Here is a 57671-nt window from a genome sequence, read left to right on the forward strand (position 1 = left end):
GTGTCAGGTTAAGAAATGTCGACTGACACACCGCTATCGCGAGCAGGCTCACTCCTACAGGGAGCTGCGTTAAGACAAATACAAAGATCGACAGGGAGTCATCGATGTCATTCACCGAACCCGCAGGACGACCGGGCACCAACGATTACCGCTGGCCACATGACCACAGCGAACCGTGGCTCGCACACGCCGCGACCATCGACAGCGAAGTCGCGCAATACTTCCTCGTCAGCGCCCGCTGCGGTTGCTTCATGCAAGCCGCGCGCAGCCTCAACGTGCGCGCGACCTTGTTGCGCAAACAACTGGCCCAGCTTGAGCAAGAACTGCAACACACCCTGTTCAGCTTTCAGGGCAGCGCCTTGAGCCTCACCCGCGAAGGCCAACAGCTACAGGCCAAACTCATAGCGCTGGCCAACGAACGCAAACTGCCGGTGATCGAGCAACCATTGATCCGCCTCGCCGTCGCCGAATCGATCCTCCACGACATCCTCGGCCGCGATCTCATCGCACTGCTGCGGCGCAACGCCAGCGTGCGCCTGGAAATCATCGCGCTGGACAGCGAACTGTCCCTGCGCGCGGTCAGCGCCGACATCGTTCTCTGGCTCGCCCATGGCGAAACCCCACACCCCGGCCCGACCTTCGCCACCAGCGAACCGCAACCGCTGGCACGCCTCGACTACCTGCCACACATCGCCAAACGCTACTCCCGCGTCACCGCCCGCCCGGACACGCCTGATGACCTCGCCGACTTCATGCTGGTGCAATGGCAGCATGACCGGCAGATCGACAGCTTCCGGCCGTGGAATGAGTTGGTTGCACAGCGGTTGGCCGGGGTGGTGCAGATGCAGTCTTATGAGTTGATGCTGGAGATGATTCGTTGCAGCGCGTGCATTGGTTTGTTGCCGGCGTATATGAGCCGGTTTGATCGAGGCCTGATCGCACTGCCGGGGCTGTTCGAGGAACCGATGCAATTGGAGGCATGGCTGGCCGTTAACGCTGAGTCGCAGAATGTGGCCGAAGTGCAGACCCTCACTGACCTCATCCACCACACCTTCAATGAACGTCAGGAATGGTTTCAGCCCTGATGCATTCCCCTGTAGGAGTGAGCCTGCTCGCGAAAGCGGTGTGTCAGATTGATCAATGTTGACTGACACACCGCTTTCGCGAGCAGGCTCACTCCTACAAGTGTTTACCTATGGCAGATGAGGTGTTCAGCGGTTTAGAGTGGTCAGCCACACATCGATCCAGGAAGGATCCGCCATGCCAGACCACAATCCCGCCATCCACCTCGAGCGTTTCAACGAATCGCACATTGAGGGCATCACTGCGCTGTACAACGATCCAGCTGTGGCGCGTCAGGTGCTGCAGATGCCGTTTCAGTCCGTTGAGGTCTGGCGCCAGCGCCTGCTGGCGGACAACGAACGGGCGGTGAAGCTGGTTGCGCTGCATCAGGGCGTGGTGATCGGCAACCTCGGGCTGGAGGCGTATTCGCGGATGCGTCGGGCGCACGCTGGCAGTTTCGGTATGGGCGTTGCGGTGGCGTGGCAGGGCAAAGGCGTGGGCTCGACGCTGTTGGCGGCGGCGCTGGAGGTTGCCGACAACTGGATGAATCTGCACCGCGTCGAACTCACCGTGTATGCCGATAACGAAGCGGCCATCGGCCTCTACCGCAAGTTCGGTTTCGAGGACGAAGGCCTGTTTCGCGATTACGCGGTGCGCGACGGGCAATGGGTCGACACCCTGAGCATGGCCCGCCTGCGCAATCGTCCGAAAGCCTGACTCACTCGCCCAGGGCGAACGCCACCGCCGACTGTGCATGCAGTTCGGTGGTGTCGAGCAGGGGCAGGGCGCTGTGTTCGGGTTTGATCAACATGCCAATTTCCGTGCAGCCGAGGATGATCGCCTGCGCGCCACGCGCGGTGAGGGATTCGATCACCCGCTGATAGATTTGTCGCGACTGTTCATTGATCACGCCGACGCAAAGTTCGTCGTAGATGATCCGGTGCACATCCTTACGCTCTGTTTCGTCCGGCACCAATACGGTCAAACCTCGGGCAATCAAACGTTGTTTGAGAAAGTCCTGCTCCATAGTGAACGCGGTGCCGAGCAATCCGACGGTGCGCGCATCTATGTTCAGGGCCGCCTGTGCGGCCGGTTCGGCAATGTGCAGAAACGGAATGTTGATCGCCGCCTGAATCTGCTCGGCGACCTTGTGCATGGTGTTGGTACACAGCACCACACAATCAGCGCCGCCGGCTTCGAGCCTGCGCGCGGCGTTCACCAGAATCGCCGCCGCATCCTCCCAGCGCCCGGCGTGCTGGGCCTGTTCGACAGGGCCGAAGTCGACGCTGTACATCAGCATTTGCGCCGAGCGCAACGGGCCGAGACGATCGCGGACTTGCTGATTGATCAGTCGATAGTATTCGGCGCTGGATTCCCAGCTCATGCCGCCGATCAGGCCGATGGTGCGCATTGAAGTTCCTCGGGCAATGGCCTGACGCGAGTGAAGACAGGCCTGCACCGAGTTTCCTTGGGTTAAAGGATGGATGCCAGCAGCAAAATAACTGTAACGATGAAGTTTTACGCAAGTGTCATGGTGCAGGCTCAGGTAACGGGATGACGTGATTGCAACCGGCGGCGAGTGTCTTGGCATATCCGACATCCGGACGCCACGGCTCGAGATTCCATTCGGGTTTATCGCGCGCGATCGCCAAGTGGCAAATCAGTTGGTGGCGCATGCCGTGGGTATTTTGCCAATAGCGGCTGTTGGAATAATCACGTGTCAACTCATCCCAAATAAAAGGCGTGGCTTCCGGGAGAGTTTTCCTGGCACAAGGTGTGGGTGTGATGGAAAAAGTCCATTCATATTCCCGATACACCCAATGCGCGCTCTGAATGTATTTTACGCAGCGCTCGACCGTCAGAATGAAGCTATCCGGGTCGTCCGATTTTGGCTGCGCATGAGCCGGCCAGCTCAACAGTGCCGTCAGGCCGATGGCAGCCATTGCGAACGTTGCAGAGATTGTGCGAACAGTGCTCATTATCTGATTTCCTGGTCTGCTGCGGAGTAGGTGAACGTCGCTGTACCGGTCGCGCTGGCGGCCAACTCCACGCGAATGATGGGAACGATCACCTTCGCACTGGTTGAGTTATAAAAATCCCGTTGGTTGTATTTCGCATCGGCGAGCTGCTTGGGATCGGTACTCGAGCCGAGGTAGAAGAACGCCAGGATGGGGAAGGTGTTTTGCTTGCCGGCAGGCCAGGTTTTGATAAGTATGTCGTTCCATTGGGCGAAGCCTGTTTGCCCTAACAAGCTCTTGGCGCGCAGCGATTGATAAAACGCCGGGCCGGCGAGCATGTTGCGTTCGTCTCTGACATCAAAGTCGCATTGCCGCCGGTTTTGATCGCCAGGAGCGCCATCCCAAGCCGCTTTGAATTGCTCGCCGGTGGTTATGTTTGCATCCTGGCAGTGGCCACTCTTCGGGTAAGAAGGGTGAGCAACGCAAACGGCGGTTGCACTGCGATACCATCCATAAGAGTCCATGGGATACGCACATAGCACTGCTAACTGGTCAGTGCCGGCAAGCCTTTCCAATATCGGATACAGCATGTAGCCATTGGCGTTGCCCCAGGCCATTTTGCTGAAGTTGCTATCCGCACGCAGGTAGGAGAAGTTGACTCCGCCATTTTTTACCGAGGTCGGACTCGGATCCCAGACTTTATATGTATTGTTCGGGTCTTTTTCCGTAACCCTGATCATCACTCCTGAACATAGAAAGGCAGGTTGCGAATCCACTTTGTTGCAATTGGGGAACTTGCGGGCGTAGAGCGTCGTGAGATAAGTGGCGGTAGCCGGGCCATCCATTCTCTGGCTTTGCACTGCGCTCGCGTCGATTACATCAGGCGATTGCGATGCAGGCTGTGAGCATGCCGTCAACAAACCGATCAGCAAGAATGCGACTATTTTGTACATGATGATTTCCTTTTCCTTCAACTAAAGTTGGAATGGACTTACTGGAGGATCACCTGATCGGCCTGTATGTAAGTAAAAATCGTGCCACTACTGGCAAGCGTCAGACGAATGATCGGTACGATGACTTTCGGATTGGTCGAGTTATAGAAATCACGCTGGTTGTACTGGGCGTCCGCCAGGCCCGCGCTGCCGTTTAAGTAGAAGAACGCCATGATCGGAAACCTGTTGGCAGGGAAGGACTGTTTACATGAAGTGGCAGGGTTGGCGCTGGTGGGGTCGCACCAGGTCTTGATCTGGATTTCGTTGTGATTCTCGTTGCGCGGATTGGGCAGCCCTCTGGCGCGTATGGATTGATAGAACGCCGGGCCGGCCAATGCATTGCGTTCATCCCTGACGTCAAAGCCGCATTGCCGTTGATTGGGGCTGCCGCCGGGCACTTTCCAGACTTCGTACCATTGTTCTGCGGTGGTCACGCCCGCGTTTTGGCATAGCTGGCTTTGCGCTGGATAGCTCGCGTGCGCTGCACAAGGGGTATTGCCACGAGTGTGACTCCAAGCGTCGTACGGGTAAGAGCACAGTATTTGATGATCAAGCTTGTCTGTGGGCGCTTCGAATATCGGAAAGACTATGTAGCCGTTGTTATAGCTATAAGCGAAGCGTGTGATGTTGGAGTCTGCTCGCAGATAGGAAAATGTCACCATGCCCTGTTTTACTGAAGTCGGGCTCGGTTCCCAGACTTTATATTTGTTGTCAGGATCCTTGACGGTGACTCTGATTATGACGCCTGAACAGAGAAACGCAGGTTGAGAGTTTGAGTTGTTGCAGTTCGCGTACTTGCGGTCGTACAGGGTTGAAAGGCGTGCGGCAATGGCAGGCCCATCAATGTTCTGGACTATATTGGTAATGGTGGGCGCCGGCTGTTGCCGGGTGTCTTGGGAACAACCGAACAACACAGCGATTAATATGAAACCGATTATTTGGCGCATGATGATTTGCTCTTCACCGTTCAGGGTAATGAGAAATGTCGGTTTGATTGCGGTTGCCCTGCCTCGTAACTCGCTAGAGCCTCACCCTGAGGCACCATGAAAAGATCAGTGGCTCACTGGTCCCGGTACGTTTGAGCGTGTAGTTGAACATCACGTCTTTTCCGCGGTTCTCTGTGATCCACGCCGCTGGAATCGGGATGTTGGTGTAAGACTCGTTGACGATGTCCACCTCGTCGCTATAGCGGGTGGTCACACCATGCAACGCCATACGCACTCTGTAGGGAGCTTCAAGTGTCGGGTAGTGAACCCTTAAATTGGTTCTGTCTGTATTGATCGTGGGTTGCCCTAGAAGGTGCTTCTGCTCGGTGAATGCCAGATTCAGATCGCGAGAGGGCTTGTCATCGGTAGTGCCGGGCAATCTGACCGTGTAGGTTACTTCTGCCCGACCACCGCCCCCCATAGTGTCGATGACCTCCAGGCGCGGAATCTGGAAATGCAACGTTTCCCCAGGTGTTTTTACAGTCTGCACCTCAGTGGTGTAGGTGAAGCTGCGTCCGAGCCATTGGACTCTTACCGTTTGCCCTGTGTCGGAGCCTGTGTAGTTGACTTCTACCGTGGCGAACTTGGCTTCATAAAAATCCTTGATGAAGTTCAGTAGCGTGCCGCCGGACTCTTTCGCTTCCAGTACCTTGGGCCTGATCAGATCGAGTTCCGGTTGTCGGCGTAAGTGCACATCGATCAACGTGGTTTTTGACCAGATGGCTTGGGGGCCGGAAGAGTTGCCGAGTTGATCGGTGACTCTGAAACGCATGGCGAATTTGGGGTTGTCCTGCCAGAAGTCGATGGCGACCAGTTTCAATACCACGCTGCCTGCCGCTGCTTGCGCCGCGCTGACGACATGCTCTTTTTCCAGGCTATCGCAATAAAGCGTAATGATGTCCCGCTCGCGCATATGGATGTAACGCAGAGTCACATCCACGCCCTTTTCTGCGCGGCCGGCATCGATGCCGTCGGTGATGACATCGGCCGGAAGGCTCATGATCAGATTGGGATTGTCTCCACCCCCCGAAATCTGGTCACCGGGGCGCGGGGTGTAATAGAGCACTTTCAGCGCCTCCGAAGTTTCGGGATCCTGACCGACTCGGGTCACTTGCAGGCGTAACGGGTTGATGCCGTTTTTCAATAGTGCGGCAGGTAGATCCATGTTGAACCGCTGATTCTCCTCGCCCGGCTGGGTAACCTTGTTGATCACCGCGACATCCGAGGTTCCGAGCAATATGCCTGCGTCGTCATAGGCGCTATGGTTGAGCCATGGATCGATTAGCAGTTGGAGAAAGCCATTGTTGTGCAACGACAGGGGAACTCCGCCATGTGGCTTTTCCGGATGTTGTATGGCTGTAACCCAGCCTGGAATTTTCACAGGGGCGATGTCTTGGGGTTGTGTTTTACCGTTATCGACGGTCATGCGGCTTCTCCGGAACTCAAGCAACTCGAGGGTTTATCTAAAACCCTCTGTCGCTGGCTGCCTACTGTCAGATCTGACAGGTGGAGGGGGCAAATCCTACCGTTCGTCTGGATTAAGCGTATGCGGAGCTTGAATCGGTGGTTAACCGTACGCCAGCACGTTGATCTGCCACTATCGGAGTTCGCAGGCTTTGAGCCGAGGAGTGCAACAATGGACGACGTACAACAACTGGGCGATATGCTTCGCCGCTATGCCGAGAGCGAAGCGCACAAGGCCCAACTGTTCGAGACCCAGTCGGCGGCGTGGGCCGCCCGGATCATCGAGTTGTTCGGCAACATTGAGCAATGGCTTGCGCCGGTACAAATGCCCAATCTGCTGGAAGTCAGCCGTGAGACGTATGTCGCGTTCGGGCCGAGCACGCCGGTGGAAACCTCGACCTTCAAGACGGAAAAGCTGAGCATCGTGATTGCCGGCAAACCGGTAGAGTTCGTGCCAGATGTGATGGGCAGCGCGGGGCAGATTTCTCTGGCGGTGATGGGCCTTACGGCGGCACGTTACGGCAGTATTTCCCTGGTGGGATTGGCAGACGGTGAGTGGCAGTGGCGCAAGACCAATGGGCTGAAGGATCCCGACACGTTTGTATTTGATGCAAATTTTCTGGCGCTGCAATTGCAGAGTCTGATACCGCGTGAACGCGGCTAGCACCATCGGCCTCGCTTGGTCCAGTCCTGCACACGTGACGAGGCCAATCCGGCGGTGACGCTACTGGCTGCGTTTGCAGTGCAGGCACGGTGAGCAGCACGGGCTGAATCAGGGTTTGATCAACTGATCCGTGTCAACGTACTGGAATGTTGCATCGTGGGCTGATGTGGATGGGGGATACAGACGGATCACCGGCACCCAGATTCTGGAAGTCGTGGAATCATAGAAATCCTTCTGATTGTCTCGGGCTTGAGATAACCCGGCATTGTCCCCCCCGGCGATATAAAAGAAGGCCATCAGAGGCAAGGTGTTTTGCAGGTTCTGTGGCCAGGTCTTGATCACGATTTCATTCTGTTCGGAGAAATGTGCAGACACTTGGCTCAACATTGTGCGGGCTCGTACCGATTGGTAAAAAGCCGCTGCAGCCGGCCTTCCGGTTGCCTCGGAAACGTCGAAGCCACATTGTCGAATGTGATGACTGTTGGGCGAGTTATCCCAAACGCTTTTCCATTGCTCGGCGGTGGTCACACCCGCACTTCGGCAACGCTGGCTTGTCGCGGGAAAAGAGGCGTGTGGACCACAGGGGGTTGTGCGGTTCCAGGTCCAGCCATCGATGGGAAAGGAGCACAAAACGTCCAGATCGACCTTGTCTTGCGGCGCACCGAAGATGGGGTACAACATTAATCCATTGCCTTTGCCCCAGGCCAGACGGCCGAATTTCGAGTCTGCCCTGAGGAAGGAAAACGATACTCCGCCGTTCTTGACTGAGGTTGGGCTTGGGTTCCATACGTGATGCGTTTCGCCAGGCTGCTTGTCCGTGACTCGAAGAATGATCCCGGAACAGAGAAAAGCCGGTTGATTGGCTGACTCATGGCAGTTCACGAATTTGGAGTTGTAGAGCTGGTTCAATAGCTCGACCACTTGCGGGCCCGTCATTGCTACGTTTGGACTATTGCTGACACCTTGCTCGACCGGTGACTGGGTGGCGATGGGTGAGCAGCCTAATAGTGTTGCAAGGAGCAATGTAAGGAGGGCGCTTCTCATCTTGGTGCTCCCTGGTTCTGACTGGTCAATACCGATGGTCATGTGGCAGTGTTTGGCAGCACGTTGGAAAACGATGCGCTATGAGTGCCGTCTCGTTAGCAACATAAAGACAAACCTGCCACCTGCCTACTGTCAGATCTGACAGGGGAAATACGAAAAATCTACCGTTTGTCGGTGGCGGACTGTCAGAGCAAAATGTGCAGGCAGCGGAGGGGAGGCCCCTCCGCTACTGATTCCTCTCACATTTCAAGATTGATCCAGCATGGTTTGGCGTCTTCCGGCGCCACCGCTTTCACGGTTTTCCCGGTAGCCAGTTCAACCCGCCGCGCCACCTCGGGGTCATCGGCAAACGGCACCATGCTCGCTTCCTCCAGACTGTCCGCCGTCTCCCGCCGCAAGCAGTACTCCACCGCCAGCCATAGAAACATCACGCCCAACACATCAAAGAAAATCTCCATCACGCGCGGCTCCCTGCCTCAGGCGATCTGCGCTTCACTGCGTGCCAGTGAAATGTCGGCCACCCGCACCGTGCGCCACACGTTGTAAGCCATCAACAACATCCCGGTGAGGAAGAACACCCCGCCGGCAAAGCGCACGATAAACCCCGGATGACTGGCCTGTAGCGCTTCGACGAATGAATAGGTCAGCGTGCCGTCCTCGTTGATCGCCCGCCACATCAGGCCCTGGGTGATGCCGTTGACCCACATCGAAGCGATGTAGAGCACCGTGCCGATGGTCGCCAGCCAGAAGTGCAGATTGATCAGCGGCGTGCTGTACATCTGCTCGCGGCCAAACACTTTCGGCACCATGTGATAGGTCGCGCCGAAGGTGATCATCGCCACCCAGCCCAACGCGCCGGCGTGGACGTGGCCGATGGTCCAGTCGGTGTAGTGGGAGAGGGCGTTGACGGTTTTGATCGCCATCATCGGCCCTTCGAAGGTCGACATGCCGTAGAACGCCAGCGACAGCACGAGGAATCGCAGGATCGGGTCGGTGCGCAACTTATGCCAGGCACCGGACAAGGTCATCATGCCGTTGATCATCCCGCCCCAGCTCGGCGCGAGCAGGATCAGCGACATGGCCATGCCCAGTGACTGCGCCCAGTCCGGCAGCGCGGTGTAGTGCAAATGGTGCGGGCCGGCCCAGATGTACAAGGTAATCAGCGCCCAGAAATGCACAATCGACAAGCGATACGAATACACCGGCCGATTGACCTGTTTCGGCACGAAGTAATACATCATGCCGAGGAACCCGGTGGTCAGGAAGAAACCCACCGCGTTGTGCCCGTACCACCACTGCACCATCGCATCGGTGGCGCCGGAATACACCGGATACGACTTGAACCAGTCCACCGGAATCGACAGGTGATTGACCACGTGCAACATGGCGATCACCAGGATGAACGCGCCGAAAAACCAGTTACCGACGTAGATGTGCTTGGTCTTGCGCTGCACCACGGTGGTGAAAAACACGATGGCGTAGGCGACCCAGACCACGGCCATCCACACTGCGCCGGAGAATTCGATTTCGGCGTATTCCTTGGTAGTGGTGTAGCCCAGCGGCAGAGTGACCAGCATGATCACGATCACTGATTGCCAGCCCCAGAAGGTGAACGCGGCGAGTTTGTCTGAATACAGCCGTACCTGGCAGGTGCGCTGCACCGCGTAGTAACTGGCGGCAAATTGCGCGCTGCCGGCGAAACCAAAAATCACCAGGCTGGTGTGCAGCGGTCGCAAGCGGCCGAAGGTGGTCCACGGCAGGTCCAGGTTCATCTCTGGCCACACCAGTTGCGAGGCGATAAAAACCCCCATCGCCATGCCCACCACACCCCAGAAAACCGTCGCGATAACGAATTGGCGGACGACCTTGTAGTTGTAAGCCTGTCCGATTGTTGCTGTGCTCATGGTCAGTTCATCCACGGTTGCAAAGTCTTGCCAGGCCACCCGGTCTGGCATGAGCTGCACTGTAGAAACCCCACCAGAAACAAAACAGGCTCAGGAATCTTTGATTTGTGCGGATCAGATTGAAGGGCTGACTGCGGCGTTCTGCCGCGCCCTGATATGGTTTTTATGAGTTCAGGTGAATCTGTAACGTGCTGCGCCGTTCGGCCATAGTCTGGAAAAATCCTGTGGGAGCGAGCTTGCTCGCTCCCACAGTTTTGATCCGTGATCAATTCTGATGAGGTGTGCATGTATCAATACGATGATTACGACCGGGCGCTGGTGTTCGAGCGTGTTGCGCAATTCCGCGATCAGGTCGAGCGCTTCATGGCCGGGGAGTTGAGCGAAGAGGAGTTTTTGCCGCTGCGCCTGCAAAACGGCCTGTACCTGCAGAAGCACGCCTACATGCTGCGCGTGGCGATTCCCTACGGCACGCTGAGCGCCGAGCAGATGCGCACGCTGGCGAGCATTGCGAGCGACTACGATCGCGGTTATGGCCACTTCACCACGCGGCAGAACATGCAGTTCAACTGGATCGAACTCGCCGAGGTGCCGGATATCCTCGAGCGTCTGGCGCAGGTCAACATGCATGCGATCCAGACCTCCGGCAACTGCGTGCGCAACATCACCACCGAGGCGTTCGCCGGGGTCGCGGCGGACGAACTGATCGACCCGCGCCCGTTGGCCGAGATCCTGCGGCAGTGGTCGACGATCAACCCGGAATTCCTGTTTCTGCCGCGCAAATTCAAGATCGCCATTTGCTCGGCCAAGCAGGATCGCGCGGCAATCATGATGCACGACATCGGCCTGTATCTTTACCCCGGCCGCGATGGGCAGATGCTTCTGCGAGTGATCGTCGGCGGTGGTCTGGGGCGCACGCCGATCCTCGGTTTGCAGATTCGCGAAGGCTTGCCGTGGCAGCATTTGCTGTCCTACGTCGAAGCGGTTTTGCGCGTGTACAACCGCCACGGCCGGCGCGATAACAAGTACAAGGCGCGCATCAAGATTCTGGTCAAGGCGCTGGGTATCGAGGCGTTCGCCAAGGAAGTCGAAGAGGAATGGCAACACCTCAAGGACGGCCCGGCGCAGTTGACCGAGGCCGAATATCAGCGGGTCGCCAGCGCCTTCGTGCCGCCGGTTTATCAGACCCTGGCCGACACCGATCTGGACTTCGGCACGCGCCTGGCCGAAAGCCCGGCGTTTGCCCGTTGGGTCGCGCGCAATGTGCAACCGCACAAGGTGCCGGGTTACACCAGCGTGGTGCTGTCGACCAAACCGGGCATGGCGGCGCCGCCGGGGGATGTCACCGGCGCGCAGATGCTCGCAGTCGCCGACTGGTCGCAGCGTTTCGGGTTTGGCGAGATCCGTATTGCCCATGAGCAGAACATCGTCCTCCCCGACGTGGCGAAAAGCGACCTCTATGCGCTGTGGCAACTGGCCTGCAAACACGATCTGGGCAGCGCCAACGTCGGCCTGCTGACCGACATCATTGCCTGCCCCGGTGGCGATTTCTGTGCACTGGCCAACGCCAAATCGATCCCGATTGCCCAGGCGATTCAGGCGCGTTTCGATAATCTTGATTACCTGCACGATCTGGGTGATATCAGCCTGAATATCTCCGGCTGCATGAACGCTTGCGGCCATCACCACATCGGCAATATCGGCATCCTCGGCGTCGATAAGAACGGCAGCGAGTGGTATCAGATCACTCTCGGCGGTGCGCAGGGCAAAAACAGCGCATTGGGCAAAGTCATCGGCCCGTCGTTCAGCGCTGCGGAAGTGCCGCAGGTGATCGAGCGGATCATCGGCACGTTTGTGCGCTATCGCGAGCACGAGGAATTGTTCGTCGACACCGTCGCGCGGATTGGCATGGAGCCGTTCAAGGAACGGGTCTATCCGAAGACGCTGGAGGCGGCGGTATGAACAATCTGTTGCGGCTGGAGCAGGGCGTAGCGCGGATAGTGACAGACGATCCGTGGACGTTGATGCGCGAACCATCGACGCTAAGGCCGGAGGGTTTGCTGATATTGCCGCTGATGCATTGGCTGGAATCACCGTCGACTCATGCGGTGTGGCTCGGTCCGGATGATGAGGTTGAAAGTCTGGTGCCGTGGCTGGACTCGTTACCGCTGATAGCGCTGGATTTTCCGAGTTTTCGCGACGGGCGTGCTTACAGCCAGGCTTATCTGCTGCGCAGCCGGTTCGGCTGGGCAGGGGAGTTGCGCGCGATTGGCGATGTGCTGCGTGATCAGCTCAGCCATATGCGCCAGTGCGGGTTCGACAGTTTCGCGGTGCGTGAGGACAAATCGGCTGAGGATGCGCTGAAAGGATTGGCCGGGATGAGCGTGTTGTATGGGCGTTCGGTCATCGAGCCACGCCCGCTGTTCCGGCGGCGCTGACGCTTGAAAAGATCGCAGCCTGTGGCAGCTCCTACATGAGTTCAACTGTAGGAGCTGCCACAGGCTGCGATCTTTTGATCTGGCTTTTACCACCGGGGAAACCCCTAGAAACCTCCTGAATCGGGCATTTTTCCTTGGGTGAGTGGTGGCCTTTTGGTAGAGTCGCCGTCGCCAGCGGGTTTTCGGCTGGACGATGGAACCGAAGAAGGGAGTCTGATCAGTGAGTCCGGGCAAAAAAATCCTCGGCCTCACAGCGTTGCTGTTAATGGTGACGCTGTGGGCCAGTTATTTTTACGTATTCAAGGAAAACCGCGACGGCCAGCTTGGCGGTGTGGGCGAAAGCACCGCGTGGTGCGGCACGCCACCGACCACAGAAGCGGTGTTGCTGGGCAAGGACCAACTGACCTTGCGCGTCACTAATAACCTGCGCGGCGAGTTCATGCTCAGTGGTTCCCTGGTGGTTTCCGAACGCACCTTCAACCGCTACGACCTCGCTCGCAATGAACTGCGCCTGCGTCTGGAACCGTTGCAATGGTCCTACGGCGTCACGCCGATCTTCCTTGAGCAGGTCAAGGTGCAGCCGCTGAGCCGCAACCTTTCCGCCACCAATAAAAGTGCCTACGCCGAACTTGAACCACGGCCGATCGGTGTCCAGGGTCAGGTTACCGAATTCCCTTTCGACAGCTATCGCTACGGCTATAAGCCGGTGCTCTATTACCTCAAGGGCAGCGAGCGCATCGACCTGCGCTTCAAGAACATCACCACGTTGATGGAGATGTCCAACACCTTCACGCCGATCCAGAAGTACAACCGCGTCGACTACATCAACGAGAAAACCTCGATGATTCGTGACGAGGATTACAAGGCGTACGGGCCGCACGAATGCGCGTTCAGCGTTGAGCGCAAAGGCTCGTTCAAGGTTGTGGTGTTGTTGCTGCTGTTGGTGTTGTGCCTGCCGTTACTGCTGGTGTTTTACCGCAATGAGCCGGGGATCGACTTCCTTGCCACGCTGTTGGGCGCCGCGATCGTGCGGGTGCTGCTGATCGGGCCGGTGCAGGATTTTCAGCTGTACAACATCGACTTCCTGTTGGGGGCGGCGATTTTGCTGGTGGGCACGGTGTCCTTGATCAAGGCGATGCACATCAACAGTCGGCGGGAGATGGCGTTGCGCAGTGGTGAGACTTCGTCCTGGTAACGGGGTGAACCCCTGAAAAGCCCCTCACCCTAACCCTCTCCCGGAGGGAGAGGGGACTGACCGAGTTGTCTGGCGAGCGACACCGACGTGACAAACCGAGTCGATTGTGGATTCAACGCCAATCGGTCACGTCGGTGTATCTCTGAAAGAGGGGACTGACCGAGTTGTCTGGCGAGCGACACCGACGTGACAGACCGAGTCGATTATGGATTCAACGCCAATCGGTCACGTCGGTGTATCTCTGAAAGAGGGGACTGACCGAGTTTTCTGGCGAGCGACACCGACGTGACAGACCGAGTCGATTATGGATTCAAAGCCAATCGGTCACGTCGGTGCATCTCTCGAATATCCCCCAATCGGTCCCCTCTCCCTCTGGGAGAGGGTTAGGGTGAGGGAAGACAATTTCCAGCCGGTCACTTAAGCGCCGGATCCCCCATGTTCATCTTCTTCCACCCCTGCAACAGCACTTGCGGGCGTTCTAGCTCAGCTTGTTCCAATGCAGCGGATTCTTGAAACTCACCAATGGCCAAGAGCTCGATGCAGCGTTGCCGGATGCTCGACGTCTTTCAAATGACGCTTGTGATCCTCCGCGCAGCCTTGCGTGAATATTGTGCTGTGCAATCGCAATTACTGAAGTTTTAGCTATACCTGTAATTCCCCCGGGCAAAGTTTTTCGGCCTTCTGACAGGAGTTACAGCATGAAGCTAGCAGTGATGATGGGCACTCTGTGCATTGCCACCGTCGCAATGGTGGGTTGTTCCAGCAAAACCGTCGACCCGAAAGAGTACTCAGGATTCCTCAAAGACTACAGCCAGCTCAAGGAGGCCAAATCCCCGTCCGGTGCCGAGGTGATGCGCTGGATCGATCCGAAGGTCGACGTCAGGAAATTCACCAGTGTGTACATCGAGCCGACTCAGCTCTACCCGAAACCGCAACCGACCGCGAAAATCTCCCAGCAAACCCTCAATGGCATCACTTCCTACTACGATCAGGCGCTCAAACGTGAGATCGGCAAAGACTTGCCGTTGGCCACCGGTCCTGGCCCGGGCGTGATTGTGGTGCGTGCGGCAATCACCGCCGTAAGCAGCTCCACCGAAGGCCTGCATGCTTACGAGGTAATTCCGATTGCGCTGGTCGCCGCTGCGGTCAGCACCGCCAGCGGTATTCGTGATCAGGAAACTACGTTGGCCACCGAAGCGGTGTTCCTCGATGGCGCGAATAACAAGGTCGTCGCGCAAGTGGTGCGCAAAGGCACCGGCAAGCCACTGGAAAATGATTCGCAGGCAATGAGTACCAATGACGTCAAACCCGTCATCGATGGCTGGGCCTCAGACCTGCGTCAGTCGTATCTGAAGCTCAAGAAAGCCAAGTAAGCGCACGAGGCCGGATTGTCCGCGAGGACCGTCCGGCCTGTGCACACCCTCAGAAATTGGCGCGTGCCTGGCGGTTGTAATGGCTGAGCAAGGCGTCGTAGCCACGGGTGACGGTGTAATAGTCGTCGCTCAAACGTTGCGGTTCGGCACGGTCCTGCCAATCCCTGTGCAGGGTGTTCAGTGCTTCGAGATAGTGCTGCGCAGGCTCACGGATGTGTCGCCACAGCTCGCGCGCATCATCGTCTTTGTTACGGAAACCAGGGTCACGCGGGCCGATGAAAGGCCCACCGCGATTCCACGCCTGTTGCAGATCAGCGGTGGTTTCGGCCACGGCTTGAGGGGTCAGGGTGCGATGCTTCATCCCGTCCTCCAGCCGCTCCAATGTCTCTCGGGCCTGAATCATATACGCCAGTAGAGACCAGTGGATCTCCTTGCCTACGCGTGCCTCAAGAAGTTTGAGCTGTTCGGATCGCTGCGCGATGTCCAGTGGCAGCAGTTCTTCTCTCAAGGCAGTCGATGCGCTGATATAGGCATTGCTGGCGGTCTGAATTTGCGCCAGAACTCGCGGTGTCTGGTTGAACGGGACGACAAAGAAGCTCGCACTTTTATCGAGTCGAGTCGGTGGCGAAATCACCGATGCCCACTTCAGTGCTTGCGCGTAGTCACGGACTTTCTGCGACAGCGCTGGCTGGTAGGTCAGCAGCTCGAGCTTTTCGTTGATATCCCGCAGGCAGGTATCCTCCTGGATGTCACGCACAGTGAACGCATCACTGTTATCGAAATCCTGAGGCTCGGAAATATACTTTCCGAACGCATCAGCGGTTGGCCGCTGATGTTGGTTTTTGTCGTAGGCGTTGCGCCAGTGCACATCGACACGGTTGACGCAGGCAATGATCGGACTCAACGCGTTGGCCTGTGCGGTCACCACTGAGTCGCGCTGATCAAGCCACAGGTCGAGCTTCAGGAATGGTCGGGTCGCGCTCGACAGCCCCATCACCACCAGAACGACCACGACGCCGCTGACAAACATGAATCTCGACGTCATGGCCGTGCCTCCGCGGGATACCACTGCTCGCGGGTGGCCGGGGCGCCGCAATCGAAAGAACTCGCCGGCAACCGGCTACACAAACGCTCCGCCCAGGGTTGCAGACCCTGATTGCGGTTGACCGTGCCTTGGCTGGCGGCCACTTTGAACACACCCAGCACCAGCACCAGGGCGACAACGCCGAGTAGCGTCAGGCCGATTTTCACCGGCAGGTTAGTCTTTTCCCAGGACGTGTGTGGCTTGACCTGACGGCGACGAATCAAACCCACGCTGGCCAGCGTGGCCGCATAGACGACGCCGGCGATGGGGCCGAAAAACCAGCAGAGTCCGGCCACCATCAATGCGCAGGGAATCAGATCGCGCAGTACGCCGAACGGCGCAGCGTCCTTGGCAAAACCCGGCCACAACCGTGCGCTGAGGCGGTCATCCAGCAGCCAATGGGTGTGCGCCAGTTCGTGCGTCAGCCAGTTGATACCCGCAGCGATCACGCCAAACACGATTGTTGAGGTCATGACGATATTGATCAGCCCGGTGACGCGCAGCCCCAGCGGAATGAAATGAGTAAACGCACCGATCAGGCAGGCCAGCACCACGCCAACGTAGGTCGGCCATTCGCCGCGTTTCAGTTCCCAGTCGCGCCAGAAAAACGCGGTGCCACCGGGCAATTCCGCGCAGACCTTCGGATGATTGGCATACAGCGCCGAACTCAAATGTCGGCAATGCTCCCAATCTTTCTCACGCAAGCGCCGGGCCAATGCGCGACGCTGGCTGAACGGGCCAGTGCCGAGCAGCAGGCGGGCGGCGCGGTGTTCGGCGGTGGCGGGCGGCTCTTCGGCGAGTTGACGCTGTTGCGCGATAAAAATCGGAGCTTCATGGCGCGCGACCAGACGTTTCCATTCATCTTTCGGGCAACGGTTGGCCGGACCGGAATGCCAGCCCTGGCCCGCGCAGACCTGTTCGAAAATAGCGGAAGACCAGTATTCGCTGTCCAGCAGCAATCGACTGAGGAACAGGTTGAACCACTGCCGGTGCACTTCAGCGTCGAGCCAGAGGTATTGCGCGCACTGTGCGTAGGCTTGCAAAAAGGCCGCACTGTCCTCACGTTCGAGGGCATCACGCAGCGGTCGAGTCATGCGTTCCCGCTGGTGATCGAGCAAATGTTCGATGGATTCCTCGTCCAGTTCCAGCCGCTGCCAGGCACTGAACCAGTGATACGTCTGCACCGCCCAATCGACCATCGGCGCCGATGTATCCGGGTGCTCGATGCAATGCTGCAGCAGGGTCTCTTCGAGGATATGCGCGCAACCCTGCTCAACGGCGAGGGCATGGCGCTGTTGCAATTGTGCAAGGCTGGTGTCGGCCAGCGAGCGCGTCGCCTGCTGCAAGGCATCGACTTCGACTACGGTCAGACCGGTCAAATCCCAGGCGTCTTCATCAGCCCCGTGGTCCTCGCTGGCCTGCGCCCATTCCTTGTAATTCAGGGCTTGCTCGTAGGCGTCACGCAGGCGCTGGAAGCCCTCGGCGTCTTCGTCCGGGCGGGTCTGTTTGAGCAGGGCAGCGTATTGGCGTTTGATACTGCGCGTATCGGCGTCGGCCGTAAGGCCAAGGACGGTCCAGCAACTCATTGCGTGTACAACTCCATGAAAACCTGCGACGCGGTCCAGTGATGGCACTTTGATTTTGCGCACCCTACCTGTTTCCCGTGAAAAAGTCCTCAGCTGTTGCTTATTGGCCGACAAACCAGCGGCAGTACGGGTTGCCACCGTTGCCGGGCATCACCCGCCAACTGACCCTGCAAGCGGACGGCGCACTGGCGACAGGAGCTGGCGAGTGATACGAGGTTGCGCTCTTTTGATCGTGTTTTTTAAATGCAAAATCAAAAGTTCGTCCGATCGCGGCTCGAGCCTTCGGCCGCTCCTACATATGCGTATTTCAATTCGGGATGTTTAAACGTTGTTTGGAATTTGCGGAACGTTCCCACAAGGTTTTCAGGTTGTCCGTCGGACGTCGGGTCTCTAGCCTGTGTTCGTCGCTGCCAAATCAGCGACCGGGACTGGAAACCCCGACGGGTATTAGTGGCGCGTACACGCCTTTCATAACGTATCCTTGCGCACTTCGAATGTGTGCACTCCGTTATGGCGGCTGTGCGCGGGGGACCTTCGGGTCGTCCGGGTCGCCGCTGCCCGGGTTTCCAACCTGCGTACAGCTGCCACCTCTTCGTCCGGAAACCGAATGGGGCAGCTCCAATTTTCCAGTGGAGTTACACCATGAAAAAGCCAACACCGAACCCCCCAGAATCAGACGCCGACACAACATCCCCCTACGCCTCAGTCGACAGTAAAAAACTCCACGAAGCCGCCGACCGCGCGCTCGATTTCTACCTCAACCCCAGCGCCCATATCATGTCCAGCGCCAACGAGCCGGAACCCATGTACCTCGCCAATCCCAGGTACAACACTGAATCTCTTCTAGCCAACGCCAGCGAAACCCTCGGCTCGGCCAGCGAAATGCTCATCAACTTCGCCGCCTCGCTGGAAACATCGCAGCGCAAGACTGCATTGGGGATCGCACAGGTTGTCATGCTGGGTGAACTCGCGGTGAATCAAGCCTTGGATCACGTCGAACTCAAGAGCTGATCGCTCTTGATTGATCGTTCCCACGCTCTGTACTGGAATGCAGCCCTTGACGCTCTGCGCCAAATTCGCAAGCTGGAACGCAGAGCGTCCCTTGAGGCATTCCCACGCAGAGCGTGGGAACGATCAATTAAGACAGATAGTCATGCTGGGTGAACTCGCGGTGAATCAAGCCCAGGATCACGTCGAGCTCAATAACTGATCTCTGTTGAATGATCGTTCTATGCCCGAGTGATCGATTCTGCAGGTGTCGAGTGAAACGAGGCTGTGATCTTTTGACTTTGCTTTTCAAGATCAAAAGATCGCAGCCTTCGGCAGCTCCTACACGCGATACCCGGTTAGCCGTTTTTCTTGGCCTGTTCGCGGACACGCTCTTCCTGTTCTCGCGCTTCAGGAGTGAACTCAGCGCCGAAGTCTTCTGGAGAAAATATCTGGCGGATTTCAATATCAGACTCGCCTGGCATCGGGTTAGGGCAGCGCTTGACCCATTCGATGGCTTCTTCTTTCGATTTCACTTCCCAGATCCAGTAGCCCGCCACCAGTTCTTTGGTCTCGATGAACGGCCCGTCGATAACCGTGCGTTTGTCCCCGGAGAAATGCACGCGAGCGCCTTTGCTGCTCGGGTGCAGGCCATCGCAATCGATCAGGATGCCGGCCTTGACCAGTTCTTCGTTGAAGTTGCCCATCGCGGTGATCAGTTCTTCGCTGGGCATGATGCCGGCTTCCGAATCGGCGCTGGCTTTGACAAGGATCATGAAGCGCATGGCGGTTACTCCGTGAGTTTGGTGGGATTCATTGCTTAGTCGAACGGGCCAGACTTGAATCGACAGGGTCTCTGGTAAAAGTGCGGAGAATTTTTCACACCGCAGATCTAATTGTAGGAGTGAGCCTGCTCGCGATGGCGGTGTGTCATACACGCAGATGTTGACTGACACACCGCCATCGCGAGCAGGCTCACTCCTGCAGGGGGATGGTTGTGGTTTTGTATACAATTTTTCGCGCAGGCACCCAACAATTTCCAAACAGGGCATAGGTCGTCGGACCATTTCGTGGTTAACTTCGGCCTCTTGCATGCTTTCCAATCAAAACATCAGAAGGACTCAAGTCATGGCTCAAGTCACCCTTAAAGGCAATCCGGTTCAAGTCAACGGCCAGTTGCCACAAGCCGGTTCCAAGGCGCCAGCCTTTTCTCTGGTTGCCGGCAATCTGTCCGACGTCACCCTGAAAGACTTCGCCGGCAAGCGCAAAGTGCTGAACATCTTCCCAAGCGTGGACACCCCGACCTGCGCCACTTCCGTGCGCAAGTTCAACGCTCAGGCCAACGACATCGCCAACACCGTGGTGCTGTGCATCTCGGCTGACCTGCCGTTCGCCCAGGCACGCTTCTGCGGCGCCGAAGGTCTGGAAAACGTCCAAAACCTGTCGACCCTGCGCGGTGCCGAGTTCATCGAGAACTACGGCGTGGCCATCGCTGACGGCCCGCTGAAAGGCCTGACCGCTCGCGCCGTTGTGGTGCTGGACGAAAACGACAACGTCCTGCACAGCGAACTGGTCAAGGAAATCGCAGAAGAGCCTAACTACGAAGCGGCGCTGTCCGTTCTCAAGTAAGCGCTTTTACAATTGTTAACGGCCTGGCCCTGTCCAGGCCGTTTTCATTTGTGTATCAGTGTTTTGCCTCACACCTTGAAACGTAAGTTGAAGGTAAATTGCCGGTAAAGCTGCTTTGCTATTTCCCCACCAGTGCTTATCGTTCAGCCTCCCGTAAAAGAAGCCCACGCGCCCAATGGTTAATGACTCCATGCAATCGTCCCCTCGTAACTCCCGTCGCTGGCTGATCAGCCTGCTGGTCTTGTTGGTGATCGCCGTCCTGTGCTGGAAATTCTGGCCCGCCGGTTCAGCCCACAAAGAGGGCGCCGACAAAGCGGCGGCCGGGCACACCGGGCGTTCGGGGATGATGCGGCCGGGCTTCGGTGGCGGCACCGGGCCGATTCCGGTGCGCGTGGCGCCGGCGGTTACTGGCGACTTCCCGCTGTATTACAAGGCGCTGGGCACGGTGACCGCGCTCAACACCATCAATGTGCGCAGCCGGGTGGGCGGCGAGCTGGTCAAGATCAATTTCGAAGAAGGGCAGATGGTCAAGGCCGGCGACCTGTTGGCCGAGATTGATCCACGCCCGTACCAGAACGCTTTGCTGCAAGCCGAAGGCACGTTGCTGCAGAATCAGGCGCAACTGAAAAACGCTCAGGTCGATGTCGAGCGTTATCGCGGTTTGTACAAAGAGGACAGCATCGCCAAACAGACGCTGGACACCGCCGAAGCGCTGGTCGGTCAGTATCTGGGCACGGTCAAGACCAATCAGGCCGCGGTCAACGACGCCAAACTCAATCTCGAATTCACCAAGATCCGCGCGCCGATTGCCGGCCGTGTCGGTCTGCGCCAGGTCGACGTCGGCAACCTCGTCACCGCCAATGACACCACGTCCCTCGCGGTGATCACCCAGACGCAACCGATCAGCGTCGCTTTCACCTTGCCGGAAAACAGCCTGGAAACCGTGCTCGCGCGTTATCGCAGCGGCGCCAAACTTCCGGCCGAGGCGTGGGACCGCGGCGACAGCAAACTGCAAGCCACCGGCGTTCTGCAAAGCCTCGACAACCAGATCGACGTTGCCACCGGCACCCTGAAGTTCAAGGCCCGCTACGATAACCGCGATCAGGCGCTGTTCCCAAACCAGTTCGTCAACGTTCACTTGCTCGCTGACACGCTGAAGGGCGTGGTGCTGGCACCGTCGGCGGCCATCCAGTTCGGCACCAACGGCACCTTCGTCTATGCACTGGATGGCGACAAGAAAGTCACCATTCGCCAATTGAAGATCGGCGCCAGTGATGGCGAGAACACTGTGGTCACCGAGGGCTTGGCCGCCGGCGACCGCGTGGTGCTGGAAGGCACCGACCGCCTGAAGGAAGGCAGCGAAGTGGAAGTGGTCAACGACAGCAACCAAGTGCCGACCACTCCAACTGAACACCTGCAAGGCAAATCTGCTGCCACCCCGACTGACGCTGCTGTCACCGATAAGGCCAAGAAGGGCGCATGAACATTTCGCGGCTGTTCATCCTCCGACCGGTAGCCACCACACTGAGCATGCTGGCCATTGTTCTGGCCGGCCTGATCGCTTATCGCTTGCTGCCAGTTTCTGCACTGCCACAAGTTGATTACCCGACCATCCGCGTCATGACCCTGTATCCCGGCGCCAGCCCGGACGTGATGACCAGTGCCGTCACCGCACCGCTCGAGCGCCAGTTCGGGCAGATGCCGGGCCTCACGCAAATGGCCTCGACCAGCTCCGGCGGTGCGTCGGTGCTGACCCTGCGCTTCAGCCTCGACATCAACATGGACGTCGCCGAACAGCAGGTGCAAGCCGCGATCAACGCCGCGACCAATCTGCTGCCGACCGATTTGCCCGCACCACCGGTGTACAACAAGGTCAACCCGGCGGACACCCCGGTGCTGACGCTGGCGATCACCTCGAAAACCATGTTGCTGCCCAAACTCAATGACCTGGTCGATACGCGCATGGCGCAGAAAATCGCCCAGATCAGCGGTGTCGGCATGGTCAGTATTGCCGGCGGTCAGCGTCAGGCCGTGCGCATCAAGGTCAACCCGGAAGCGTTGGCGGCCAACAGCTTGAACCTGGCGGACGTGCGCACCTTGATCAGTGCTTCCAACGTCAACCAGCCGAAGGGCAACTTTGACGGCCCGACGCGGGTGTCGATGCTTGACGCCAACGACCAGCTGACCTCGCCCAAGGATTACGCCAACCTGATCCTCGCCTACAAGAACGGCGCGCCGTTGCGGCTCAAGGACGTGGCGGAAATTGTCGATGGCGCCGAGAACGAACGTCTCGCTGCGTGGGCCAACCAGAATCAGGCGGTATTGCTGAACATCCAGCGTCAGCCGGGTGCCAACGTCATTGAAGTGGTCGACCGCATCAAGGCGCTGCTGCCGAGCATTACCGACAACCTGCCGGCCGGCCTCGAAGTGACGGTACTGACGGATCGCACGCAGACCATCCGCGCCTCGGTCACTGACGTGCAACACGAATTGCTGATCGCCATCGCCCTGGTGGTGATGGTGACGTTTCTGTTTCTGCGGCGCGCCAGTGCGACGATCATTCCGTCAGTGGCCGTGCCGCTATCGCTGATCGGCACCTTCGGCGTGATGTACCTGGCCGGCTTCTCGGTTAACAACCTGACCTTGATGGCGCTGACCATTGCCACCGGTTTTGTGGTCGACGACGCCATCGTCATGCTCGAGAACATCGCGCGCTTCATCGAAGAGGGCGACAGCCCGATGCAAGCGGCGCTAAAGGGCGCCAAGCAGATCGGCTTCACCCTGATTTCCCTGACCCTGTCGCTGATTGCAGTGCTGATTCCGTTGCTGTTCATGGCCGACGTGGTCGGGCGGCTGTTCCGCGAGTTCGCCATCACCCTGGCCGTGGCGATCCTGATTTCGCTGGTGGTCTCGCTGACCCTGACGCCGATGATGTGCGCGCGTCTGCTCAAACGCGAACCGGAAGAACACGAGCAGGGCCGTTTCTATCGGGCCAGTGGCGCGGTGATTGACTGGATGATTGCCGAGTACGGGCGGATGCTGCGCTGGGTGCTCAAGCACCAGCCGCTCACCCTGCTGGTGGCCATCGCTACGCTGGGGTTGACCGTGTTCCTCTATATGGTCGTGCCGAAAGGCTTCTTCCCGGTGCAGGACACCGGGGTGATTCAGGGCATTTCCGAAGCGCCGCAGTCGATCTCCTTCGCCGCGATGGGCGAGCGTCAGCAGCAACTGGCGAAAATCATTCTGCAAGATCCGGCGGTGCAGAGCCTGTCGTCCTACATCGGTGTCGACGGCGATAACGCCACGCTCAACAGCGGCCGCTTGCTGATCAACCTCAAGCCCCATGGCGATCGCGATCTAAGCGCCACTGAAGTGATTGCGCGCCTGCAACCGCAACTGGACAAACTGGTCGGCATCCGCCTGTTCATGCAGCCGGTGCAGGACCTGACCATCGAAGACCGTGTCAGTCGGACCCAGTATCAGTTCAGCATGTCCTCGCCGGATTCCGAACTGCTCAGCCAGTGGAGCGGGCGACTGGTCGAAGCGCTGGCCCAACGGCCGGAACTGACCGACGTTGCCAGTGATTTGCAGGACAAGGGTTTACAGGTCTATCTGGTGATCGACCGCGATGCCGCCTCACGCCTTGGCGTCTCGGTGGCGAATATCACCGATGCGCTCTATGACGCTTTTGGCCAGCGGCAGATCTCGACCATTTACACCCAGGCCAGCCAGTACCGCGTGGTGCTGCAAGCCCAGGCCGGAGAGAAGATCGGCCCGCAGGCGCTGGACCAGATTCACGTCAAGACCACCGACGATGCGCAGGTACGCCTGTCGAGTCTGGCTCATATCGAGGAGCGTCAGGCGCAACTGGCGATCACCCATATCGGCCAGTTCCCGGCGGTAATGATGTCGTTCAACCTCGCGCCCGGTGTGGCGCTGGGGCATGCGGTCGACATCATCGAACAGGTGCAGAAGGACATCGGCATGCCCGTCGGCGTGCAGACCCAGTTCCAGGGCGCGGCCGAAGCGTTCCAGGCTTCGCTGTCGAGCACCTTGCTGCTGATTCTGGCGGCGGTGGTGACCATGTACATCGTGCTGGGCGTGCTGTACGAGAGCTACATTCACCCGATCACCATTCTCTCGACCTTGCCGTCGGCGGCCGTCGGTGCCTTGCTGGCGCTGCTGCTCAGCGGCAATGATCTGGGCATGATCGCGATCATCGGCATCATCTTGCTGATCGGTATCGTCAAGAAGAACGCGATCATGATGATCGACTTCGCCCTCGATGCTGAGCGCACCCAAGGCATGGCGCCGGAACAGGCGATCTATCAGGCGGCGTTGTTGCGCTTCCGGCCGATTCTGATGACCACGCTGGCGGCGCTGTTTGGTGCGGTGCCGTTGATGCTCGCCACGGGCTCAGGTGCTGAATTGCGTCAGCCGCTGGGTCTGGTGATGGTCGGTGGTTTGCTGGTCAGCCAGGTGCTGACGCTGTTCACCACGCCAGTGATCTACCTGTATTTCGACCGCCTCGGCCGGCGCTTTGGCAAGACTAATGCGGATGCCGAAGAGGTGTCGGTATGACTGTCCGAACACATAACCCCTGTAGGAGTGAGCCTGCTCGCGATGAGGCCGGCACCTGCAACATCAATGTAAACAGACACACCGCTATCGCAAGCAGGCTCACTCCTACAGGGGATTGGTGTGACGTTGGGGATCGCGGTCAATGAACCTCTCCGGTCCTTTCATCAAGCGCCCGGTCGCGACGATGCTGCTGAGCCTGGCGATCATGCTGCTCGGCGGTGTCAGCTTCGGCCTGCTGCCGGTTTCGCCGCTGCCGCAAATGGATTTCCCGGTGATCGTCGTGCAGGCCAGTCTGCCCGGCGCGAGCCCGGAGGTCATGGCGTCCACCGTGGCCACACCGCTGGAGCGCTCATTCGGCGCAATCGCCGGCGTCAACACCATGAGCAGCCGCTCCAGTCAGGGTTCGACCCGGGTCATTCTGCAATTTGACCTCGACCGCGACATCAACGGTGCCGCGCGGGAAGTGCAGGCAGCGATCAACGCTTCGCGCAATCTGCTGCCGAGCGGCATGCGCAGTATGCCGACCTACAAGAAGGTCAACCCGTCGCAGGCGCCAATCATGGTGCTGTCGCTGACCTCCGATGTGCTGGAAAAAGGCCAGCTCTACGATCTGGCCTCGACGATTCTTTCGCAGAGCCTGTCGCAAGTGCAGGGCGTCGGTGAAGTGCAGATCGGCGGCAGTTCGCTGCCGGCGGTGCGCATCGAGCTCGAACCTCAGGCGCTGAACCAGTACGGCGTGGCGCTCGACGATGTGCGCAAGACCATCGCCGATGCCAACGTGCGCCGGCCGAAGGGTTCGGTCGAGGACGGCCAGCGTTTGTGGCAGATCCAGGCTAATGACCAGCTGGAGAAAGCCAAGGATTACGAGTCACTGATCATCCACTACGCCGACGGCGCCGCGCTGCGCCTCAAGGACGTGGCCAAGGTCAGTGACGGCGTCGAAGACCGCTACAACAGTGGTTTCTTCAACGATGACGCGGCGGTGCTGCTGGTGATCAACCGCCAGGCTGGCGCCAACATCATCGAGACGGTCAACGAGATCAAGGCGCAACTGCCGGCCTTGCAAGCGGTGTTGCCGGCCAGCGTAAAGCTGAATCTGGCCATGGACCGCTCGCCGGTGATCAAGGCGACGCTGCATGAAGCCGAGATGACCTTGCTGATTGCCGTGGCGCTGGTGATTCTGGTGGTGTTCCTGTTCCTCGGTAACTTCCGCGCCTCGCTGATTCCGACTCTGGCCGTGCCGGTGTCGCTGGTCGGCACCTTTGCGGTGATGTACCTCTACGGTTTCTCGCTGAACAACCTCTCGCTGATGGCGCTGATTCTCGCCACCGGTCTGGTGGTGGACGACGCGATTGTGGTGCTGGAGAACATCTCCCGGCACATCGACGAAGGCGTCAAACCGATGCAGGCCGCGTACCTCGGGGCCAAGGAAGTCGGTTTTACCTTGCTGTCGATGAACGTCTCGCTGGTGGCGGTGTTCCTCTCGATCCTGTTTATGGGCGGGATTGTCGAGAGCCTGTTCCGCGAGTTTTCCATCACCCTGGCGGCGGCCATCGTCGTCTCGCTGGTGGTTTCGCTGACGTTGACGCCGATGCTTTGCGCCCGTTGGCTCAAGCCGCACACGCCGGGGCAGGAAAATCGCCTGCAACGCTGGAGCCGTCGCACCAACGACTGGATGGTCGGCAAGTACGCCACCAGCCTCGATTGGGTGTTGCGTCACCGGCGCCTGACCTTGCTCAGCCTGCTGATCACCGTCGGCGTCAATGTCGCGCTGTACGTGGTGGTGCCGAAAACCTTCATGCCGCAGCAGGACACCGGGCAGTTGATCGGTTTTGTGCGCGGCGACGACGGCCTGTCGTTCAGCGTGATGCAGCCGAAAATGGAAATCTTCCGCCGCGCCGTGCTCAAGGACGAAGCAGTGGAAAGCGTCGCCGGGTTCATCGGCGGCAGCAACGGCACCAACAACGCGTTCATGATTGTGCGTCTAAAACCGATCAAGGAGCGGCAGCTGTCGGCGCAGAAAGTCATCGAGCGACTGCGTAAGGAAATGCCCAAAGTGCCCGGCGCGCAGTTGATGCTGATGGCCGACCAGGATCTGCAATTTGGCGGCGGTCGCGAGCAGACCAGTTCGCAATACAGCTACATCCTGCAAAGCGCCGACCTCGGCGAGTTGCGTAAATGGTTTCCGAAAGTGGTCGCGGCATTGCGAGCCCTGCCCGAACTGACCGCCATTGATGCCCGAGAAGGCGCCGGGGCGCAACAAGTGACGCTGATTGTCGACCGCGACCAGGCCAAACGCCTCGGTGTCGACATGAACATGGTCACGGCGGTGTTGAACAACGCCTACAGCCAGCGGCAGATCTCGACGATCTACGACAGCCTCAACCAGTATCAGGTGGTGATGGAGGTCAATCCGAAATATGCCCAGGATCCGGTGACGCTCAAGCAAGTGCAGGTGATCACCGCTGACGGTGCGCGGGTGCCGCTGTCGACGTTCGCTCATTACGAAAACAGCCTCGAAGACGACCGCGTCAGCCACGAAGGCCAGTTCGCCTCCGAAGACATTTCCTTCGACATGGCCGAAGGCGTGACGGTGGAGCAGGGCAGTGCCGCGATCGAGCGGGCGATTGCCAAGCTCGGCCTGCCGGAAGATGTCATCGCGAAAATGGCCGGCACTGCCGACGCCTTCGCCGCGACGCAGAAGAGCCAGCCGTTCATGATTCTCGGCGCGTTGCTGGCGGTGTATCTGGTGCTGGGCGTGCTGTATGAAAGCTACATCCATCCGCTGACGATTCTGTCGACCCTGCCGTCGGCCGGTGTCGGTGCGTTGCTGTCGATCTATGCGCTGGGCGGCGAGTTCAGCCTGATCTCGCTGCTCGGGCTGTTCCTGCTGATTGGCGTGGTGAAGAAAAACGCCATTCTGATGATCGACCTTGCGCTGCAACTGGAACGGCATCAGGGCCTTACCCCGCTGGAATCGATCCGCAGCGCCTGTCTGCAACGGCTACGACCGATTCTGATGACTACGCTGGCGGCGATTCTCGGTGCCTTGCCATTGCTGCTCGGCCGGGCCGAGGGCGCGGAAATGCGCCAGCCGCTGGGCCTCACCATCATCGGCGGGCTGATCTTCAGTCAGGTGCTGACGCTTTACACCACGCCTGTGGTTTACCTCTATCTCGACAAGCTGCGCCATCGTTTCAACAAATGGCGTGGCGTGCGTACTGACGCCGCTCTGGAAACTCCGCTATGACTGACCGTTCGCTTATCAATCTGGCCACTGTTCGGGGCTCGCGCTTGCTGAGCCTGTCACTGTGCGTGGCGATGCTCAGTGCCTGCGCCGTCGGCCCGGACTATCAACGTCCGCAAACCGCTGAAATTACCCAGTACAAGGAAGCCGCGGGCTGGACCCAGGCCAACCCGAGCGACTCGCTGGCCCGTGGCGCCTGGTGGGAGTTGTATGGCGATCAGCAGCTCAACGGGCTGATCGAAAAACTCAACAATTCCAACCAGACCGTCGCGCAGTCGGAAGCCCAGTACCGCCAGGCTCAGGCCTTGGTGCGCAGTGCCCGCGGAGCGTTCTATCCCAGCGTTGACTTGAGCTTGGGCAAGACCCGCTCCAGCCAGGGCACCGGCAGCAGTAGTTCGAGTCTGAGCAGTTCCTCCAGTGGCATTCGCGACACTTATAACGCCGAGCTGGGCGTCAGTTGGGAAGCCGATGTCTGGGGCAAATTGCGCCGTGGTCTGGAAGCCGATGAGGCCAGTGCCCAGGCCAGTTTTGCCGATTTGGCGGCCATGCGCCTGAGTCAGCAATCGGAGTTGGTGCAGAACTACCTGCAACTGCGGGTGATCGATCAGCAAAAACGCCTGCTCGAAGCCACGGTTGCCGCTTACGAACGCTCGCTGAAAATGACCCAGAACCAGTACCGCGCGGGCGTTTCCGGGCGCGATGCGGTAGCGCAGGCGCAGACGCAACTGAAAAGCACCCAGGCAGATCTGGTCGACCTGATCTGGCAGCGCGCGCAGTTTGAAAATGCGATTGCCGTGCTGACCGGGCAGGCGCCGGCGGATTTCAACATTGCCGAAGTGCAGACCATTCCAAAGCTGCCGCAGGTGCCGTTGAGTCTGCCCTCGCAGTTGCTTGAGCGGCGTCCGGACATCGCTTCGGCGGAGCGTTCGGTGATTGCCGCCAACGCCAATATCGGCGTGGCCAAAGCGGCGTATTACCCGGACCTGAGCCTGAGCCTGAGCGGCGGTTACAGCAGCAGTACCTCGCAGAACCTGATCAGCCTGCCGAACCGTTTCTGGTCGGTCGGGCCGAAACTGTCGTTGCCGATTTTCGATGGCGGCATTCGTTCGGCAGAAGTCGACCGCACTGAAGCGGTCTACGACCAGACCGTGGCCAAGTACCGCCAGACTGTGCTCGACGGTTTCCGCGAAGTGGAAAACTATCTGGTGCAGTTGAAGGTGTACGAAGACGAAGCGGCGGTGCGCCAGGAAGCGCTCGATGCGGCCCGCGACTCCCTGCGCCTGACGGAAAATCAGTACAAGGCCGGGTTGATTGCCTACATCGATGTGGTGGTGGTGCAAGCGACAGCGTTGAGCAATGAGCGCAATGTGCTGAACATTCTGCAAAGCCGCTTGATTGCCAGCGTGCAACTCATCGCAGCGCTGGGCGGCGGTTGGGACGGACAACTGGATGTCAGTGATAATACCCGCTGAAGGCTGGCTTCACTGATCGTTCCCACGCTCTGCGTGGGAATGCCTCAACGGACGCTCCGCGTTCGGCTTTGAAGGGACGCGGAGCGTCCCGGGCTGCATTCCCACGCGGAGCGTGGGAACGATCAACGCGCCTATTCGCGAGCAAGCTCGCTCCCACAGTAAGCGCGCCAGTTGCAGAAAGGCCCATTCCAGAGCCTCGTCGAGCGATCAAACAAACGTTTCATCGGCTTGATGGCCAATTGATTACTTTGTCAGTGCGTTCTTCTGCGTAATCAGTACAATCGCCGCATTTGCCCGACCGAGAATGGACGCAGTCCGCGTTGGGTGGCCACGAGAAATCCCATGCTCATCGGTAGTTATTCCTCCACCCTGGTTTTTATTTCGTTGTGCGTGGCGATTCTCGCTTCCTACACTGCGCTCGACCTCACCGGTCGCATCGCCACGGCCAAGGGTCGTGCGGTGCATTTCTGGACCGCCGGCGGTGCGTTTGCCATGGGTATCGGCGTCTGGTCGATGCATTTCATTGGCATGCTCGCCTTCAAACTGCCGATCGACCTTGGCTACGACATCACCCTGACCGCGCTTTCACTGTTGATTGCCGTGTTGTCCTGCGGGTTCGCCTTGTGGCTGGTCAGCCAGCCGAAACTGCCGGTTCTGCAACTGGCCTTCGGTGCGCTGATCATGGGCGCCGGGATCAGTGCCATGCATTACACCGGCATGGCGGCGATGCGCATGACGCCGGGGATCGACTACGACCCGACGCTGTTCGGCGCTTCATTACTGATTGCGGTCGGCGCGTCGGCAGCGGCGCTGTGGATTGCCTTTCGCCTGCGTCAGCACTCGCCGTATGTACGCCTGATTCGCGGCGGCGCAGCGGTCATCATGGGCGTCGCCATTGTCGGCATGCATTACACCGGCATGGCCGCCGCGCAATTTCCAGACGGCAGTTTCTGCGGTGCCACCGTCAACGGTTTGAAGGGCAGCGGCCTCGATAGCCTGGTGCTGATCACCACGCTGGCGGTGCTGTCGATTGCCTTGCTCACCTCGATCCTCGACGCACGACTTGAAGCGCGCACTGCCGATCTGGCGCATTCGTTGACCGTCGCCAACCGTGAACTCACGCAGTTGGCCCTGCACGACACCCTGACCGGCCTGCCGAATCGCATGTTGCTCGACGACCGGATCAATCAGGCGATGAAAAAGGTCAACGAGCAGGGCGGCTGCTTTGCCTTGATGTTCATCGATCTGGACGGCTTCAAACCGGTTAATGATGCGTTCGGTCATCACATGGGGGATCAGTTGTTGCGCGAAGTCGGCGTGCGCCTGCGTGAAGACTTGCGCAGCCTCGACACGCTGGCGCGGATCGGTGGCGATGAATTCGTGTTACTGGTGCGCCTCAGCGAACCCAATGATGCGCTGGGACTGGCGGCGCGTCAGGTCGGTCTGATCGCACAATCATTCCGCGTTGCCGAGCATGACTTGCAGATCTCCGCCAGCGTCGGCATCGCCCTGTACCCGGGCAATGGCCAGACCGCGCAGGAGCTGCTGATGAACGCCGACGCGGCGATGTACCACGCCAAGGGCGGCGGCAAAAACGGTTACAGCTTTTTCGATGCGTCGATGAACAACAACGCGCGCAAGCAGTTGCAGTTGTTGCAGGACCTTCGCGCGGCGCTGGAACACAGCCAGTTCAGTTTGCATTACCAACCCAAGTTCGACGCCGCCAACGGCCGTCCGGTCGGGGCTGAAGCGCTGTTGCGCTGGCAACACCCGATTCACGGCATGCTGATGCCGGACAAGTTCATTGACCTGGCCGAAAAATCCGGGCTGATCATCCCGATCGGCGACTGGGTGCTCAACGAAGCCTGCCGCCAGATGCGCGAATGGTACGTGCTCGGTTACACCGATTGGCGTATCGCGGTGAACCTGTCGGCGTTGCAGTTCTGCCACACGGGACTGGTGCGCAGCGTGGCCAAGGCGTTGGCTACTCACCACTTGCCGGCCAACAGCCTGACCCTGGAAATCACCGAAACCACAGCGATGAGCGATGCCGATGCGAGCATGATGGTGTTGCAGGAACTGTCGGACATGGGCGTCGACCTGTCGATCGATGACTTCGGCACCGGTTATTCCAGCCTGATGTACCTCAAGCGGTTGCCGGCCAATGAGCTGAAGATTGATCGCGGTTTTGTGCGCGATCTGGAGCATGACAGCGATGATGCGGCGATTGTCTCGGCGATTGTCGCGTTGGGGCAGGCACTGGGTTTGCGCATTGTCGCTGAAGGTGTCGAGACCGGTGTGCAGCAGGCGTTTCTGACTGAACTGGGCTGTGATTCGTTGCAGGGTTATCTGCTCGGGCATCCGATGCCGGCGGAAAAATTCATGCAGGATATTGCGCGCAGTGAGCAGTCAGCGGTGGTCTGATCGACCGCGTTATCGTTCTTCGCGAGCAAGCTCGCTCCCACATTTGGAATGCATACCCCTGTGGGAGCGAGCCTGCTCGCGAAGGCGTCCGGCCCGAGACAACAGACCTCATGCAAAACCCGCCAATGGCGGTTATTCTTCCCCCCGACTGTTACGTGTGCATTTGGGGGAAAGGCCAGCATGGATAAAGTCATTGTGATCACCGGTGGCGGGCGCGGGATTGGCGCCGCTACGGCGTTGTTGGCTGCCGAGCAAGGTTATCGGATCTGCATCAACTATCAGTCGGATGAACAAGCCGCGCAAAGCGTGCTGGAGCAAGTTCGCGCATTGGGCGCCCAGGCCATCGCCGTGCGTGCCGACGTCAGCATCGAAGACGAAGTGATCGCATTGTTCCATCGGGTCGACACCGAGTTGGGCCGGGTCACCGCGCTGGTGAACAACGCCGGCACTGTCGGACACAAATCGCGGGTCGACGAAATGTCCGAATTCCGCATCCTCAAAATCATGAAAACCAACGTACTGGCGCCGATTCTCTGCGCCAAACACGCGATCCTGCGCATGTCGCCCAAGCACGGCGGGCAGGGTGGCAGCATCGTCAACGTGTCGTCGGTGGCCGCGCGTCTCGGTTCGCCCAACGAATACGTCGATTACGCGGCCTCCAAAGGCGCGCTCGACACCTTCACTATCGGCTTGTCCAAGGAAGTGGCGGGCGAGGGGATTCGGGTCAACGCGGTGCGTCCGGGTTACATCTATACCGATTTCCACGCCTTGAGCGGCGATCCGGATCGGGTCAGCAAGCTCGAGTCGGCGATTCCGATGGCCCGTGGCGGGCGCCCGGATGAAGTGGCGGAGGCGATTGTCTGGTTGTTGTCGGATAAGGCGTCGTATGCGACCGGGACGTTTGTTGATTTGGGGGGCGGGCGCTGATCGCTTGGATTTGCTTCGATAGCACCGCCCCCTTCGCGAGCAAGCTCGCTCCCACATTGGATGTGTGAATGACACAGAACCCATGTGGGAGCGAGCTTGCTCGCGAAGAGGCCAAGGCAAACACCATCAATCTGTCAGAACGACCGCACAATCCGCCCCAATGTCTCCATGGCCTTTTCCGAATCCTCAGTCCAAGGGCTGCCATAGTTCAACCGAATACAATTCCTGAAGCGCTGCGTCGGCGAAAAGATCGGCCCCGGCGCAATGCTGATGCCTTGCGCCAGTGCCATCTGAAACAACTTCAGCGAATCCATTTGCGGTGGCAGTTCCAGCCACAAGAAGTAGCCGCCCGCCGGTTGGCTGACCCGCGTCTGCGCCGGGAAGTAGCGGGCAATCGCCGCGAGCATCGCGCTCTGCTGTTCTTCCAGTGCATAACGCAGTTTGCGCAGGTGCCGGTCATAACCGCCGTGTTGCAGGTAGTCGGCAATCGCCGCTTGCGCTGGCATCGAAGCACACAGAGAGGTCATCAGTTTCAGTCGTTCGATTTTCTGCGCGTAGCGTCCGGCGGCAACCCAGCCGATGCGGTAGCCGGGGGCGAGGCTTTTGGCGAATGAACCGCAGTGCATCACCAGACCTTCCGTGTCGAACGCCTTGGCCGGTTTCGGTGCTTGTTGGCCGTAATAGAGTTCGGCGTAAACGTCGTCTTCGATCAGCGGCACCTGATGGCGGCGCAGCAGTTCGACCAGTTCCTGTTTCTTCGCCTCGGGCATGGTTGCGCCCATCGGGTTCTGGAAACTGGTCATGCACCAGCAGGCTTTGACCGGATGGCGTTCGAGGGTTTGCGCAAGTACGCCGAGGTCAATGCCATCGCGCGGGTGCACGGGAATTTCCACGGCTTTGAGTTTCAGCCGTTCGAGCACTTGCAGGCTGGCGTAGAACGCCGGGGCTTCGATGGCCACCAGATCGCCCGGTTCGGTGACGGCTTGCAGGCACAGGTTCAGCGCTTCGAGGGCGCCGTTGGTGATCAGCAACTCTTCCATTGGCAGCATCAGGCCGCCGACCATGTAGCGCAGGGCTATCTGTCGGCGCAGTTGCGGATTGCCCGGCGACATGTCGGTGACGACCATGCGCGGGTCCATCTCGCGGGCCGCGCTGGCCAGCGAGCGCGACAGGCGCTGCAACGGGAACAGGGTCGGGCTGGGGAACGCCGAACCGAACGGCACGGTACTCGGGTCCTTGATCGAATCGAGGACCGAGAACACCAGTTCGCTGACGTCGACTTCGGTGGAATCGTTGACGTGGCTGCTGATCACCGGCTCCGAGAACGGGCTCGGCGCGTGGGTATTGACGAAATAGCCGGAGCGCGGCCGGGCGCGGATCAGGCCACGGCGTTCGAGCAGGTAATAGGCCTGGAATACCGTGGACGGGCTGACCCCGTAGGTCTGGCTGGCGTAACGCACCGAGGGCACGCGCTGGCCGGGGCCAAGGACGCCGGAGCGGATCAGTTCAGCGATGTCGTCGGCGAATTTTTCGTAGCGTTTCATCGAGGAGCCTTGGTGCTGGTTGATGATGAGGTGTGTCAGGAGAACTGCCCCTCACCCTAGCCCTCTCCCAGAGGGAGAGGGGACTGATTGGGGGATGCTTGCGAACTACACCGACCTGAAAGTGCTTTGCTGAATCCACAATCGACTCAGCCTGAAAAGTGCTTTGCTAAATCCGTAATCGACTCGGCTTGATGTGCTTTGCTAAGTCCGTAATCGACTCGGCTTGATAGTGCTTTGCTGAATCCATAGTCGACTCGGTCTGTCAGGTCGATGTATAGCGACAGACACCTCGGTCGGCTCCCTCTCCCTCCGGGAGAGGGCTGGGGTGAGGGAAAAAGATTCTAACGGCTCAGCGATTCATCGGCGCAACAAACCTGCTCTTCGCCACGCTGTAAACCTCAGGCTCATCGCTGTCGGCAATCTTGAAACTCAAGGTCTGCGAACTGCTGGCCGGGCGTTCCGTGGTCATAGCCACCGACACCGGCACATCGACAATCTCACCCGGGGCCAGGCTCAGTTCAGTCTTGCCCTGCAACTGGAAGCCGTCGCCATCCACCAGGCTCAGGTTGTAGTCCTGGCGCTGTTGGGTCTTGTTGATGACTTTGAGGCTATAGATGTTTTCAATCTGACCCTGACCATTCTCGCGGAACAACCCGCGATCCTTGGTCACGTCCAGCGAGACCATTGGCCGCTCGATCAACGCCAACGCCAATGCGCCGATCATCGCCACCAGCACCACGGTGTAACCGATCAGGCGCGGGCGCAGCAGGTGGGTTTTGCCACCCTGCAGTTCGCGCTCGGAACTGTAGCGGATCAAGCCGCGCGGGTAGTTCATCTTGTCCATGATCGAGTCACAAGCGTCGATGCACGCCGCGCAGCCGATGCACTCCATCTGCAAGCCGTCGCGGATGTCGATGCCGGTCGGGCAGACCTGCACGCATAACTGGCAGTCGATGCAATCACCCAGGCCAGCCTCAAGCGGTTTCACATCGCGTTTGCGCGGGCCACGGTTTTCGCCACGGGCCACGTCGTAGGAAATCGCCAGGGTGTCCTTGTCGAACATCACGCTCTGGAACCGCGCATACGGGCACATGTGCATGCACACCGCTTCACGCAGCCAACCGGCGTTAATGTACGTGGCAGCGGTGAAGAACAGCACCCAGAACAGGCTGACGCCGCCGATTTGCAGGGTCAGCAGTTCTTCGGCCAGCGGCCGGATCGGCGTGAAGTAACCGACGAAGGTCAGGCCGGTCAGCACGCTGATTGCCAGCCACAAGGTGTGCTTGGCCGCACGCCGTGCCAGTTTGTTCAGACTCCATGGCGCGGCTTGCAGTTTGATGCGTTGGTTGCGTTCGCCCTCGGTGATCTTCTCGCACCACATGAAGATCCACGTCCACGAACTTTGCGGGCAGGTGTAACCGCACCAGACCCGACCGGCAAACACGGTAATGGCGAACAGACCGAACGCAGCGATGATCAGCAGCGCCGACAGCAGAATGAAATCCTGCGGCCAGAACGTCGCGCCAAAGATGTGGAATTTGCTTTCGGAAAGATCCCAGAGCACCGCCTGACGTCCGCCCCAGTTCAGCCACACCGTGCCGAAAAACAGCACGAACAGAAATCCCGCGCCACTCATGCGCAGGGTGCGGAACAGGCCGGTGAAGCTGCGGGTGTGGATCTGGTTGTCGCTGGACTTGGCCGTCGCCTTCATTGGGCGTGCGGGCACACTTTTGATAGTTGGAGATGCTTCTACGCTTCGGACGGGGATTTGTTCGCTCATGGTTATTCGCTCATCAGCCTCCATCAGGCCAGAGCACTATGAGCGTCGATCTGTTTGCATAACAGACTCAGCTATTTCAATAAAAAGCGGATCAGATGCGATTCTGCGCAACGCCTGCGACAACTTGAAGCAGCCCGCAGGCAAAGGCGCAAACGCCTATATCAGGCGTTTGCGCGGGGTGTTGATCAAGGTCAGTCAAATCACCGAACCACTCTCGTCAGCCTTCAAGTGCTTGCGACCATCCTTGGCGCCTGCGACGGTCAATTCGTCGGCTTCTGCTTCGGTGATGTACACGCGCCGGCCTTCTATTTCCACAAACGACATGGCCTTGTCGCTGTCCGTCATGACTTCTAGAGTGTCGCAAATGCGAATTTCCTCGCCATGTTCAACGGTGAAAAAACACACTTTCTGTTCGGGGTTGGATTGATCGACTCGAACGGGCATGAGGGCAGTCCTTTTTTCAGGGGTGTCTGAAAGGTTAGGGCGCACGCTGCGCTGATCGTTCTGCGCAACTGATTAATGGTCGTCGCTGTCCATCCTCTATAGACCCAATAACAAGGACTGCACGATGAACGCGTGGTGGCATGAAGTGTGGCAAACCCTGCAGGCGGAATTCGCCGACGTCGCGGATGCGTCGCAATTGACGCGCATCACCGTGCGCCTGCTGATGGCCGCCATTCTGGGCGGCATTCTCGGTTTTGAACGCGAGCACAAGGGCAAGGCTGCCGGGGTGCGCACGCATATGTTGGTGGCGCTCGGGGCTGCGCTGTTTGTGCTGGTGCCGCAGACGTCGGGAGCGGAATCGGATGCGATGAGTCGCGTGGTGCAAGGGGTGATTGCCGGGATCGGCTTTCTCGGTGCCGGGACTATTCTGAAAAACAAGGAAGGCGATGAAGGCCATGTCAAAGGCCTGACCACGGCTGCCGGGCTGTGGATGACCGCTGCCATTGGTGTGGCGACCGGGTTGGGCCGGGAAGCGACGGCGCTGCTCAGTACCTTTTTGGCGCTGGGGATTTTCAGCGTGATGCCGCGCATCGTGAAGCTGTTCGAAAAGGACGAGGAAAAGACTGATGACCACTGATCATTCCTGCGCCGGATGATCGTTCCCACGCGGAGCGTGGGAACGATCAGTTAGACGATGACTGGTGGCATCGTCGTTGGTGGTTCTTCTTGGGGCGGTGGCGTGGTGCCGGGTGGCTCTTGCTCGGGAATCGGTTGCGGCTCGGTCTCGGGCAGCGTGGGTTTGTCGATGTTCGGATCGGGCGTTTCGGCCGGGATCGGGATATTCATCTGATGACCTCCGTGTGGCACATGGCGTGAGAAGTGCTTAAGTGGATTGACCACCCTGCACGCAATTCGATCCGCTTTTCTGACACGGCAATTTCATCTGAACTTTTCCCGGCGCCGGTCGCTCGGAACCTAAGTGAGTTCATTTCGGGGCAGGCGCTTCGTTGTGAACACTGATCCTGCACAAGAGCGTCCTTGGGGCGTTAAGGAGAGATGCTCAATGACTGCTGAAAGACCTTCTGAACTGAGATACAACCCGCACATGCCGCTGTCGCAGGCGTTGCTGCTGCCGCGCATTGCCATCGAAAACACCATGCCGACCCTCGATAGCGGGCAGTTCGCCGTGAAGTCGATTGCCGGCCGTGAGGTGGTGGTCACCAGCAAGGTGTTTGCCGACGGTCACGACAAACTCGCGGTGCGCATCCGCTGGCGCGAGGAAGGCGAAGACACCTGGCAAAGCGAGGTCATGACCGATCAGGGCAATAACGGCTGGCAAGGCCAGTTCCGCCCTGAACACCAAGGGCGCTTCCTCTATTGCATCGAGGCGTGGATCGATCACTTCGCCAGTTTCCAGTACGAACTGGAGAAAAAACACAGCGCCGCCGTACCGGTTTCGCTGGAGTTGCAGGAAGGCCGGAGCATGGTGCAACAGGCCGCCGAACGCAGCGAAGGTCAGCTCAGCGAACAGCTCGCCGCGTTGCACCATGAATTGTCCGGGCTGCTCGAAACCGAGCAAGTCGCGCTGTTCCTGCACTCGCGCAGTGCGCAGTTGATGGCTGAGGCCGATCACCGTGCCTACCTGAGCGTCAGTCCGGAATTCCCGGTAGACGTTGAACGCGAACTGGCCGAATTTGCCAGTTGGTACGAACTGTTTCCGCGCTCGATCACCGACGATCCCCACCGTCATGGCACTTTTAACGATGTGCACGCGCGTTTGCCAATGATTCAGGACATGGGCTTCGACGTGCTCTATTTCACGCCGATCCACCCGATTGGCCGCGCCCATCGCAAGGGGCGCAACAATTCCCTGACCGCCGGCCCCGATGATCCGGGCAGCCCTTATGCCATCGGCAGTGAGGAGGGCGGTCACGAGGCGATCCACTCGCAACTCGGCACCCGCGAGGACTTCCGCCGACTGGTCGCTGCTGCCGCCGATCACGGTCTGGAAATCGCCCTCGACTTCGCCATTCAGTGTTCCCAGGATCACCCGTGGCTCAAACAGCATCCGGGCTGGTTCAACTGGCGGCCCGACGGCACGATCAAATATGCGGAGAATCCGCCGAAGAAATATCAGGACATCGTCAACGTCGACTTCTATGCGCCGGACGCCATTCCGAGCCTGTGGGTCGAGTTGCGCGACATCGTTATTGGCTGGGTCGAAGAGGGCGTGAAGATCTTTCGCGTCGACAATCCGCACACCAAACCACTGCCGTTCTGGCAATGGCTGATCGCCGATGTTCGCGCGCTATACCCGGAAGTGATCTTCCTCGCCGAAGCCTTCACCACGCCGGCAATGATGGCGCGGCTGGGCAAGGTCGGTTACACGCAGAGCTACACCTATTTCACCTGGCGCAACAGCAAGGCTGAGCTGGCGACGTATTTCACTGAACTGAATGAATCGCCGTGGCGCGAATGCTACCGGCCGAATTTCTTCGTTAACACACCGGACATCAACCCGGCATTCCTGCACGAATCCGGGCGTCCGGGTTTTCTGATCCGTGCGGCGCTGGCGACCATGGGTTCAGGCTTATGGGGCATGTATTCGGGGTTCGAGCTGTGCGAGTCGGCGCCGGTGCCGGGCAAAGAGGAATACCTCGATTCGGAGAAGTACGAGATCCGCGTCCGCGACTTCACCGCGCCGGGCAACATCATTGCCGAGATCGCCCAACTCAACCGCATCCGCCGGCAGAACCCGGCGCTGCACACGCATCTGGGCCTGAAGGTCTACAACGCCTGGAACGACAACATTCTGTATTTCGGCAAGCGCAGTGTCGACGGCAGCAACTTCATTCTGGTCGCGGTCAGCCTTGATCCGCACAACGTGCAGGAAGCGAATTTCGAACTGCCGTTGTGGGAAATGGGCCTGCCCGACGATGCGACGACCCACGGCGAAGACTTGATGAACGGGCATCGCTGGGACTGGCATGGCAAATATCAGTTCATGCGTTTGGACCCGGCGTACCAGCCGTTCGGTATTTGGCGGATTACTGCCTGAACACAGATCCATTGTAGGAGTGAGCCTGCTCGCGATAGCAATCTTGCAGGCGACAACTCTGCCGAGTATGAAACCGCGATCGCGAGCAGGCTCACTCCTACAGGTTGCTCAGCGTTTTCGAGTCAGGTGATCGGCTCACGGCTTTTCTAGAATTGAACAGGAGTTTCACATGGCGAAGAAACCCAAGGCAGCCACCTTTATCAAAGACCCGCTCTGGTACAAGGACGCGGTGATCTATCAAGTTCACGTCAAATCGTTTTTCGACTCCAACAACGACGGGATCGGCGACTTTCCCGGCCTGATCGCCAAACTCGATTACATCGCCGACCTCGGTGTCAACACCATCTGGCTGTTGCCTTTCTATCCCTCGCCACGTCGTGACGATGGCTATGACATTGCCGAATACCGCGGCGTGCACAGCGATTACGGGACCATGGCCGACGCCAAGCGCTTTATCGCCGAGGCGCACAAGCGTGGCTTGCGGGTGATCACCGAACTGGTCATCAACCACACCTCCGACCAGCACCCGTGGTTCCAGCGTGCGCGCAAGGCCAAGCCCGGCTCGGCGGCGCGGGACTTTTACGTGTGGTCGGATGACGATCAGAAATACGACGGCACGCGAATCATTTTCCTCGATACGGAAAAATCCAACTGGACTTGGGACCCGGTCGCCGGCCAGTACTTCTGGCACCGTTTCTATTCGCACCAACCGGATCTGAATTTCGACAATCCGCAAGTGATGAAAGCCGTGCTCTCGGTGATGCGCTACTGGCTGGACATGGGCATCGATGGCCTGCGCCTCGACGCGATTCCGTACCTGATCGAGCGTGATGGCACCAATAACGAAAACCTGCCGGAAACCCACGACGTCCTCAAGCAGATCCGCGCCGAGATCGATGCCAATTACCCCGATCGCATGCTGCTCGCCGAGGCCAACCAATGGCCCGAAGACACTCAGCTGTACTTCGGTGATACCGATGCGGCAGGCCTTAACGGTGATGAATGCCACATGGCGTTTCACTTCCCGCTGATGCCGCGCATGTACATGGCCCTGGCTCAGGAAGATCGTTTTCCGATCACCGACATTCTGCGCCAGACCCCGGAAATTCCCGCCAACTGCCAGTGGGCGATTTTCCTGCGCAACCACGATGAGCTGACGCTGGAGATGGTCACCGACAAAGAACGTGACTATTTATGGAACTACTACGCCGCTGACCGTAGGGCGCGGATCAACCTCGGCATCCGCCGTCGTCTGGCGCCGTTGATGGAGCGCGATCGCCGCCGCATCGAATTGCTCAACAGTCTGCTGCTGTCGATGCCGGGCACGCCGACCCTGTATTACGGCGACGAGATCGGCATGGGCGACAACATCTACCTTGGCGACCGCGATGGTGTGCGTACGCCGATGCAGTGGTCGATCGACCGCAACGGCGGCTTCTCCCGTGCCGATCCGGCCAGCCTGGTGCTACCGCCGATCATGGACCCGCAATACGGCTATCTGTCGGTCAACGTCGAAACCCAGTCCGGCGATCCGCATTCGCTGCTCAACTGGACCCGACGCTTGCTCGCTGTGCGCAAACAGTCCAAGGCGTTCGGCCGTGGCACGTTGAAAATGCTCTCGCCGAACAACCGTCGCGTGTTGGCTTACACGCGCGAATTCACCGATGCCGATGGCAAACACGAAATCATTCTCTGCGTGGCCAACGTCTCGCGCAGTGCGCAAGCGGTGGAGCTGGACCTGTCGGCCTACGTCGGCATGGTGCCGGTGGAGATGCTCGGCGGTAATGCCTTCCCGCCGATTGGCCAGTTGAATTTCCTCCTGACCCTGGCGCCTTACGGTTTCTACTGGTTTGCACTGGCGGCGGAAAACCAGATGCCGAGCTGGCACGTGGAACCGGCGCAAAGCCTGCCGGACTTCACCACGCTGGTATTGAAAAAACGCATGGAAGAATTGCTCGAAGCGCCGTCGCGCACGACGCTGGAGCAAAGCATCCTGCCGAGCTGGCTGCAGAATCGCCGCTGGTTCGCCGGCAAGGATGCGGCCATCGACAAGGTGCATCTGGCCTACGGCGTGCGTTTCGGCGATGCGCAGCATCCGGTGCTGCTCAGCGAAGTCGAAGTCACCAGTGGCGGGCAGACCAGTCGTTATCAGTTGCCGTTCGGCTTTATTTCCGAAGATCAGGTCGGCCCGGCGTTGCCGCAGCAATTGGCCTTGTCCCGTGTACGCCGAGTGCGACAGGTCGGCTTGATTACTGACGCGTTCAGCCTTGAAACGTTTATTCGTGCGGTGCTGCAAGGCATGCAGAACAACACCGTGCTGGAGTCGAGCGAAGGCGAAATCCGCTTTGCACCGACGCCGCATCTGGAAACGCTCGGCCTCGGTACCGAGTCGGAAGTGCGTTATCTGTCTGCCGAGCAATCGAACAGTTCGGTAGTGATCGGCAATAGTCTGGTGCTTAAGCTGATACGCAAAGTCGCTTCTGGCGTACACCCGGAACTGGAGATGAGCGCTTACCTGACCGAGGCCGGATTTGCCAATATCTCTCCGCTGCTCGGCTCGGTGATTCGCCGCGATGCCAAGGGCGAAGACAATCTGCTGATGATCGCCCAAGGCTATCTGAGCAATCAGGGCGACGCCTGGGAATGGACGCAGAACAACCTTGAACGGGCGCTGCGCGATGAGCTGGCCGATGCCATGTCCGAACAGGAACAGCATTACAACGCCCTCGGTGAGCTGAAGGATTTTGCCGGCATGCTCGGTCAGCGTCTGGGCGAGATGCACAAGGTGCTCGCCGCGCCCACCGACAATGCCGACTTCGCCCCGCAGGTGTCGACGGCCAAGGACATGCAGGCCACCGGCAAGGATGTTGTGGCGCAGGTCGAACACGCGCTGAAACTGCTCAAGCAGCATCAGGGCGAACTCAATGCGGCGGATCAGAAACTGGTCAAACGCCTGATCGACGAAAAGAAAACCATCCTCACGCACGTGCAGGATCTGGCGAAAAAAGCCGTTGGTGGTTTGCGCATTCGCGTCCACGGCGATCTGCATTTGGGCCAGGTATTGGTGATCAAGGGCGATGCCTACCTGATCGACTTCGAGGGTGAACCGGCGCGGCCACTGGGCGAGCGGCGTGGCAAACACAGTCCGTACAAGGATGTCAGCGGCGTGCTGCGCTCCTTCGATTATGCGGCTGCAATGACCATCAACGTGCACAACGTTGACCACAGCGCCGAGTCTGAAACGGCGCGGCGTCTGGTCGCCGAGCGCTATCTGCGTGAGGCCCGCGAGGCATTTGTTCAGGCATATCGCCGCGCGGCAGCTAGTCTTGATCATGCTTGGCAAGATCCTGAAGGTGCCGACGCCGCGCTGGCGTTGTTCGGCCTGGAGAAGGCGGCCTATGAAGTGGCCTATGAAGCCGAAAATCGCCCCACGTGGCTGCCCGTGCCGTTGCACGGTTTGTATGGGTTATTGACGGGGCTTAAACCCTTTTCCGATCTTGGTGGAGAGTAGTCATGAGTTTCTCGAACAAGGAACTGGGTGCGGTTAAAGAAACGTTGCTGCCCTCGGCGAAAGATATTGATGCCTTGGTCCGTGCTGAACATCACGACCCTTTTTCCATTCTCGGCCCGCACGGCGATGGCGCTGGCGGGCAGTTCATTCGTGCTTATCTGCCCGGAGCGCTGAGTGTCGTGGTGCTGGACAAGGACAGCGGTGAAGAACGCGGTCCGCTGGAGCAGACCGAAACGCCGGGGCTGTTTGTCGGCCATTTCGATCAGGCGCGGCCGTATCAGTTGCGTACTCGCTGGGCCGGCGGCGAACAGGTTGCCGAGGATCCTTATAGCTTTGGCCAGTTACTCGGTGAAATGGACTTGTATCTGTTCGCCGAAGGCAATCACCGTGACCTCAGCGCCTGTCTCGGCGCGCAGTTGAAAACGGTGGATGGCGTCGACGGCGTGCGCTTTGCGGTGTGGGCGCCGAATGCCCGGCGCGTATCCGTAGTGGGGGATTTCAACGTCTGGGACGGCCGCCGTCATCCCATGCGCTTGCGTCATCCATCCGGGGTCTGGGAGTTGTTCATACCGCGCCTGCAAGCGGGCGAGTTGTACAAATACGAAATTCTCGGCGCTCACGGGATCCTGCCGCTCAAGGCTGACCCGATGGCGCTGGCCACCAGTCTGCCGCCGGACACCGCCTCGAAAGTCGCTGAGCCACTGCAGATCGATTGGCAGGATCAGGACTGGATGAGCAGCCGACGCGACCGGCAGAAACATTCGGCGCCGCTGTCGATCTACGAATTGCACGCCGGTTCGTGGCAGTGCGAACTGGATGATCTCGGTGAAGTCGCCCGCCAGTACACCTGGCCGGAACTCACCGAACGCTTGATTCCCTACGTCAAGGAACTGGGTTTCACCCACATCGAACTGATGCCGATCATGGAGCACCCGTTTGGTGGCTCCTGGGGTTATCAATTGCTCTCGCAATTCGCCCCGAGTGCGCGGTACGGCTCGCCGGCGCAGTTCGCTGAATTCGTCGACGCCTGCCACCGGGCCGAGATCGGTGTGATCCTCGACTGGGTGCCGGCGCATTTTCCCACCGATACTCACGGTCTCGCCCAGTTCGACGGCACCGCGCTGTATGAATACGGCAACCCGCTGGAAGGTTTTCATCAGGATTGGGACACGCTGATCTATAACCTCGGCCGCACCGAGGTGCACGGCTACATGCTGGCCTCCGGGCTGCACTGGTTGAAACATTTCCATGTCGATGGTTTGCGCGTCGATGCGGTGGCCTCGATGCTCTATCGCGACTATTCGCGCAAGGCTGGCGAATGGGTGCCGAACCGCCATGGCGGCCGGGAAAATCTGGAGGCCATCGACTTCTTGCGGCATTTGAACGATGTGGTTGAACTGGAAGCACCGGGTGCGCTGGTCATCGCCGAAGAATCCACCGCGTGGCCCGGTGTCAGCCAAAGTACGCAGCAGGGCGGTCTCGGTTTTGCCTACAAATGGAACATGGGCTGGATGCACGATTCGCTGCATTACATTCAGCAGGATCCGGTGTACCGCGCGCACCATCACAACGAGTTGAGTTTTGGTCTGGTCTACGCCTGGTCCGAGCGTTTCATCCTGCCGATCTCCCACGATGAGGTGGTGCACGGCAAGCATTCGCTGATCGACAAAATGCCCGGCGATCGCTGGCAAAAATTCGCCAACCTGCGCGCGTATCTGAGTTTCATGTGGACGCACCCGGGAAAGAAGCTGTTGTTCATGGGCTGCGAGTTTGGCCAGTGGCGCGAGTGGAATCACGATCAGCAACTGGATTGGTATCTGCTGCAGTACTCCGAGCACAAGGGCGTGCAGAAACTGGTCGGGGATCTCAATCGGCTGTATCGCGAAGAGCCGGCGCTGCACGATCAGGACGACGCGCCGCAGGGTTTCCAGTGGTTGATCGGCGACGATGCGATCAACAGCGTTTATGCCTGGCTGCGCTGGAGCAAGGAGGGTAAACCGGTGCTGGTGGTGGCCAACTTCACGCCGGTGCCGCGTCAGGCCTATCGCGTGGGTGTGCCGTTTGCCGGGCGCTGGACTGAATTGCTCAACAGCGATGCCGACACCTATGCCGGTTCCAATTACGGCAATGGCGGCGGGGCGTTTACCGAGGAAGTGCCGAGTCATGGCCAGTCGTTGTCGCTGGAGCTGAATCTGCCGCCGTTGGCGGTGTTGATCCTCAAGCCGGAGGGTTGATCCGGTACCGCAAAACCTGTGGGAGCGAGCTTGCTCGCGAAGGCGATATGTCAATCAACAATGATGTTGAACGTTACACCGCTTTCGCGAGCAAGCTCGCTCCCACAGGGGCCTTCGGTAGCCTGAAGATCACCAACGCATCCGCACCCCAAGGCTGCCAATGATCCCGTTCAAATCATTGTCATCGACATCACTGCTGTAATCGGCACTGACATACAGACTCACCACCGGCGTCACCCGCGCCACCAGCCCCAGGCCCAACTCAACGGTCGATGACTTGCGGCTGCTGCTGATCTTGTCGACCTGATCCAGCGTCACCGTGCTGCCGGTATAAACGGTGTGCCACAGGTTGGTGCGCACATAAGGTTCGACCGGCAGACCATTCAAATCGTAACTGCCTTTCAAACGGGCACCGACGCGGCCGCTCCAGGCGGTCAGATCGGTGGAGGACGCATTGCCCGAGCCTGCGTACGGCGTGTCGAGGGTGATGCGTTGATTGATCAATTGCGCCTGCGGTTCGACCACCCAGTTGTCGCTCAAGCCAATCGGAAAACCGCCTTCGATCGAGAAGGTCATGGCGCTGCCTTCGGTGGCTTGCCGGGCGCCTTGGCCGTTGCGACTGAAACCGCTGACCCGGCCACCGCTGGCCGACAGATCAACGTGCCAGCCTTGCGCACCAGTGAGGCTGTAGTAGGCCCCGAGGCTCTGGCCTTGCAGATTGAGGGTGTCAGTGTTCGGATCGGCCAAGGCGCGACTAGTGAGCACCCCGTTGCCATTGGCTTGAATCTGATTGACGCCGCCGATCAAGCCGATGGTCTGGGTATGCCCGCCACCTTGTACGGTCAACACGGCCGGCCCTTTGAAGTCGCCGCTGCCGGGCATTGCGTAGCCTGACGACAGCACATCGGTTTGCGCCTGACGGGCGCTTCTACCGTACAACTCGTCCCAGGCCGACGGTGCGAGGTCTTCGGTAATCAAGCGTGTGCCCTGCAGATCGGGCCGTGGGCTGAAGCGTTGCGGGCCGGGGGTGATGACGGTGGCGGGCAACGTCATCACGGGCACATCCGCGCGGTACCACGGGGTCGTTTCATCCGCGGCAGGACCGGCCTGCGCCTCCATGGATGAGCACAGCAAGATAGAACTCGACACTGTGCAGAAAGTGATTTTGATCTCGTGTGGGGTGATTGAAGTTCTCATGGAGGTCTACCTTGCAGGCGCATGCGGCATCTCGATGTGGCGTCTCTCCTACCCCGAACGAGGGGCGACCGAATGGAGCGGGGCGAACCGTGGCCGCTCGATTTCGCGAGTGTCCGAAGGCTCGTCCCGGTAGTTATTCCGGGGGTAGTAAGGTAGAGATAAGAAGAGTCGAGCGTGCCCGTCAAGAAATTGAACGATGAGCGGTAGTGGCAAAACAGGCTTTGCAAGCGTTTGTTTTTCTGCACATAACTAAGTGGTTGTTTGTATGGAACAACCCAGCCAAAAACCCGATTCAGAGCGCTTCAGTTACCGACAGAAGGTCTGCCGGCACTGAAAGGGCACAAGGGATGTCAATCTGGCGCATAGGGTATTGCTGTCATTAATGCGGTTACAGATGCACTTCAACCGCCAATGGCAGGTGATCGGACAGATGCGTCCACGGCTTGTTGCCGAGGATCTGCGGGTCATGACTACTGGCATTGCGCAGGTAGATCCGGTCCAGTCGCAGCAATGGAAACCGCGCCGGATACGTCTTGGCTGGGCGCCCGTGATGGCGCTCGAAGGCTTCGTGCAAGTAATCGCGACGGGCGAGGGCGGCGTTGCCCTGCAACTGCCAGTCGTTGAAGTCGCCGGCGATGATCACCGGGGCATCCTCGGGCAGCGATTCAAGCAACTGACAGAGCAGTTGCAGCTGCAATTGCCGATGGCTTTCGAGCAGACTCAGGTGCACGCAGATTGCGTGGACCTCGGTGTGACCCGGCACATCGAGCACACAGTGCAAAAGGCCTCGGCGTTCGGGGCCGGTGATCGACACATCGAGATTGCGGTATTCACGGATCGGGTATTTCGACAGCAGGGCATTGCCATGGTGGCCGTCGGGGTAAACGGCATTGCGCCCGTAGGCGAAATCGCTCCACATGCTGTCGGCGAGAAATTCGTACTGCGAGGTTTGCGGCCATTCGTTGTAACGGTTCGAATGCCGTTCGTGTTCACCCACCACTTCTTGCAGAAACACCAGATCGGCCGAGGTGCTGCGCACCGCTTCGCGCAGTTCCGGCAGGATGAATCGCCGATTGAGCGCGGTAAAACCCTTGTGGGTATTGACCGTCAGCACCCTGAGGCGATGAATGACGGGTGCGTCGACAACATGACGCTTGGGTTCGCTGGACACGTTCACTCCTCTGGATTGCGGGCCGCTTATTCATGCGACTGATGGCGAGGGGCGGCAGTTCCTTCTGGATAATTTCTATTGCACATCAAACCCTGTGGGAGCGAGCTTGCTCGCGAAGGCGTCGGTCCAGTCGATACGAGTATTGAATGTGACGGCCTCTTCGCGAGCAAGCTCGCTCCCACAGGGAATCAGATATCAGACGAAGACGATTTCATAGGGCAGGCGCATTCTTTCGAGAATCACCGGTGGCAGCATCGGTGCAATACCAATCGCCGGTTCACCCTTGAGCTGACTGGCATAGGCGTGAGTGGCGTGGCTCTTGCGCGCGACGGTCCAGGTGTCGAGGCGCAGTTTGCGCGCGCGTTCCCAAGGGATCAGTTGCTGGTCGCGCTCGGGCCAGTGCCAGGCCCAGACTGGTACGTCGTGGAAGGTCGCCCCGGCTTGTTCCGCTGCCTGCGCGCTGGCCCGACCCACCGCTTCATGGTCGTCGTTGCCATCGCCGCGCCAGGTGCTGAACACCACATCGCCTGGGCGCAGGTAGCGGCTGATGAATTCGGTCACTTGCGCTTGCTGTTCGCACAGAGCGTTGTCAGTGAAACCGCCGCGCACCCATTTCAGGCTGTGCATTGGCAAGCCGAGACGGCGCAGGGCCTCGACGCTTTCCTGCGGGCGGAACACGCTCAGGCGTTTTTCCGACCATTGCCGCGAACCCGGGTGGCTGGCGCTGCCATCGGTGATCGAGAGCAATTGCAACGGATGACCGAGGCTGGAGAGTAATTGCAGCAGGCCGCCACAGGTGACCACTTCATCGCCCGGATGCGGCGCGATGACCACGGCACGAGCGCCGGCGGGTACCAGACTTAAAGTATTGATGACCGGGATGTTGTCCAGTTGCGGGGCGCTGTTCCAGATTTGCGCCGACGAACTGCTGTCGCTGAGGGTTAACGGTTTCATGGTGTGACGTCCTTGTGTTGTTTCGCCCTCAGTCGTGCGTTTGGCGGTGATTGCCAGACGCCGCCGACCCGTGAAGGCTGGTTGATTGCCCAGCGACGCTCCGAACCCTGGATTGCCGCGCAGCAGAGTATTGCTCATGAAGCGAAGTTCGTCGCGTCACAGATCAATCTGATCCGCTTTTTTTTGCTCCATCTGTGCCAGGTGTCGCAGATAGTCACCGAAACCACCGCGCGCACGGCTGTCGAAGCGCGCGCTGGTCAGCACTTGCGGGCGATGGCTCCAGGCGATGTTCGCGCCGTCCCGTTCCAGCTCCCGCACCAATTGCACATCTTCGTCGCAGGCCAACGGTTTAAAGCCTCCGGCCCAACGATAGGCGTCGGCGCTGATGCCCAGATTGGCACCGTGAATGTGCCGGTGACCATCGCAGGCCCGGTAATCCCGGTGATAGCGGATTTGCGCCGCTTCATCGAACGACTCGTGCCAGCGTTCGACCGTGACGGTACCGCATACCGCGTCCGCGCCCAACCCCAGTTGCGCCACCAGCCAGTCGTCGGCCACGCGGCTGTCGGCGTCCGAGCAAGAGATCCAGCGCGCGCCGCGCTCCAGCAATAGCTGCGCGCCGGCCGCCCGGGCCTGGCCAACATTGCGTGCGTCGATGTGCAGGCTCAGCACCGGATAGCGACTGACAATCTGCGCCGAGCGGTCGGTGCAGCTGTCGAGCACCACCAACACTTCAACCTTTTCACCGGCCAGCAAACCGTGGCGGCTGGCGCGCATGGCCGCGCTCAGGCAGTCGTCGAGCAAGTCTTCCTCATTGTGCGCCGGGATCAGAATGCCGATCATCGCAAGCCCTCCAGTGCCGCCACCGAGCGCGGTTCGCGGCTCCACACCTCAAGGATGAAGTCCGCTTCCTGATGCAAGACCAGACGGGGCAGATGCAGTTTTTCGTGAATCAGGTCGTGAACCTGCCGCGCATTCAGCGGGCAGCCGTCAATGGGCGGACGCCAGTGACAGGCGAGGAACTGGCCGTCGGCAGTCAGGCAATCACTGGCTCGACGGATCACTTCTGTCAGATCCTGACTATCCAGGTAGTAGCCGATCTCGCTAAATACGATCAGGTCGAATTTTTCCTCCGGCCAGTCGCCGGGAAGACGGTTTTGCCGCACTTCGGCGTGGTCGAACAGGCTCAACCGCGTGCGCGCCAGAGTCACTGCCGCACTGGCCGTGTCACAGCACAACAACCGATCGCAACGCGCGGCCAGTTCGGCGCTCAACTCGCCGTTGGCGCAACCGGGTTCGAAGATTGCCCGGTAGTGCGGACGCGGCAGGGCGGCGAGGGTGATCGCGCGTTTGCGCTGCTCATACCAGCGCTCGCGGAACGCCCACGGGTCGTCGTTGCCGGCGAACAAACCGTCGAAATAGCGATCTTCGACACTCATAGAAACACCACTTCGAAGGGCTGTAAGAGGCGATCGAGCACATACGGTGCGAGTACCGGACCGAGTCCGGCGTCAGGATCGCCTTCCAGTTGACTGGCGAAAGCGTGCACCGCGTGGCGTTTGCGCGCGACTTGCGCCGGCGTCAGGAGAATCTTGCGTGCGCGTTGCCACGGTACGAAGGCGTCTTCCGGAGTTGCCCAGTGCCAGGTCCACACCGGCAGTTCATGGCAAGTCGCACCGACGCGACGGGCAGCCTCGGCACTGGCGCGGCCAACGGCCTCGTGGTCGCAATGTCCGTCCTCGCTCCACGTGGTAAAGAGCACGTCGTCGGGGCGCAGATGACGTTCGATGAAATCGACCAGCTCCGCTTCCTGAGCCGCCACCTGAGTGTCAGTGAAGCCACCGCGCAGCCACTTCACGCGATGCATCGGCAGACCGAGTCGGCGCAGCGCTTCGGCGGATTCCTGTGGGCGCACCACGCTCAGACGTTCCACCGGCCAGCGACTTGAACCGGGATGACTGGCGCTGCCGTCGGTGACCGACATCAGTTGCAAAGGCCGACCGGCCTCAGCGAGCAATTGCAGCAAACCACCACAACCGAGCACTTCGTCGTCCGGGTGCGGCGCGACAATCACCGCCCGGGTGCCCGGAGGCACCAGACTGAGGATGTCGATGCTATCCATTTCCGCCAGATGCCGCGAAGCCTGCCATTGGTGCAGGCTGGTGCCCTGGCCGACAATCGGATTGGTTTTCATAGCGCCCATGCCTCTGCGGAGTGTCCGGCCACCATTTGCCCGAGCGCGGCCAGATCCCGTTCGGCATGACTCTGGCGCAGGAACACCGGCAGATCAGCGCTGAGCCGGGCAAAGTGGCGATCCTTGCAAAACGGCCCGGCACCGAGGGCGCGCCCGACTTCACGCATCACCTGTTCGGCCGACTGCTCGACCACCGCGCGGGCACGACGGGCGAGCAATTCGGCGTTGTCCTCGGGATGGGCATCGATGTGCAAGGCGCTGAAGCGCAGCACATCCGCCGCGGCCTGCAAGGCGCTATCGACCGCGCCGAGATGCGCCAACGCGTGCGGTTCCGGACGTTGCCCACACTGGGTGCGCAATACTTCGGCAATTTGCCGCGCGGCGCCGTACCAGCACGCGGCAATACCGATCCCGCCCTGCCAGAAACCCGGGCGTTGCAGATAGTCGCCGGGATTACCAATGGCCTGCGCTTCGGCACCGTCGAACAGCACCTCGACGCTGCCAGTAGCCGCCATGCCCACCGCTTGCCAGCCTTGCTCGGTGACGGTGACGCCCGGTTGGTCGAGGGCGACGGCGACCAGTTGCTGCTGATCGTCGCCATCCCAGGCGGTGAGCAAGGCGTGGCTGAGCACGGCGGCGCCGGAGCACCATGCCTTGCGTCCATGCAGCGCGACCATGTGCCCGACCGGGCTGACTTTAACTCGTGCTTGCGGTGGCTCCGCTGCCCACATGCCCCAAGTGCTGCCCGGCGTAGGTGAGCCGCCGAGTTGTTCAATGATCGCCAGCGCGTCGGTGTGGCCTTCAAACAGTTTGCACAGACCCAGGTCATGCCCGCCGACTTCCGCCAACTGCTGAAAGCGCTCCAGCGTGCGGCCGCTGCCCGGTAACGGCAGACGATCCAGCCCGGCCTCGACCAGCGCCCGCAGGCACCCGCCGAGGGCTGCGGTGTGCGGATAATCCGTTGGTCGTCGGCTCAGATAACGGTGCAGATCCATATCAGTCTTCTTCGTCACGTTGCAGTTCGAACAGCAGCAGCGAGCGCCCGGTGACCGAGTATTCGTGGCCGAAATCGAAGCGTTCCTGACCACGGATCGACGGCTGATTGGTGTCGATCATGCAGGTCCAGAAACTGCCTTCCGGTACCTCCGGCAAGGTGAAATTGACGATGTCATGATGGGCGTTGACCACCAGCAGCAAGGTCGCATCCGCACCTTTGCGGCGAATCCCGGTTTCCTGCGCGCGGCCGTCGAGCAACATGCCGAGGCAGCGGTTGTGCGCATCGTGCCAATGCTCGGTGGTCATCTCAGTGGCATCCGGCGCCAGCCAGGTGATGTCCTTGACGCCAATGTCCTCGTTGTATTCGCCAACCAGGAAGCGGCCGCGACGCAGGATCGGATAGGCCAGGCGCAGCTTGATCAGGCGCTTGACGAATTTCAGCAATGCCTTGCCGTCCTCGCTCAGGTCCCAGTTGACCCAACCGATCTCGCTGTCCTGGCAATAGGCGTTGTTGTTGCCGTCCTGAGTGCGGGCGAACTCATCACCGGCGACGATCATCGGCGTGCCTTGGGCGAGCAGCAGGGTGGCGAAGAAATTGCGCATCTGCCGATGGCGCAGGGCATTGATTTCAGGATCGTCGGTCGGGCCTTCGACGCCATGGTTCCACGACAGGTTGTTGTTGCTGCCGTCCTGGTTGTTTTCGTCGTTGGCTTCGTTGTGCTTGTCGTTGTACGAGACCAGATCGTTGAGGGTGAAACCGTCGTGGGCGGTGATGAAATTCACCGAGGAGTACGGCCGCCGCCCGCGCTGGTTGAACATCTCGCCGGAAGCGGTCATGCGGCTGGCAAAGTCGGCGACCTGGCCGTCGTCGCCTTTCCAGAACGCGCGCACGGTGTCGCGGAACTTGTCGTTCCATTCGACCCAGCCCGGCGGGAAGTTGCCCACCTGATAGCCGCCGGGGCCGCAGTCCCACGGTTCTGCGATCATCTTCACCTGGCGCAGCACCGGGTCCTGGCGGCAGGCGACAAGGAAACTGTGACGCTCGTCGAAACCGTCGTGGTAGCGGCCGAGAATCGTCGCCAGGTCGAAGCGGAAACCGTCGACGTGCATCTCGCTGGCCCAGTAACGCAGCGAGTCGGTGACCATTTGCAGCACGCACGGGTGGCTCAGGTCGAGGGTGTTGCCGGTGCCGGAATCATTGATGTAGTAGCGCTTGTCGTCGGGCATCAAGCGGTAATACGAGGCGTTGTCGATGCCGCGCATCGACAGGGTCGGGCCTTGCTCGTTGCCTTCTGCGGTGTGGTTGTAGACCACGTCGAGGATCACTTCGAGGTTGGCTTCATGCAGGTGCGCGACCATCTCCTTGAATTCGGCAATCTTGCCGCTGGCCAGGTAGCGCGGGTCCGGGGCGAAGAACGCGATGCTGTTGTAACCCCAGTAATTGGTCATGCCTTTGTGCAGCAGATGCTGGTCATTGACGAAGGCATGAATCGGCAGCAATTCGACGGTAGACACGCCGAGCTTGCGAATGTGTTCGAGCACGTCGTCGACCATCAGCCCGGCAAAGGTGCCGCGTACGTTCTCCGGTACCGACGGGTGACGCATGCTGATGCCGCGCACGTGGGTTTCATAAATGATGGTCTTGTCCCAGGGCACGCTGACGCGATGGTCATTGCCCCAGGTGTGCGCCGGGTCGATGACTTTGCACTTGGGCACAAATGGTGCGCTGTCGCGTTCATCGAAACTGAGGTCGGCGTCGGGGTGGCCGATGGTGTAGCCGAACAGCGCTTCCGACCATTTGAGTTGGCCGACCAACTGCTTGGCGTACGGGTCGATGAGCAATTTGTTGTGGTTGAAGCGGTGACCGTTGGCCGGGTCGTACGGACCGTAGACGCGGTAGCCGTAGATCAGCCCCGGGTGCGCATCGGGCAGGTAGCCGTGGTAGATCTCATCGGTGTATTCCGGCAGTTCGATGCGTTCGAGTTCGACTTCGCCGGCATCGTCGAAGATGCACAGTTCGACCTTGGTGGCGTTGGCGGAAAACAGAGCAAAGTTCACCCCCAGACCATCCCAGGTCGCACCGAGCGGGAAGGGCAGGCCTTCACGGATTCTCGACGGCTCGGCGTGCGCGGTGGGCTCGGCATTCTTTGGACGGGTCATGATTGCTCCTGCAAAACGGGTAATTTCTGGGCTTACACATCCCCCTGTAGGAGTGAGCCTGCTCGCGATAGCGGTCTATCAGGCGACATCAATGTTGAATGTCAGATAGCTATCGCGAGCAGGCTCACTCCTACAGGGGATTGGTGTGTTTCTTCAGGGCGAGTGAGCCCTCGGTGGCGAGCGAACCCGCCACACGTTCATTCAGTTCAATAATCCGGTTAGAGCGTCAGATCGCCGAAGGCTTCTTCGGCGCCCGAGGCTTTTTCTCGGCAGGCTTTTCGCCTGGGGGAACCACTTTAGCGGCGCTGGCCGGCTTGGCTTTGGCCGGTGGTTTCGGCTTGGCGGCCGGGGCCTTGGCCTCGGCTGTCTTGCCAGCCGGTTTGCTGCCGGCGGCTTTCGGCGGTTTCTTCGGTGCCAGCGCTTCCGCTTCGGCGAGCTTGCGCGCCATTTCCCAGTGGCGTTCTTCATGCCCCTCGGGCTTACCTTCCGATTCCCAGATTTGATAGGCGAATTCGCGGATGCGTTTATCGTCGGTACTCATCGCAATGCTCCTGAACTGAACTCATGCTTACGTTAAGTGTTGGATAAAGAGATTGACCGGGACATCCCCCAGCGCGTCGCTGATATTCAGCTCCCTGTTTTTTGTGACTGCGCTGCTTGAAAAAAGTCCCTTCAGGTTTGTCGCAGAGGCGGCGAACGGTAAAACCACCCGCGTATCGCCCCAGCGCAGCGCATCGACCTGAGGTACAGCACCGTTTTCCAGCAGGGTCGCGCAACGGACCGGCACGATCACGATGGCCTGCTTCCCCGCGTGCTCACGGGCAAACGCGAGCACGTTGTGCGCCTGACTGCCGAGCACTTCCAGAGCCTGGTAGCTGCCCCGGCGGAACAGCTCGGCATGTTCGACGCGCAGCTTTAGCACTTGGGCGATCAAGGCTTGCTTGATGCGCCCGTCACGCCAATTCGCCAGCAACTCCACAGCTGGCAATGGCTCGTGCAAAGCGTGTTCGCGAGCGGCGTAATCCACCGGCCGGCGGTTGTCCGGATCGACCAGGCTGAAGTCCCAGAACTCATTGCCCTGATACAGGTCCGGCACCCCCGGCACGGTCATGCGCAGCAAGGTTTGCGCCAAACCATTGAGCGCGCCGGCAGCGGCGATGCTGTTGACGGTCTTGCTCAGCGCGGCGCGCAGCAGTTCGCCTTCCTCACCGGTGAGGAGTTTTTCGGTGAACGCTTGCGCGGCGTTTTCGTAGCTTTCGCTCGGTGCGCTCCAACTGCTTTGCAGCTTGGCTTCACGCAGGGCTTTCTGCTGCCATTGCCAGATGCGCTTGGCGTAATCGGCGAAACCCGCCTGGTCGTCGTCACGCAGTTGCAGCGGCCAACTGCCCAGCAACGCTTGATAGAGAATCAGCTCATCGCCGCTCGATGGCATCTGATCATCCACCCGCACCGGGCGGGCGAGGGCGCGCCACAGCTCGATCTGCTCGGCGTACCAATGGCTGCGCTCACTGAGTACGGCCAGACGTGCGCGGGTGTCTTCACCACGTTTGTGATCGTGGGTCGCGGTGGCCAGCAAGTTGTCGGGGAATTCCTTCAGCCGTTGTTGATTGACCGCATGAAAGTCGCTGAGCGGAGCGCTGAACTGTTCGGTGTTGTAGCCGACGTCATTGCGCGACAGCAGCACAGCGGAGCGATACAGCGCGGTGTCTTCCACGGCTTTGGCCGCTGCCGGGGAGGTCAGTTGCTGAAAGCGTACGCAGGCATGCTTGAGAATCTTGCGCGAACGCCCGCGCGGTTTACGCCGCCACGGCGTACCGCCAAGCCAGGCGGCAACGCAGTCGAGCACCGGCCAGTCGCCTTCGCCGAGGCTCTGTCGCGCACCGTCCATGGCCTGCTGGAAGAATTTTTCATCCTGCGCGGAGCGGCCCATGGCGCTGATGTACGTGCGATACACCGGGAAGTGCACGATCAACGCTTGCAGCACTCGGCGGATCGCCCCGAGGGTCAGGTCGCGGGTCATCAGGTCATCGCGGGCGACTTGCAGCAGGGCCTGGGCGACGCTTTCGCAATCGCTGGCGAGCGAGCCGTTGAGGATCTGCTGACGCGCCAGTTGCGCTTCCTCGATGAACGCGGCCGGGCGTTCGCTACGCCGTTGCCAGAGGTCGCCGAGCATGTGTTCGCCATCCGGGTCGTGTTGCAGCAGCGACAGCTGATTCATGAATTCATAACCGGTGGTGCCATCCACCGCCCAGTCGCGGTGCAGGGTTTCGCCGGCGCCGAGGATCTTCTCGACATAGATCGGCAAATGTCTGCCAGGTGCCAGCAGATCAACCCGGCGGCGCAGTTTGCGGCAGTAACCGCGTGGGTCGGCGAGACCGTCGATGTGGTCGATGCGCAAACCATCGACCAGCCCTTCGGCAATCAACTGGAAGATCTTGCCGTGGGTGGCTTCGAACACTGCCGGGCGCTCAACGCGCAGGCCGCCGAGCTCATTGATGTCGAAGAAGCGCCGCCAGTTGATGTCATCCGCCGCCGTGCGCCAACTCGCCAGGCGATAGCTCTGACGTTCGAGCAACTCATGCAGTTTGTGGAAGCCTTCTTCGGTGGTCGAGTCGTAGTGCTGCAGGTTGTTCTGGATCGCTTCGAGGATCTGCGGATCACTCGCCAGTTGGCGCAATTCTTCTTTAAGCGGAATCGCCAGTGAATGGGCATCGGTCTGATAGCTGAGGGCGCCGAAGCGATCGGCCAACGGCTTCAGCGCATCCGAGGATTTCAGCAGCTCAGGGTAATCATTCGGGCACACCGGGAAGTGATGGTCATAGTGCTCGACATGGAAACTGCCGGTCTGCGCATTGAAGTGCAGTTTCAGCGTGCCTTCCTGCAGGGCCACGCCGTAATCGCTGCCGAGGAACGGCAGCAGCAACTGGCCTTCCATCAGTGGGTCCGGCGAATGCCATTGAATGTCGAAGAACTCGCCATAAGGACTCAGCCGCCCCCATTCCAGCAGATCAAGCCACCACGGGTTGTCGCTGCCACCGACTGCCATGTGGTTGGAAACGATGTCGAGGATCAGGCCCATGTTGTGTTCGCGCAATGTGCTGACCAAGCGCCGTAACGCCGGCTCGCCGCCAAGTTCCGGGTTGACCTGGGTCGGGTCGACCACGTCGTAGCCGTGCATCGAACCGGCCCGCGCTGCGAGCAGCGGCGAGGCATAAATATGGCTGATGCCGAGCCGGGCGAAGTACGGCACCAATGGCACCGCTTGTTCGAGGGTGAAACCTTTATGAAATTGCAGACGCAAGGTCGCGCGCAGGGGCTGGATGAGCGCTTGGTTCATTGGTCACGCTCGGCAGCCTGGAGCCTTGCGCAGGCGAGTAATTCCAGACGTCGCGCCGCATCCGCGCCATCGAGCAG

The 57671-nt window shown here is 59.6% G+C and carries 45 protein-coding genes (1 of these 45 running past the window's edge); 19 read left to right on the top strand and 26 right to left on the bottom strand.

Annotation, left to right across the window (positions count from 1 at the left end; all coding sequences use genetic code 11):
* Positions 1-104 precede the first annotated feature (104 nt).
* Together AC0ZWN_RS24240 and AC0ZWN_RS24245 are read left to right on the top strand one after the other, a co-directional pair.
* Complete coding sequence (locus tag AC0ZWN_RS24240; RefSeq protein WP_476336869.1) at positions 105-1085, top strand: LysR substrate-binding domain-containing protein; 981 nt, start codon at positions 105-107, stop codon at positions 1083-1085.
* 175 nt (positions 1086-1260) lie between these two features.
* Positions 1261-1779 (top strand): GNAT family N-acetyltransferase, encoded by a 519-nt coding sequence (locus tag AC0ZWN_RS24245; protein WP_476336871.1) that lies wholly within the window; start codon positions 1261-1263, stop codon positions 1777-1779.
* A 1-nt stretch (position 1780) separates the two neighbouring features.
* On the opposite strand, the gene AC0ZWN_RS24250 is transcribed toward AC0ZWN_RS24245, so the two are convergent.
* The 5 genes from AC0ZWN_RS24250 to AC0ZWN_RS24270 form a co-directional block, all read right to left on the bottom strand.
* Positions 1781-2473, bottom strand: coding sequence for an aspartate/glutamate racemase family protein (locus AC0ZWN_RS24250; protein ID WP_476336872.1), 693 nt, complete (start codon positions 2471-2473; stop codon positions 1781-1783).
* A 118-nt stretch (positions 2474-2591) separates the two neighbouring features.
* Positions 2592-3041 carry a DUF2599 domain-containing protein gene (locus tag AC0ZWN_RS24255; protein ID WP_476336874.1) on the bottom strand — a complete coding sequence of 150 codons (450 nt, stop codon included), beginning with the start codon at positions 3039-3041 and terminating at the stop codon, positions 2592-2594.
* Positions 3041-3973, bottom strand: coding sequence for a halovibrin HvnC (locus tag AC0ZWN_RS24260; RefSeq protein WP_460090772.1), 933 nt, complete (start codon positions 3971-3973; stop codon positions 3041-3043). The genes AC0ZWN_RS24255 and AC0ZWN_RS24260 overlap by 1 nt, the downstream gene beginning before the upstream one ends.
* Before the next feature lie 38 nt (positions 3974-4011).
* Positions 4012-4959: a halovibrin HvnC gene (locus tag AC0ZWN_RS24265; RefSeq protein ID WP_476336875.1), complete on the bottom strand. Its 948-nt coding sequence runs from the start codon at positions 4957-4959 to the stop codon at positions 4012-4014.
* 73 nt (positions 4960-5032) lie between these two features.
* Complete coding sequence (locus AC0ZWN_RS24270) at positions 5033-6424, bottom strand: hypothetical protein (protein WP_476336877.1); 1392 nt, start codon at positions 6422-6424, stop codon at positions 5033-5035.
* Between the two features lie 210 nt (positions 6425-6634).
* On the opposite strand from AC0ZWN_RS24270, the gene AC0ZWN_RS24275 reads away from it, so the two are divergent.
* The gene (locus AC0ZWN_RS24275; RefSeq protein ID WP_116254703.1) at positions 6635-7126 is read left to right on the top strand and encodes a hypothetical protein; all 492 of its coding nucleotides are present in this window, start codon (positions 6635-6637) and stop codon (positions 7124-7126) included.
* A 108-nt stretch (positions 7127-7234) separates the two neighbouring features.
* Here the strand turns inward: AC0ZWN_RS24275 and AC0ZWN_RS24280 are convergent, their stop codons facing one another.
* The 3 genes from AC0ZWN_RS24280 to ccoN form a co-directional block, all read right to left on the bottom strand.
* On the bottom strand, positions 7235-8170 hold the full coding sequence (locus tag AC0ZWN_RS24280; RefSeq protein WP_476336879.1) for a halovibrin HvnC: 936 nt from the start codon (positions 8168-8170) through the stop codon (positions 7235-7237).
* A 239-nt stretch (positions 8171-8409) separates the two neighbouring features.
* Positions 8410-8628: a cbb3-type cytochrome c oxidase subunit 3 gene (locus tag AC0ZWN_RS24285; protein WP_476336881.1), complete on the bottom strand. Its 219-nt coding sequence runs from the start codon at positions 8626-8628 to the stop codon at positions 8410-8412.
* An 18-nt stretch (positions 8629-8646) separates the two neighbouring features.
* Complete coding sequence (ccoN, locus tag AC0ZWN_RS24290) at positions 8647-10074, bottom strand: cytochrome-c oxidase, cbb3-type subunit I (RefSeq protein WP_099759420.1); 1428 nt, start codon at positions 10072-10074, stop codon at positions 8647-8649.
* Positions 10075-10359: 285 nt separating this feature from the next.
* Here ccoN and AC0ZWN_RS24295 point away from each other — a divergent pair, with 285 nt between their 5' ends.
* From AC0ZWN_RS24295 to AC0ZWN_RS24310, 4 genes are all read left to right on the top strand, one after another.
* Positions 10360-12033, top strand: a complete 1674-nt coding sequence (locus AC0ZWN_RS24295) for a nitrite/sulfite reductase (protein ID WP_476336883.1) — start codon at positions 10360-10362, stop codon at positions 12031-12033.
* A complete protein-coding gene (locus AC0ZWN_RS24300) occupies positions 12030-12509 on the top strand; it encodes a DUF934 domain-containing protein (RefSeq protein WP_476336885.1) in 480 nt (159 codons plus the stop codon). Before AC0ZWN_RS24295 ends, AC0ZWN_RS24300 begins: the two co-directional genes overlap by 4 nt.
* 220 nt (positions 12510-12729) lie before the next feature.
* Positions 12730-13704 carry a hypothetical protein gene (locus AC0ZWN_RS24305; protein ID WP_476336886.1) on the top strand — a complete coding sequence of 325 codons (975 nt, stop codon included), beginning with the start codon at positions 12730-12732 and terminating at the stop codon, positions 13702-13704.
* A 698-nt stretch (positions 13705-14402) separates the two neighbouring features.
* Positions 14403-15077: a DUF3313 domain-containing protein gene (locus tag AC0ZWN_RS24310; protein WP_093433003.1), complete on the top strand. Its 675-nt coding sequence runs from the start codon at positions 14403-14405 to the stop codon at positions 15075-15077.
* Positions 15078-15126: 49 nt separating this feature from the next.
* Here AC0ZWN_RS24310 and AC0ZWN_RS24315 read toward each other — a convergent pair whose 3' ends face one another.
* Both AC0ZWN_RS24315 and AC0ZWN_RS24320 read right to left on the bottom strand, forming a co-directional pair.
* A complete protein-coding gene (locus AC0ZWN_RS24315) occupies positions 15127-16122 on the bottom strand; it encodes a DUF3829 domain-containing protein (protein WP_476336887.1) in 996 nt (331 codons plus the stop codon).
* Positions 16119-17747, bottom strand: a complete 1629-nt coding sequence (locus AC0ZWN_RS24320; protein ID WP_476336889.1) for a J domain-containing protein — start codon at positions 17745-17747, stop codon at positions 16119-16121. The genes AC0ZWN_RS24315 and AC0ZWN_RS24320 overlap by 4 nt, the downstream gene beginning before the upstream one ends.
* 642 nt (positions 17748-18389) lie before the next feature.
* Here AC0ZWN_RS24320 and AC0ZWN_RS24325 point away from each other — a divergent pair.
* Positions 18390-18758, top strand: coding sequence for a DUF6124 family protein (locus AC0ZWN_RS24325; RefSeq protein WP_476336890.1), 369 nt, complete (start codon positions 18390-18392; stop codon positions 18756-18758).
* A gap of 335 nt (positions 18759-19093) precedes the next feature.
* On the opposite strand, the gene AC0ZWN_RS24330 is transcribed toward AC0ZWN_RS24325, so the two are convergent.
* Positions 19094-19519 carry a YciI family protein gene (locus AC0ZWN_RS24330; protein WP_476336892.1) on the bottom strand — a complete coding sequence of 142 codons (426 nt, stop codon included), beginning with the start codon at positions 19517-19519 and terminating at the stop codon, positions 19094-19096.
* A 343-nt stretch (positions 19520-19862) separates the two neighbouring features.
* Here AC0ZWN_RS24330 and tpx point away from each other — a divergent pair, with 343 nt between their 5' ends.
* The 7 genes from tpx (at position 19863) to AC0ZWN_RS24365 (ending at position 33014) form a co-directional block, all read left to right on the top strand.
* The gene (gene tpx, locus AC0ZWN_RS24335; RefSeq protein WP_007914372.1) at positions 19863-20363 is read left to right on the top strand and encodes a thiol peroxidase; all 501 of its coding nucleotides are present in this window, start codon (positions 19863-19865) and stop codon (positions 20361-20363) included.
* A 175-nt stretch (positions 20364-20538) separates the two neighbouring features.
* On the top strand, positions 20539-21846 hold the full coding sequence (locus AC0ZWN_RS24340; protein ID WP_095126254.1) for an MdtA/MuxA family multidrug efflux RND transporter periplasmic adaptor subunit: 1308 nt from the start codon (positions 20539-20541) through the stop codon (positions 21844-21846).
* Positions 21843-24944 carry an MdtB/MuxB family multidrug efflux RND transporter permease subunit gene (locus AC0ZWN_RS24345; protein WP_460411455.1) on the top strand — a complete coding sequence of 1034 codons (3102 nt, stop codon included), beginning with the start codon at positions 21843-21845 and terminating at the stop codon, positions 24942-24944. Before AC0ZWN_RS24340 ends, AC0ZWN_RS24345 begins: the two co-directional genes overlap by 4 nt.
* Before the next feature lie 142 nt (positions 24945-25086).
* Entirely contained in the window at positions 25087-28194 is a 3108-nt protein-coding gene (locus tag AC0ZWN_RS24350) for an efflux RND transporter permease subunit (protein ID WP_095050717.1), read from the top strand.
* Positions 28191-29663 carry an efflux transporter outer membrane subunit gene (locus AC0ZWN_RS24355; RefSeq protein WP_093432977.1) on the top strand — a complete coding sequence of 491 codons (1473 nt, stop codon included), beginning with the start codon at positions 28191-28193 and terminating at the stop codon, positions 29661-29663. The genes AC0ZWN_RS24350 and AC0ZWN_RS24355 overlap by 4 nt, the downstream gene beginning before the upstream one ends.
* Positions 29664-30005: 342 nt before the next feature.
* A complete protein-coding gene (locus AC0ZWN_RS24360; protein ID WP_476336896.1) occupies positions 30006-32087 on the top strand; it encodes a putative bifunctional diguanylate cyclase/phosphodiesterase in 2082 nt (693 codons plus the stop codon).
* A 180-nt stretch (positions 32088-32267) separates the two neighbouring features.
* On the top strand, positions 32268-33014 hold the full coding sequence (locus tag AC0ZWN_RS24365) for an SDR family oxidoreductase (protein ID WP_064587387.1): 747 nt from the start codon (positions 32268-32270) through the stop codon (positions 33012-33014).
* 134 nt (positions 33015-33148) lie between these two features.
* Here the strand turns inward: AC0ZWN_RS24365 and mapR are convergent, their stop codons facing one another.
* The 3 genes from mapR to AC0ZWN_RS24380 form a co-directional block, all read right to left on the bottom strand.
* On the bottom strand, positions 33149-34558 hold the full coding sequence (gene mapR, locus AC0ZWN_RS24370; protein WP_093432967.1) for a GntR family transcriptional regulator MpaR: 1410 nt from the start codon (positions 34556-34558) through the stop codon (positions 33149-33151).
* A gap of 349 nt (positions 34559-34907) precedes the next feature.
* Entirely contained in the window at positions 34908-36338 is a 1431-nt protein-coding gene (ccoG, locus tag AC0ZWN_RS24375; protein WP_476336898.1) for a cytochrome c oxidase accessory protein CcoG, read from the bottom strand.
* Between the two features lie 195 nt (positions 36339-36533).
* Positions 36534-36782: a DUF3203 family protein gene (locus tag AC0ZWN_RS24380; RefSeq protein WP_476336899.1), complete on the bottom strand. Its 249-nt coding sequence runs from the start codon at positions 36780-36782 to the stop codon at positions 36534-36536.
* 124 nt (positions 36783-36906) lie between these two features.
* Here AC0ZWN_RS24380 and AC0ZWN_RS24385 point away from each other — a divergent pair, with 124 nt between their 5' ends.
* Positions 36907-37419 (top strand): MgtC/SapB family protein, encoded by a 513-nt coding sequence (locus AC0ZWN_RS24385; protein ID WP_476336900.1) that lies wholly within the window; start codon positions 36907-36909, stop codon positions 37417-37419.
* A 50-nt stretch (positions 37420-37469) separates the two neighbouring features.
* Here AC0ZWN_RS24385 and AC0ZWN_RS24390 read toward each other — a convergent pair whose 3' ends face one another.
* Positions 37470-37628: a hypothetical protein gene (locus tag AC0ZWN_RS24390; RefSeq protein ID WP_476336902.1), complete on the bottom strand. Its 159-nt coding sequence runs from the start codon at positions 37626-37628 to the stop codon at positions 37470-37472.
* 217 nt (positions 37629-37845) lie between these two features.
* On the opposite strand from AC0ZWN_RS24390, the gene AC0ZWN_RS24395 reads away from it, so the two are divergent.
* The 3 genes from AC0ZWN_RS24395 to glgB all read left to right on the top strand — a co-directional run bounded on the left by AC0ZWN_RS24395 (position 37846) and on the right by glgB (position 45585).
* Positions 37846-39840 carry an alpha-1,4-glucan--maltose-1-phosphate maltosyltransferase gene (locus tag AC0ZWN_RS24395; RefSeq protein WP_476336903.1) on the top strand — a complete coding sequence of 665 codons (1995 nt, stop codon included), beginning with the start codon at positions 37846-37848 and terminating at the stop codon, positions 39838-39840.
* Between the two features lie 169 nt (positions 39841-40009).
* The gene (gene treS, locus AC0ZWN_RS24400) at positions 40010-43351 is read left to right on the top strand and encodes a maltose alpha-D-glucosyltransferase (protein ID WP_476336905.1); all 3342 of its coding nucleotides are present in this window, start codon (positions 40010-40012) and stop codon (positions 43349-43351) included.
* 2 nt (positions 43352-43353) lie between these two features.
* The gene (gene glgB, locus AC0ZWN_RS24405) at positions 43354-45585 is read left to right on the top strand and encodes a 1,4-alpha-glucan branching protein GlgB (protein ID WP_476336906.1); all 2232 of its coding nucleotides are present in this window, start codon (positions 43354-43356) and stop codon (positions 45583-45585) included.
* Between the two features lie 129 nt (positions 45586-45714).
* On the opposite strand, the gene AC0ZWN_RS24410 is transcribed toward glgB, so the two are convergent.
* From AC0ZWN_RS24410 to malQ, 11 genes are all read right to left on the bottom strand, one after another.
* Positions 45715-46782, bottom strand: a complete 1068-nt coding sequence (locus AC0ZWN_RS24410) for an autotransporter domain-containing protein (protein ID WP_476336907.1) — start codon at positions 46780-46782, stop codon at positions 45715-45717.
* A 388-nt stretch (positions 46783-47170) separates the two neighbouring features.
* Positions 47171-47953: an endonuclease/exonuclease/phosphatase family protein gene (locus AC0ZWN_RS24415; protein WP_476336909.1), complete on the bottom strand. Its 783-nt coding sequence runs from the start codon at positions 47951-47953 to the stop codon at positions 47171-47173.
* Between the two features lie 195 nt (positions 47954-48148).
* Positions 48149-48907, bottom strand: coding sequence for a PIG-L deacetylase family protein (locus AC0ZWN_RS24420; protein WP_093433571.1), 759 nt, complete (start codon positions 48905-48907; stop codon positions 48149-48151).
* A 156-nt stretch (positions 48908-49063) separates the two neighbouring features.
* On the bottom strand, positions 49064-49750 hold the full coding sequence (locus AC0ZWN_RS24425; protein ID WP_476336910.1) for a glycosyltransferase family 2 protein: 687 nt from the start codon (positions 49748-49750) through the stop codon (positions 49064-49066).
* Complete coding sequence (locus AC0ZWN_RS24430) at positions 49747-50346, bottom strand: SAM-dependent methyltransferase (protein ID WP_476336911.1); 600 nt, start codon at positions 50344-50346, stop codon at positions 49747-49749. The genes AC0ZWN_RS24425 and AC0ZWN_RS24430 overlap by 4 nt, the downstream gene beginning before the upstream one ends.
* Complete coding sequence (locus tag AC0ZWN_RS24435) at positions 50343-51101, bottom strand: PIG-L deacetylase family protein (RefSeq protein ID WP_476336913.1); 759 nt, start codon at positions 51099-51101, stop codon at positions 50343-50345. Before AC0ZWN_RS24435 ends, AC0ZWN_RS24430 begins: the two co-directional genes overlap by 4 nt.
* Positions 51098-52096: an acyl-CoA dehydrogenase gene (locus AC0ZWN_RS24440; RefSeq protein WP_476336914.1), complete on the bottom strand. Its 999-nt coding sequence runs from the start codon at positions 52094-52096 to the stop codon at positions 51098-51100. Before AC0ZWN_RS24440 ends, AC0ZWN_RS24435 begins: the two co-directional genes overlap by 4 nt.
* A 1-nt stretch (position 52097) precedes the next feature.
* Positions 52098-54257 carry a glycogen debranching protein GlgX gene (gene glgX, locus AC0ZWN_RS24445; protein ID WP_095126261.1) on the bottom strand — a complete coding sequence of 720 codons (2160 nt, stop codon included), beginning with the start codon at positions 54255-54257 and terminating at the stop codon, positions 52098-52100.
* Positions 54258-54483: 226 nt separating this feature from the next.
* Positions 54484-54798, bottom strand: coding sequence for a DUF2934 domain-containing protein (locus AC0ZWN_RS24450; RefSeq protein WP_093432930.1), 315 nt, complete (start codon positions 54796-54798; stop codon positions 54484-54486).
* A 27-nt stretch (positions 54799-54825) separates the two neighbouring features.
* On the bottom strand, positions 54826-57594 hold the full coding sequence (locus AC0ZWN_RS24455; RefSeq protein ID WP_476336916.1) for a malto-oligosyltrehalose synthase: 2769 nt from the start codon (positions 57592-57594) through the stop codon (positions 54826-54828).
* Positions 57591-57671: the end of a 4-alpha-glucanotransferase gene (gene malQ / locus AC0ZWN_RS24460; protein WP_476336918.1), read on the bottom strand. It continues 1998 nt past the right edge of the window; the window shows 81 of its 2079 coding nt (coding positions 1999-2079); its start codon lies beyond the right edge, outside the window; the stop codon is at positions 57591-57593. The genes AC0ZWN_RS24455 and malQ overlap by 4 nt, the downstream gene beginning before the upstream one ends.

It is taken from the genome of Pseudomonas sp. 3B-A001-10F, assembly GCF_056313565.1.

Coding starts and splice junctions, on each gene's coding strand:
- AC0ZWN_RS24240 (WP_476336869.1), top strand. CDS start 105: ATGTCATTCACCGAACCCGCAGGACGACCGGGCACCAACGATTACCGC.
- AC0ZWN_RS24245 (WP_476336871.1), top strand. CDS start 1,261: ATGCCAGACCACAATCCCGCCATCCACCTCGAGCGTTTCAACGAATCG.
- AC0ZWN_RS24250 (WP_476336872.1), bottom strand. CDS start 2,473: ATGCGCACCATCGGCCTGATCGGCGGCATGAGCTGGGAATCCAGCGCC.
- AC0ZWN_RS24255 (WP_476336874.1), bottom strand. CDS start 3,041: ATGAGCACTGTTCGCACAATCTCTGCAACGTTCGCAATGGCTGCCATC.
- AC0ZWN_RS24260 (WP_460090772.1), bottom strand. CDS start 3,973: ATGTACAAAATAGTCGCATTCTTGCTGATCGGTTTGTTGACGGCATGC.
- AC0ZWN_RS24265 (WP_476336875.1), bottom strand. CDS start 4,959: ATGCGCCAAATAATCGGTTTCATATTAATCGCTGTGTTGTTCGGTTGT.
- AC0ZWN_RS24270 (WP_476336877.1), bottom strand. CDS start 6,424: ATGACCGTCGATAACGGTAAAACACAACCCCAAGACATCGCCCCTGTG.
- AC0ZWN_RS24275 (WP_116254703.1), top strand. CDS start 6,635: ATGGACGACGTACAACAACTGGGCGATATGCTTCGCCGCTATGCCGAG.
- AC0ZWN_RS24280 (WP_476336879.1), bottom strand. CDS start 8,170: ATGAGAAGCGCCCTCCTTACATTGCTCCTTGCAACACTATTAGGCTGC.
- AC0ZWN_RS24285 (WP_476336881.1), bottom strand. CDS start 8,628: ATGGAGATTTTCTTTGATGTGTTGGGCGTGATGTTTCTATGGCTGGCG.
- ccoN (WP_099759420.1), bottom strand. CDS start 10,074: ATGAGCACAGCAACAATCGGACAGGCTTACAACTACAAGGTCGTCCGC.
- AC0ZWN_RS24295 (WP_476336883.1), top strand. CDS start 10,360: ATGTATCAATACGATGATTACGACCGGGCGCTGGTGTTCGAGCGTGTT.
- AC0ZWN_RS24300 (WP_476336885.1), top strand. CDS start 12,030: ATGAACAATCTGTTGCGGCTGGAGCAGGGCGTAGCGCGGATAGTGACA.
- AC0ZWN_RS24310 (WP_093433003.1), top strand. CDS start 14,403: ATGAAGCTAGCAGTGATGATGGGCACTCTGTGCATTGCCACCGTCGCA.
- AC0ZWN_RS24315 (WP_476336887.1), bottom strand. CDS start 16,122: ATGACGTCGAGATTCATGTTTGTCAGCGGCGTCGTGGTCGTTCTGGTG.
- AC0ZWN_RS24320 (WP_476336889.1), bottom strand. CDS start 17,747: ATGAGTTGCTGGACCGTCCTTGGCCTTACGGCCGACGCCGATACGCGC.
- AC0ZWN_RS24325 (WP_476336890.1), top strand. CDS start 18,390: ATGAAAAAGCCAACACCGAACCCCCCAGAATCAGACGCCGACACAACA.
- AC0ZWN_RS24330 (WP_476336892.1), bottom strand. CDS start 19,519: ATGCGCTTCATGATCCTTGTCAAAGCCAGCGCCGATTCGGAAGCCGGC.
- tpx (WP_007914372.1), top strand. CDS start 19,863: ATGGCTCAAGTCACCCTTAAAGGCAATCCGGTTCAAGTCAACGGCCAG.
- AC0ZWN_RS24340 (WP_095126254.1), top strand. CDS start 20,539: ATGGTTAATGACTCCATGCAATCGTCCCCTCGTAACTCCCGTCGCTGG.
- AC0ZWN_RS24345 (WP_460411455.1), top strand. CDS start 21,843: ATGAACATTTCGCGGCTGTTCATCCTCCGACCGGTAGCCACCACACTG.
- AC0ZWN_RS24350 (WP_095050717.1), top strand. CDS start 25,087: ATGAACCTCTCCGGTCCTTTCATCAAGCGCCCGGTCGCGACGATGCTG.
- AC0ZWN_RS24355 (WP_093432977.1), top strand. CDS start 28,191: ATGACTGACCGTTCGCTTATCAATCTGGCCACTGTTCGGGGCTCGCGC.
- AC0ZWN_RS24360 (WP_476336896.1), top strand. CDS start 30,006: ATGCTCATCGGTAGTTATTCCTCCACCCTGGTTTTTATTTCGTTGTGC.
- AC0ZWN_RS24365 (WP_064587387.1), top strand. CDS start 32,268: ATGGATAAAGTCATTGTGATCACCGGTGGCGGGCGCGGGATTGGCGCC.
- mapR (WP_093432967.1), bottom strand. CDS start 34,558: ATGAAACGCTACGAAAAATTCGCCGACGACATCGCTGAACTGATCCGC.
- ccoG (WP_476336898.1), bottom strand. CDS start 36,338: ATGAGCGAACAAATCCCCGTCCGAAGCGTAGAAGCATCTCCAACTATC.
- AC0ZWN_RS24380 (WP_476336899.1), bottom strand. CDS start 36,782: ATGCCCGTTCGAGTCGATCAATCCAACCCCGAACAGAAAGTGTGTTTT.
- AC0ZWN_RS24385 (WP_476336900.1), top strand. CDS start 36,907: ATGAACGCGTGGTGGCATGAAGTGTGGCAAACCCTGCAGGCGGAATTC.
- AC0ZWN_RS24390 (WP_476336902.1), bottom strand. CDS start 37,628: ATGAATATCCCGATCCCGGCCGAAACGCCCGATCCGAACATCGACAAA.
- AC0ZWN_RS24395 (WP_476336903.1), top strand. CDS start 37,846: ATGACTGCTGAAAGACCTTCTGAACTGAGATACAACCCGCACATGCCG.
- treS (WP_476336905.1), top strand. CDS start 40,010: ATGGCGAAGAAACCCAAGGCAGCCACCTTTATCAAAGACCCGCTCTGG.
- glgB (WP_476336906.1), top strand. CDS start 43,354: ATGAGTTTCTCGAACAAGGAACTGGGTGCGGTTAAAGAAACGTTGCTG.
- AC0ZWN_RS24410 (WP_476336907.1), bottom strand. CDS start 46,782: ATGAGAACTTCAATCACCCCACACGAGATCAAAATCACTTTCTGCACA.
- AC0ZWN_RS24420 (WP_093433571.1), bottom strand. CDS start 48,907: ATGAAACCGTTAACCCTCAGCGACAGCAGTTCGTCGGCGCAAATCTGG.
- AC0ZWN_RS24425 (WP_476336910.1), bottom strand. CDS start 49,750: ATGATCGGCATTCTGATCCCGGCGCACAATGAGGAAGACTTGCTCGAC.
- AC0ZWN_RS24430 (WP_476336911.1), bottom strand. CDS start 50,346: ATGAGTGTCGAAGATCGCTATTTCGACGGTTTGTTCGCCGGCAACGAC.
- AC0ZWN_RS24435 (WP_476336913.1), bottom strand. CDS start 51,101: ATGAAAACCAATCCGATTGTCGGCCAGGGCACCAGCCTGCACCAATGG.
- AC0ZWN_RS24440 (WP_476336914.1), bottom strand. CDS start 52,096: ATGGATCTGCACCGTTATCTGAGCCGACGACCAACGGATTATCCGCAC.
- glgX (WP_095126261.1), bottom strand. CDS start 54,257: ATGACCCGTCCAAAGAATGCCGAGCCCACCGCGCACGCCGAGCCGTCG.
- AC0ZWN_RS24450 (WP_093432930.1), bottom strand. CDS start 54,798: ATGAGTACCGACGATAAACGCATCCGCGAATTCGCCTATCAAATCTGG.
- AC0ZWN_RS24455 (WP_476336916.1), bottom strand. CDS start 57,594: ATGAACCAAGCGCTCATCCAGCCCCTGCGCGCGACCTTGCGTCTGCAA.